At 65.2% G+C, this 55,691-nt stretch carries 57 protein-coding genes, 1 tRNA gene, 2 pseudogenes and 1 riboswitch (1 of these 61 running past the window's edge); of the genes and pseudogenes, 10 read left to right on the top strand and 50 right to left on the bottom strand.

The genetic code is table 11. The features are described from left to right. The first annotated feature begins 62 nt into the window (after positions 1–62). Together tssK and icmH are read left to right on the top strand one after the other, a co-directional pair. Entirely contained in the window at positions 63–1,409 is a 1,347-nt protein-coding gene (tssK, locus tag HWX09_RS12340; protein ID WP_027783374.1) for a type VI secretion system baseplate subunit TssK, read from the top strand. After that, complete coding sequence (gene icmH / locus HWX09_RS12335; protein WP_027783373.1) at positions 1,406–2,188, top strand: type IVB secretion system protein IcmH/DotU; 783 nt, start codon at positions 1,406–1,408, stop codon at positions 2,186–2,188. The genes tssK and icmH overlap by 4 nt, the downstream gene beginning before the upstream one ends. A gap of 90 nt (positions 2,189–2,278) precedes the next feature. Here icmH and HWX09_RS12330 read toward each other — a convergent pair whose 3' ends face one another. From HWX09_RS12330 to HWX09_RS12295, 7 genes and pseudogenes are all read right to left on the bottom strand, one after another. Continuing rightward, positions 2,279–2,596: a hypothetical protein gene (locus tag HWX09_RS12330; protein ID WP_027783372.1), complete on the bottom strand. Its 318-nt coding sequence runs from the start codon at positions 2,594–2,596 to the stop codon at positions 2,279–2,281. A gap of 159 nt (positions 2,597–2,755) precedes the next feature. Next, on the bottom strand, positions 2,756–3,136 hold the full coding sequence (locus tag HWX09_RS12325) for an Imm10 family immunity protein (RefSeq protein ID WP_034185391.1): 381 nt from the start codon (positions 3,134–3,136) through the stop codon (positions 2,756–2,758). Positions 3,137–3,189: 53 nt separating this feature from the next. Next, on the bottom strand, positions 3,190–3,390 hold the full coding sequence (locus HWX09_RS12320; protein ID WP_155257339.1) for a hypothetical protein: 201 nt from the start codon (positions 3,388–3,390) through the stop codon (positions 3,190–3,192). 59 nt (positions 3,391–3,449) lie between these two features. Beyond that, positions 3,450–3,584, bottom strand: coding sequence for an RHS repeat-associated core domain-containing protein (locus HWX09_RS33845; RefSeq protein WP_080681378.1), 135 nt, complete (start codon positions 3,582–3,584; stop codon positions 3,450–3,452). Positions 3,585–4,428: 844 nt separating this feature from the next. Then, positions 4,429–4,863 (bottom strand): SMI1/KNR4 family protein, encoded by a 435-nt coding sequence (locus HWX09_RS12305; protein ID WP_155257338.1) that lies wholly within the window; start codon positions 4,861–4,863, stop codon positions 4,429–4,431. Continuing rightward, positions 4,860–5,144, bottom strand: a pseudogene (locus HWX09_RS12300) (HNH/ENDO VII family nuclease); the annotation flags it as partial. The pseudogene HWX09_RS12300 and the gene HWX09_RS12305, both read right to left, overlap by 4 nt. Before the next feature lie 114 nt (positions 5,145–5,258). Next, a pseudogene (locus HWX09_RS12295) lies at positions 5,259–6,543 on the bottom strand (RHS repeat-associated core domain-containing protein); the annotation flags it as partial. Here HWX09_RS12295 and HWX09_RS33600 point away from each other — a divergent pair. Next, positions 6,433–7,056: a hypothetical protein gene (locus HWX09_RS33600; RefSeq protein WP_244135814.1), complete on the top strand. Its 624-nt coding sequence runs from the start codon at positions 6,433–6,435 to the stop codon at positions 7,054–7,056. The pseudogene HWX09_RS12295 and the gene HWX09_RS33600 overlap by 111 nt on opposite strands. 5 nt (positions 7,057–7,061) lie before the next feature. Here the strand turns inward: HWX09_RS33600 and HWX09_RS12285 are convergent, their stop codons facing one another. Continuing rightward, complete coding sequence (locus HWX09_RS12285) at positions 7,062–11,651, bottom strand: RHS repeat-associated core domain-containing protein (protein WP_230469118.1); 4,590 nt, start codon at positions 11,649–11,651, stop codon at positions 7,062–7,064. A 57-nt stretch (positions 11,652–11,708) separates the two neighbouring features. Then, positions 11,709–14,888 carry a type VI secretion system Vgr family protein gene (locus tag HWX09_RS12280; protein WP_027783370.1) on the bottom strand — a complete coding sequence of 1,060 codons (3,180 nt, stop codon included), beginning with the start codon at positions 14,886–14,888 and terminating at the stop codon, positions 11,709–11,711. 369 nt (positions 14,889–15,257) lie between these two features. Between HWX09_RS12280 and HWX09_RS12275 the strand changes: the two genes are divergently transcribed. After that, entirely contained in the window at positions 15,258–16,058 is an 801-nt protein-coding gene (locus HWX09_RS12275) for a transporter substrate-binding domain-containing protein (RefSeq protein ID WP_027783369.1), read from the top strand. 59 nt (positions 16,059–16,117) lie between these two features. On the opposite strand, the gene HWX09_RS12270 is transcribed toward HWX09_RS12275, so the two are convergent. The 8 genes from HWX09_RS12270 to HWX09_RS12235 form a co-directional block, all read right to left on the bottom strand. Then, positions 16,118–16,321, bottom strand: coding sequence for a hypothetical protein (locus HWX09_RS12270; RefSeq protein WP_027783368.1), 204 nt, complete (start codon positions 16,319–16,321; stop codon positions 16,118–16,120). A 557-nt stretch (positions 16,322–16,878) separates the two neighbouring features. Next, positions 16,879–16,954: transfer RNA gene (locus tag HWX09_RS12265), tRNA-Thr, on the bottom strand. Between the two features lie 19 nt (positions 16,955–16,973). Beyond that, on the bottom strand, positions 16,974–17,495 hold the full coding sequence (locus HWX09_RS12260; RefSeq protein ID WP_027783367.1) for a ClpXP protease specificity-enhancing factor: 522 nt from the start codon (positions 17,493–17,495) through the stop codon (positions 16,974–16,976). A 70-nt stretch (positions 17,496–17,565) separates the two neighbouring features. Continuing rightward, complete coding sequence (locus HWX09_RS12255; protein WP_006400565.1) at positions 17,566–18,177, bottom strand: glutathione S-transferase N-terminal domain-containing protein; 612 nt, start codon at positions 18,175–18,177, stop codon at positions 17,566–17,568. A 94-nt stretch (positions 18,178–18,271) separates the two neighbouring features. After that, a complete protein-coding gene (locus HWX09_RS12250; RefSeq protein WP_027783366.1) occupies positions 18,272–19,030 on the bottom strand; it encodes a cytochrome c1 in 759 nt (252 codons plus the stop codon). Between the two features lie 21 nt (positions 19,031–19,051). Further along, positions 19,052–20,434 carry a cytochrome bc complex cytochrome b subunit gene (locus HWX09_RS12245; protein ID WP_027783365.1) on the bottom strand — a complete coding sequence of 461 codons (1,383 nt, stop codon included), beginning with the start codon at positions 20,432–20,434 and terminating at the stop codon, positions 19,052–19,054. Then, complete coding sequence (petA, locus tag HWX09_RS12240) at positions 20,434–21,054, bottom strand: ubiquinol-cytochrome c reductase iron-sulfur subunit (protein ID WP_027783364.1); 621 nt, start codon at positions 21,052–21,054, stop codon at positions 20,434–20,436. The genes HWX09_RS12245 and petA overlap by 1 nt, the downstream gene beginning before the upstream one ends. A gap of 218 nt (positions 21,055–21,272) precedes the next feature. After that, entirely contained in the window at positions 21,273–22,019 is a 747-nt protein-coding gene (locus HWX09_RS12235) for a Nif3-like dinuclear metal center hexameric protein (RefSeq protein ID WP_027783363.1), read from the bottom strand. Between the two features lie 21 nt (positions 22,020–22,040). On the opposite strand from HWX09_RS12235, the gene HWX09_RS12230 reads away from it, so the two are divergent. Next, positions 22,041–23,246, top strand: a complete 1,206-nt coding sequence (locus tag HWX09_RS12230; RefSeq protein ID WP_006494427.1) for a Do family serine endopeptidase — start codon at positions 22,041–22,043, stop codon at positions 23,244–23,246. Positions 23,247–23,450: 204 nt separating this feature from the next. On the opposite strand, the gene tatC is transcribed toward HWX09_RS12230, so the two are convergent. The 29 genes from tatC to HWX09_RS12085 form a co-directional block, all read right to left on the bottom strand. Then, positions 23,451–24,239: a twin-arginine translocase subunit TatC gene (gene tatC / locus HWX09_RS12225; protein ID WP_027783362.1), complete on the bottom strand. Its 789-nt coding sequence runs from the start codon at positions 24,237–24,239 to the stop codon at positions 23,451–23,453. Between the two features lie 41 nt (positions 24,240–24,280). Further along, positions 24,281–24,814 carry a Sec-independent protein translocase protein TatB gene (gene tatB / locus HWX09_RS12220; RefSeq protein WP_027783361.1) on the bottom strand — a complete coding sequence of 178 codons (534 nt, stop codon included), beginning with the start codon at positions 24,812–24,814 and terminating at the stop codon, positions 24,281–24,283. Positions 24,815–24,840: 26 nt separating this feature from the next. Then, complete coding sequence (gene tatA, locus HWX09_RS12215) at positions 24,841–25,071, bottom strand: Sec-independent protein translocase subunit TatA (protein ID WP_006751795.1); 231 nt, start codon at positions 25,069–25,071, stop codon at positions 24,841–24,843. A 94-nt stretch (positions 25,072–25,165) separates the two neighbouring features. Next, on the bottom strand, positions 25,166–25,531 hold the full coding sequence (locus HWX09_RS12210) for a histidine triad nucleotide-binding protein (protein WP_027783360.1): 366 nt from the start codon (positions 25,529–25,531) through the stop codon (positions 25,166–25,168). Positions 25,532–25,559: 28 nt separating this feature from the next. Further along, the gene (locus tag HWX09_RS12205) at positions 25,560–25,952 is read right to left on the bottom strand and encodes a membrane protein (protein WP_027783359.1); all 393 of its coding nucleotides are present in this window, start codon (positions 25,950–25,952) and stop codon (positions 25,560–25,562) included. A gap of 70 nt (positions 25,953–26,022) precedes the next feature. Continuing rightward, the gene (locus tag HWX09_RS12200) at positions 26,023–26,388 is read right to left on the bottom strand and encodes a phosphoribosyl-ATP diphosphatase (RefSeq protein ID WP_027783358.1); all 366 of its coding nucleotides are present in this window, start codon (positions 26,386–26,388) and stop codon (positions 26,023–26,025) included. Continuing rightward, positions 26,385–26,801: a phosphoribosyl-AMP cyclohydrolase gene (gene hisI / locus HWX09_RS12195; protein ID WP_027783357.1), complete on the bottom strand. Its 417-nt coding sequence runs from the start codon at positions 26,799–26,801 to the stop codon at positions 26,385–26,387. Before hisI ends, HWX09_RS12200 begins: the two co-directional genes overlap by 4 nt. Then, positions 26,801–27,574 (bottom strand): imidazole glycerol phosphate synthase subunit HisF, encoded by a 774-nt coding sequence (gene hisF / locus HWX09_RS12190; RefSeq protein ID WP_027783356.1) that lies wholly within the window; start codon positions 27,572–27,574, stop codon positions 26,801–26,803. Before hisF ends, hisI begins: the two co-directional genes overlap by 1 nt. A gap of 105 nt (positions 27,575–27,679) precedes the next feature. Then, complete coding sequence (gene hisA / locus HWX09_RS12185; RefSeq protein WP_027783355.1) at positions 27,680–28,435, bottom strand: 1-(5-phosphoribosyl)-5-[(5-phosphoribosylamino)methylideneamino]imidazole-4-carboxamide isomerase; 756 nt, start codon at positions 28,433–28,435, stop codon at positions 27,680–27,682. Positions 28,436–28,599: 164 nt separating this feature from the next. Then, positions 28,600–29,241: an imidazole glycerol phosphate synthase subunit HisH gene (gene hisH, locus HWX09_RS12180; protein ID WP_027783354.1), complete on the bottom strand. Its 642-nt coding sequence runs from the start codon at positions 29,239–29,241 to the stop codon at positions 28,600–28,602. Next, a complete protein-coding gene (locus HWX09_RS12175) occupies positions 29,238–29,858 on the bottom strand; it encodes a YchE family NAAT transporter (RefSeq protein WP_027783353.1) in 621 nt (206 codons plus the stop codon). The genes hisH and HWX09_RS12175 overlap by 4 nt, the downstream gene beginning before the upstream one ends. 62 nt (positions 29,859–29,920) lie before the next feature. After that, the gene (gene hisB, locus HWX09_RS12170; protein ID WP_011546606.1) at positions 29,921–30,508 is read right to left on the bottom strand and encodes an imidazoleglycerol-phosphate dehydratase HisB; all 588 of its coding nucleotides are present in this window, start codon (positions 30,506–30,508) and stop codon (positions 29,921–29,923) included. Between the two features lie 65 nt (positions 30,509–30,573). Further along, positions 30,574–31,647 carry a histidinol-phosphate transaminase gene (hisC, locus tag HWX09_RS12165; protein ID WP_027783352.1) on the bottom strand — a complete coding sequence of 358 codons (1,074 nt, stop codon included), beginning with the start codon at positions 31,645–31,647 and terminating at the stop codon, positions 30,574–30,576. Between the two features lie 140 nt (positions 31,648–31,787). Next, positions 31,788–33,104, bottom strand: a complete 1,317-nt coding sequence (gene hisD / locus HWX09_RS12160; protein WP_027783351.1) for a histidinol dehydrogenase — start codon at positions 33,102–33,104, stop codon at positions 31,788–31,790. A gap of 24 nt (positions 33,105–33,128) precedes the next feature. Beyond that, the gene (gene hisG, locus HWX09_RS12155; RefSeq protein WP_006477129.1) at positions 33,129–33,782 is read right to left on the bottom strand and encodes an ATP phosphoribosyltransferase; all 654 of its coding nucleotides are present in this window, start codon (positions 33,780–33,782) and stop codon (positions 33,129–33,131) included. After that, positions 33,779–35,128: a UDP-N-acetylglucosamine 1-carboxyvinyltransferase gene (gene murA, locus HWX09_RS12150; protein WP_027783350.1), complete on the bottom strand. Its 1,350-nt coding sequence runs from the start codon at positions 35,126–35,128 to the stop codon at positions 33,779–33,781. Before murA ends, hisG begins: the two co-directional genes overlap by 4 nt. Positions 35,129–35,142: 14 nt before the next feature. Next, the gene (locus HWX09_RS12145) at positions 35,143–35,382 is read right to left on the bottom strand and encodes a BolA family protein (RefSeq protein ID WP_006477131.1); all 240 of its coding nucleotides are present in this window, start codon (positions 35,380–35,382) and stop codon (positions 35,143–35,145) included. Between the two features lie 55 nt (positions 35,383–35,437). Further along, positions 35,438–36,259 (bottom strand): ABC transporter permease, encoded by an 822-nt coding sequence (locus tag HWX09_RS12140; RefSeq protein ID WP_230469117.1) that lies wholly within the window; start codon positions 36,257–36,259, stop codon positions 35,438–35,440. Continuing rightward, complete coding sequence (locus HWX09_RS12135) at positions 36,256–37,182, bottom strand: ABC transporter ATP-binding protein (RefSeq protein ID WP_027783348.1); 927 nt, start codon at positions 37,180–37,182, stop codon at positions 36,256–36,258. Before HWX09_RS12135 ends, HWX09_RS12140 begins: the two co-directional genes overlap by 4 nt. Before the next feature lie 192 nt (positions 37,183–37,374). Continuing rightward, positions 37,375–37,650, bottom strand: coding sequence for an STAS domain-containing protein (locus tag HWX09_RS12130; protein WP_027783347.1), 276 nt, complete (start codon positions 37,648–37,650; stop codon positions 37,375–37,377). Then, positions 37,647–38,276, bottom strand: a complete 630-nt coding sequence (locus HWX09_RS12125) for an ABC transporter substrate-binding protein (RefSeq protein ID WP_027783346.1) — start codon at positions 38,274–38,276, stop codon at positions 37,647–37,649. Before HWX09_RS12125 ends, HWX09_RS12130 begins: the two co-directional genes overlap by 4 nt. 111 nt (positions 38,277–38,387) lie before the next feature. Continuing rightward, the gene (locus HWX09_RS12120) at positions 38,388–39,368 is read right to left on the bottom strand and encodes a VacJ family lipoprotein (RefSeq protein ID WP_027783345.1); all 981 of its coding nucleotides are present in this window, start codon (positions 39,366–39,368) and stop codon (positions 38,388–38,390) included. A 31-nt stretch (positions 39,369–39,399) separates the two neighbouring features. Next, the gene (gene mlaD, locus HWX09_RS12115) at positions 39,400–39,969 is read right to left on the bottom strand and encodes an outer membrane lipid asymmetry maintenance protein MlaD (RefSeq protein WP_027783344.1); all 570 of its coding nucleotides are present in this window, start codon (positions 39,967–39,969) and stop codon (positions 39,400–39,402) included. A gap of 24 nt (positions 39,970–39,993) precedes the next feature. Continuing rightward, a complete protein-coding gene (gene mlaE, locus HWX09_RS12110) occupies positions 39,994–40,761 on the bottom strand; it encodes a lipid asymmetry maintenance ABC transporter permease subunit MlaE (protein ID WP_006477137.1) in 768 nt (255 codons plus the stop codon). After that, a complete protein-coding gene (locus tag HWX09_RS12105; RefSeq protein WP_027783343.1) occupies positions 40,758–41,579 on the bottom strand; it encodes an ABC transporter ATP-binding protein in 822 nt (273 codons plus the stop codon). The genes mlaE and HWX09_RS12105 overlap by 4 nt, the downstream gene beginning before the upstream one ends. 84 nt (positions 41,580–41,663) lie before the next feature. Further along, complete coding sequence (gene thiE / locus HWX09_RS12100; protein ID WP_027783342.1) at positions 41,664–42,788, bottom strand: thiamine phosphate synthase; 1,125 nt, start codon at positions 42,786–42,788, stop codon at positions 41,664–41,666. Continuing rightward, positions 42,785–43,600 (bottom strand): thiazole synthase, encoded by an 816-nt coding sequence (locus tag HWX09_RS12095; RefSeq protein ID WP_027783341.1) that lies wholly within the window; start codon positions 43,598–43,600, stop codon positions 42,785–42,787. Before HWX09_RS12095 ends, thiE begins: the two co-directional genes overlap by 4 nt. Positions 43,601–43,637: 37 nt before the next feature. Continuing rightward, complete coding sequence (thiS, locus tag HWX09_RS12090) at positions 43,638–43,835, bottom strand: sulfur carrier protein ThiS (RefSeq protein ID WP_027783340.1); 198 nt, start codon at positions 43,833–43,835, stop codon at positions 43,638–43,640. Positions 43,836–43,867: 32 nt separating this feature from the next. Then, complete coding sequence (locus HWX09_RS12085; RefSeq protein ID WP_027783339.1) at positions 43,868–45,004, bottom strand: FAD-dependent oxidoreductase; 1,137 nt, start codon at positions 45,002–45,004, stop codon at positions 43,868–43,870. Positions 45,005–45,238: 234 nt separating this feature from the next. Further along, a riboswitch (TPP riboswitch) is annotated at positions 45,239–45,362 on the bottom strand. Between the two features lie 270 nt (positions 45,363–45,632). Here HWX09_RS12085 and HWX09_RS12080 point away from each other — a divergent pair. From HWX09_RS12080 to HWX09_RS12065, 4 genes are all read left to right on the top strand, one after another. Further along, positions 45,633–47,402 carry an ABC transporter ATP-binding protein/permease gene (locus tag HWX09_RS12080; RefSeq protein WP_027783338.1) on the top strand — a complete coding sequence of 590 codons (1,770 nt, stop codon included), beginning with the start codon at positions 45,633–45,635 and terminating at the stop codon, positions 47,400–47,402. Further along, positions 47,399–48,175: an SDR family oxidoreductase gene (locus HWX09_RS12075; RefSeq protein WP_027783337.1), complete on the top strand. Its 777-nt coding sequence runs from the start codon at positions 47,399–47,401 to the stop codon at positions 48,173–48,175. The genes HWX09_RS12080 and HWX09_RS12075 overlap by 4 nt, the downstream gene beginning before the upstream one ends. 214 nt (positions 48,176–48,389) lie before the next feature. After that, positions 48,390–49,652, top strand: coding sequence for an MFS transporter (locus HWX09_RS12070; protein ID WP_027783336.1), 1,263 nt, complete (start codon positions 48,390–48,392; stop codon positions 49,650–49,652). Positions 49,653–49,677: 25 nt separating this feature from the next. Next, positions 49,678–51,060, top strand: coding sequence for a D-amino acid dehydrogenase (locus tag HWX09_RS12065; RefSeq protein WP_027783335.1), 1,383 nt, complete (start codon positions 49,678–49,680; stop codon positions 51,058–51,060). Positions 51,061–51,171: 111 nt separating this feature from the next. Here HWX09_RS12065 and thpR read toward each other — a convergent pair whose 3' ends face one another. Together thpR and HWX09_RS12055 are read right to left on the bottom strand one after the other, a co-directional pair. Further along, positions 51,172–51,738: an RNA 2',3'-cyclic phosphodiesterase gene (gene thpR / locus HWX09_RS12060; RefSeq protein WP_027783334.1), complete on the bottom strand. Its 567-nt coding sequence runs from the start codon at positions 51,736–51,738 to the stop codon at positions 51,172–51,174. Next, a complete protein-coding gene (locus HWX09_RS12055) occupies positions 51,735–53,225 on the bottom strand; it encodes an alanine/glycine:cation symporter family protein (protein WP_027783333.1) in 1,491 nt (496 codons plus the stop codon). The genes thpR and HWX09_RS12055 overlap by 4 nt, the downstream gene beginning before the upstream one ends. A gap of 370 nt (positions 53,226–53,595) precedes the next feature. Here HWX09_RS12055 and HWX09_RS12050 point away from each other — a divergent pair, with 370 nt between their 5' ends. Beyond that, a complete protein-coding gene (locus HWX09_RS12050) occupies positions 53,596–53,994 on the top strand; it encodes a hypothetical protein (RefSeq protein WP_027783332.1) in 399 nt (132 codons plus the stop codon). A gap of 54 nt (positions 53,995–54,048) precedes the next feature. Here the strand turns inward: HWX09_RS12050 and HWX09_RS12045 are convergent, their stop codons facing one another. Together HWX09_RS12045 and HWX09_RS12040 are read right to left on the bottom strand one after the other, a co-directional pair. After that, entirely contained in the window at positions 54,049–55,515 is a 1,467-nt protein-coding gene (locus HWX09_RS12045) for a glutamate synthase subunit beta (protein ID WP_027783331.1), read from the bottom strand. An 85-nt stretch (positions 55,516–55,600) separates the two neighbouring features. Then, positions 55,601–55,691, bottom strand: partial view of a glutamate synthase-related protein gene (locus tag HWX09_RS12040; protein ID WP_027783330.1) — the 3' portion only. 4,613 nt of this gene lie beyond the right edge of the window; the window shows 91 of its 4,704 coding nt (coding positions 4,614–4,704); the start codon falls outside the window, past its right edge — the gene reads right to left on this strand; its stop codon occupies positions 55,601–55,603.

Below are 55,691 nucleotides of genomic sequence, written 5' to 3'. Positions count from 1 at the left end.
GCGATTTAATTCGGGCACGAACAAATCGATTACGTCGCAACGCCACATTAACCGGATTTGACATGAGTTATTCGGCCAAGGTGCTGTGGGGGGAAGGGCTGTTCCTCCGGCCTCAACACTTTCAGCGGCAGGACGCGTACCACGAGGCGCGCCTGTTCGAGTCCATCCAGGCGATCCAGCCGTACAACTGGGGCGTGCGCTCCGTGCGCATCGATCGCGACGCGCTCGGCAGCAATGTGCTGCGGGTGGCCGAGCTCGCGCTCGTGTTCCCGGACGGCGCGCTGTATGCCGCGCCGCAGGCCGATGACCTGCCGCCGCCGATCGCGCTGGATACGTTGCCCGACGGCATCAACGAATTCGTGTTCTATCTCGCGCTGCACCCGCTGCGCGAGAACGGCACCAACTACAGCGACGATCCGGCCGCCGGCTTCATGACGCGGTTCGTCAGCGAGCAGACGAGCGTCGCCGACAACTTCACCGACGCCGCCGAAGCCGACATCACGTTCCTGAAGACGCAGGTCAAGCTGATCGCGCACAGCGAGCCGCGCGACCAGCTGCTGTCCGTGCCGCTCGTGCGCGTGCGCCGCACCGCGACGTCCGGTTTCGAGATCGACGACAACTTCGTGCCGCCGTGCCTCGCGATCGAAGCGTCGCCGATCCTGCACCAGCGGCTGCGCCAACTGGTCGACGCGCTGCAGGCGAAGGTGAACGCGTTGTACGGCTTCCACCGCGAGCCGTCGAAGAACATCATCGAATTCCGTTCCGGCGACATCGCGTCGTTCTGGCTGCTGCACACCGCGAACGCCGCGTTCGCGACGCTCGCGCACCTGCACCAGCACGCGGCGCTGCATCCGGAGCGGCTGTTCCAGGAACTGCTGCGCCTCGCGGGCCAGTTGATGACCTTCTCGAAGGGCTATACGCTCGCCGACCTGCCCGTGTACCGCCACGACGATCCGGGCCCGAGCTTCGCGCGCCTCGACCTGATGCTGCGCGAATTGCTCGACACCGTGATCTCGACGCGCTATTTCGCGATCACGCTCGACGAAGTGCGCCCGTCGTTCCACCTCGGCCGCCTCGATTCCGGCAAGATCGACGACAAGACCGAGTTCTACCTTGCGGTGTCGGCGGACATGCCGAGCGTCGAGCTCGTCGACGCGGTGCCGGCCCGCTTCAAGGTCGGCGCGCCCGACGACGTCGACAAGCTCGTGCTGTCGGCCATGCCCGGCGTGCGGCTGTCGTACACGCCGCAAGTGCCGCCCGCGATTCCGGTGCGCCCCGGCGCGTGCTACTTCGCGCTCGATTCGCGCAGCCCGCTGTACGAGCGCATGCTGCAGGCCCAGTCCGCGATGATCTACGCGCCGACTGGCATCAATGACCTGAAATTCGAACTGATCGCGGTCACATCATGAGCTACGCGCCTTCCCTGTTCGGCGACAACGTGCCGCCGCCAATGCATAGCCCGGCGTCCACGGACGCCGCGTTCCAGGCCCGCTCGCTGCTCGATTTGCTGTACGACGGGTTCTTCATGCTGTTCCTGCTCAAGAACGGGCGGGAGCCGGACAGCGCCGGCGAGTTCAGCACGCGGATCCAGGAATTCCTGTCGGATTTCGAGCGCGGTGCGAAGAAGCTGAATATCGCCGCCGAGGACGTGTACGGCGCGAAGTTCGCGTTCTGCGCGGCCATCGACGAGATGGTGCTGTCGTCGCAGTTCAAGATCCGGACCGACTGGGAACGCCGGCCGCTGCAGCTCGTGCTGTTCGGCGAGCAGCTCGCGGGCGAGAAGTTCTTTCAGTATCTCGAGGAAGGCCGTGCGCAGGGTGCGGCCCGGCTGCAGTCGCTCGAGGTGTTTCATATGTGCCTGCTGCTCGGGTTCCAGGGCAAGTATCTGCTCGAGGGGCCGGAGAAGCTCGCGTATCTCACCGCGCGGCTCGGCGACGAGATCGCGCATATGAAGGGCAAGCGCGCTGCGTTTGCTCCGCATTGGCCGCTGCCGGATCAGATCGCGCATCGGTTGAAGCGGGAGGTGCCGGTCTGGGCAATCGGGACCGTGTTCGCGCTCGTTGCGCTGCTCGGGTATCTCGGGCTCAACACCTATCTGAAGGACAAGACGCTGCAGACGTTGGCGCCGTATTCGCAGGTGATCAAGGTCGGGCCGGAGTCGGCTAATTTGACGATTTCGTTGCCTTGAAGGCAGTGGTGGTGCTTCGTTCGAACACTGCTGCATCACGAAAAAGGACCGCTCGGCGGTCCTTTTTCACTGTGGTGCGTGTGAGCGTGGTCAGAGCAGAATGAATTCCTCGTTGTCGACGTAGAACACGAACGCGTCCAACAATTGCGCGACGCTCGGTTCGTCGACCTGGTCATGCGCATTGATCACGATTTCCTCGATCGTCGCGCTGTTCAGTGTCACGCGCCAGCCAGGTTGCGATGCGATCGTGGATAGCGTGACGGCTTCGATATCGTCAGGGTGTTCGGTGAATGCTCCTTCCGTATCGAGCGTCCACGGCATCGGTGGCAGACAGAGCCATCCGGAGAAATCGCCAGGATGTTCGAGAATGTGTTTTAGCGACACTTCGGTCGCGGGGGTAGTCGACATAGGAATTGCGGTTGTAACTGTGGCAAATGCACCGGAACGACGGCACGGCGATCATACGAAAGTGCGCGCATCGCAACGCGCCCCTCAGCGAGGCGTGATTATGCCAATTCGGAATGTGCATGGTCGACCTGGTGGTGGTCGTCGGCCATCTCGCGTGCATTAATTGAAGCGCAGCTGGGTCGCCTCCCCCGCAAAGACTTCCGTCAGCCCCCGCTTCAGCTGTCCGAGGCTGTCGGTCGCATGCACCACGATCGTCACCAGCGCCAGCCCTTCCGTCCATGCGACATCGCGAGACAGTTCGATGTTCAACATCTTCCCCTGCAACGAAACCGACGTGACTCCACCATAGCCGGCGACTCCGTCTTCGCCTACTTCCATGTAATAGGTATCGAGACCAAGCGCCTTATCCTGTTCGTCGTCGTCGGTCTCGCGCTGCAGGATCACGTAGCTGGATGGCGGGTCGTGATCTGCGAGACCGACGATATGCACGCCATTTTCGAACGTATAGGTTACGATGTTCGCGAAGAATCTGAATTCCAATTCGCTCGACTCCTGACAGATATTGCTCGTCCACTGTGATTTGACTCGACCATCTAACATACTGGGACAATGCCGAGTTCTTGAATCAATACCACACTCCCATCAGCACGTTTAAATTGATACTCTCTTGTCCATATCGGATGATTACCTTTCCCCAACACCGGCAAACCGTCAGAACCAGTCACCATGACTTGATTATATTGCCCCATCTGATCGGCTTTTTGATTGAGCACTTTGTCAGGTTGTTGACTCAACGCGACTCCCAAATCACGCTTCGCTTGACGAAATGCGCCTCTGCGTCCCGGGCACGGAGTTAGCCAACCGGATCAGTCCACGCGATAGGGTTCAACGCGTATCGGTAAGCATTGACGCCACCCGATAATCCGATGGGATCTTTCGATACGAACCGACCACCGCTTAGATCGTAATATCGGCACCGGTTATAAATAGCCCCCTAGACGCGCATTCCCCCCTTATACAGCCCGCAACCCCTTTCCCCACAAGACTTTGCGCCACCCCATCCCAAGACGGAACGCATTTTTCCCCTGGACGCGTTTTTTTACAGTTGTCGATGCTCGGCTCGATGCGCCATCAAGCAGCCGCATCCGTGTCCTTGTCCGTTTCGGCATCCAACGCGGCGCAAAGATACTTCCTTCATCATTATCCAGGTCGACCGGGTGTAGTCAGGAAGGCTGCGAAGCTATCAGCAATCGCTGACACTTGCCCAGTCTCATGCGACCAAAGAACTACAACAGGCTCCCCGGCGTCACCAAGCGTTCCGTAGTCGAAGCAGTAGTAGTCCCCTGTTCCGAATTCGGCAAACGGTAGCAACTGAGAGAGGTCGATAGAGGTACCTGAGAAGTTGTCTCGCCACTCTTGCCAATCTTCTTTGAAGTGACGAACTATCGACTCCCACGTTTTGCGGGGATCGCGTGCATCGAATACAGGAAACACCACCAAAGCGCCCAATGCTTTGCCGTTGTTCTCCAGAAGCCATTCCGAGAACGACTTAGGCAATGTTCACGCCAATTCCGTCTCAGTTGCATGGATCGCATCTACTGTTGTACCTATCACTCACGCTTTAGCCATCATTTTTCGCTTAGGGTAAAGAACCCGCACGAGCGATCACTTCCGGCGCTTCGCCTCACTTCCTTGTACGACGTCTCCCGCACGAGTCACCGTCGTCATCCGTTAGCAACTGCTGCGTACCGATCTGGTCAAAAATAAACAACGATAACAATAAATCCTCGTTACTCCCAATACACCAAAGGACGCGTTTTCAGCCCTTCCCATCAAGGCACCACGTCAAAATACCACATTAGGAATTCATTAAATGTCTGCCAGCGGGCAGGCACTCGCCCACTTACAAAATCATCCAATACAACGATATCGAGATCGTAAACAGCCCGATCCTCGATATTATACAAATACATCCCCTCACTCTCATCCGACGTCAAGGCAAGATATTGCCCAGGAATACGATAACGATCTCGGACGTAATCCGTCTGATCCGGAATCGCTGGAATCGCCGGCCCCTCGATGTCCAGAAGCTCAGCAACCGGGCGAGGACTGATAAAGCCCCCCTGATATTTCAGATAAAATTCACCAAACTCCGAACCGGAATCGACGCCCAGGCTAACAAGTACTTTTTCTGCCGCCTTAGGATCAGCCCTATCTACGTCACCAGAAACCGCAGCCAGATACTGCTCGACTTTCAATGGAATCATAAATCACAACCTCCCTTGCTAGATGCATTGGCCGTTGCCGCGCGATCTTTCCAGTACTGCTGCCTGTCAATGTCGAATGCACCACGATCAACAGGATACTCTGGATTCTTTTGATTTCCGTAGGGATGCAATGCTTCACGGCCAGCACCGCTTGCTGCTCTATGAGTGCTAGTTGTCACCTCAAACAACGGACCAATGGATTGCTGCCTTGAATGATGCAACTGAATCTGCTGCGGCACCCCATCCTTCATCAGAAAAGGCGCACCACCCTCCATTGCGCGCTGCAGGTTCGTCTTACCTCGATGCTCCATATTCCAATCAATGTCCTGCTGGAAAACCGTATATGAAATCCCAGTACCCTTCTTGCATGGTCCCCAACTTGATTTTTTAAATCGACTTAAACCGGAAGGATCTACCCAGCTAACAGGGTTAGGTGCGTACTGATAGTCATTTACCCCACCAGCCAGACCAATAGGATCCTTGCTGATGAAACGCCCATTGACTGGATCATAGTACCGATGCCGGTTGTAAGCGAGTCCCGTCTCCGCATCGACCTGCTGGCCTTGGAATTGCAGAGGATTCCCCGGCACGATCCCCGCAGCCTTCGACGCTCGCGCAATCACCCCCCGCGCCTCGCCCCACGCCTTGTACGACGCCTCCCACACGACGTCACCGTCGTCATCCGTCAGCAGCTGCGGCGTACCGATCTGATCGCAGTGGTAATAGAACACCGCCGCGTCGCCTCGCCGCTCCGGCATCTTCTGCAGCGGATCTTCCTCCGGCACATAGCGGTCCGTGCTCTTCCATTCCGGCGTCTCGATCCCTACTACCGGCCCCGCCACATACTGCGCCAGTGGCACAAACGTCCCCGGTTCGTAGATGTAGTGCGTCCCGCGCTCGCCGTCGCTTTCATACGCCAGCGTGTCACCATCCCATCCGAACACCGTACGCTCGCCGTTCACCTCCTTGGCGATCCGACGGCCGAACGCGTCGTAAAAATACCGCGCCTCGCTCTGCCGCGACGTCTCCGCAACCCGCGCCGCCAGCAAGCGATTGAACTCATCCCACTCATATTCCTGCTCACCCGCCGGCGTACGCTTGCGCACCAGATTCCCGCGCGCGTCGTACTCGAAGTGCATCCCCGCATACGCCTTCAGCAGGTTGCCCAGCACCTTCGGCACCTCGACCGGCAACGTACTTTCCGGCCGCACCGGGCTCGGACGGGACGCAGGTGCCTCCGCGGACCGCACCGGATCGATGATGTTGCTCGCCGGATCGAACGCAAACCGCTCCTTCGCGACCGGGCTGATCGCTTCGATCAATCGCCCGACCGGATCGTATCGATAGTCGGTCCCGCCCTTGCGGCTGTCCTCGATCCGCGACAATTGCCCCGCCGCGTCATAGCGATACCGCCGCTCGGCAAGCGGCGCCGGCGACGTCGATCGCTGGACCGTCTGCTGCAGCACGCGTCCGGCCGGATCGTAGTGGGTGCGCTGCCCGACCTTGCTCCTCGCCATCGAGCAGCATCCCGTGCACATGCCCCGAGCCGTACATCAACCAGTCGACCGCATGCCCGTCCGGCCGAACGGTCCGCCGCCGGTTGCCGAGTTCGTCGTATTCGTGATGCCACACGTAGCTGCGCCGGTCGCCGAACAGATCGTAGGCGTGATGTTCACGCACGAGATTGCCGACCCGATCGAAGAAGAACTGCACGCGGCTGTACCGGTTCACCGCGTCGATCAGCCTGCCGCTCGGGTCGTATGCAAACCGCTCCTCGCTTTCCCCTGCGACACGCTTCGGCAGACGCTCGTTTGCATCGATGTCAAATACCTGACCTCATCAATCAAAACGAGACTGGCACTCCAGCAACAATTTCAGGTCCAACCACCGATAACAAACAAGGGCCGCAACTGCGGCCCTTGTTTGTTACTGAAGCCAATCCATAGCAAGCTCCAGAATTTCCTGCAAATTACTAGGACCGCCATACCCGATGAACTCCGTTTCAGTGGCGCTTACCCTGATCCAATCCTCGTCGTCACGCTCAATGTTGATATTGGTCGGCCTCTTGGCTGTGGCACCATTTATCTTGACTCTCCAGCCCGGGTTGTCGATATTGACAATCTCCACACCATAAGAGTGCTCCCAAACGTCATTGCATTGGGATGTATACCAACGCTGCAACGCAGCTATTAGATCGCTCATTTGCACAACCCTTTTCGCCTTGCCAGTTCCCTAGCCACTCGAATATCTTGCTTGGTCGCAGCCCTCGTAACCTCTGTCTTTTTCGACGTGGTCACTTGACCGTTTGGACCGACATTTATTTTCCGAGTCTGGACATGCGGAGTCGGAATATCAACACCAGTAGCTTTATCGAAATGCGATGCCCCTTGCAAATCGATGTGGCCCTGCGTCGTCGGTGTAGAGAATGTCACTGAATTCTGGTTGATCTGCCCGGAAAGCTCACGAGCCATCTCCTCCTCATTTTTTGGCCCACGGGACGTATAGTCGCTACAACTTGGCAGGCACTTCGCACATTGCTTCGACAGCCCCAATGGATCAATCCACCGTACCGGGTTCGGCGCGTACTGATAGACATTGAACCCACCTGAGAGTCCGATCAGGTCCTTGCTGACGAACCGTCCGGCACTCGGGTCGTAGTATCGATGCCGGTTATAGTACAGCCCCGTCTCCTCATCGCCCTGCTGCCCTTGGAACCGCAGCGGATTCTTAGCCACAATCCCCGCCGCCTTCGACGCCCGCGCAATCACCTCCCGCGCCTCGCCCCACGACTTGTACGACGCCTCCCACACGACGTCACCGTCGTCATCCGTCAGCAACTGCGGCGTACCGATCTGATCGCAGTGGTAATAGAACAGCGCCGCGTCACCTCGCCGCTCCGGCATCTTCTGCAGCGGATCTTCCTCCGGCACATAACGGTCCGTGCTCTTCCACTCCGGCGTCGCGATCCCTACTACCGGCCCCGCCACATACTGCGCCAGCGGCACAAACGTCCCCGGCTCGTAGATATAGTGCGCCCCGCGCTCGCCGTCGCTTTCATACGCCAGCGTGTCACCATCCCATCCGAACACCGTACGCTCGCCGTTCACCTCCTTGGCGATCCGGCGCCCGAACGCGTCGTAAAAATACCGCGCCTCGCTCTGCCGCGACGTCTCCGCAACCCGCGCCGCCAGCAAGCGATTGAACTCGTCCCACTCATATTCCTGCTCACCCGCCGGCGTACGCTTGCGCACCAGATTCCCGCGCGCGTCGTACTCGAAGTGCATCCCCGCATACGCCTTCAGCAGGTTACCGAGCACCTTCGGCACTTCGACCGGCAACGTACTTTCCGGCCTCACCGGGCTCGGACGGGACGCAGGTGCCTCCGCGGACCGCACCGGATCGATGATGTTGCTCGCCGGATCGAACGCAAACCGCTCCTTCGCGACCGGGCTGATCGCTTCGATCAATCGCCCGACCGGATCGTATCGATAGTCGGTCCCGCCCTTGCGGCTGTCCTCGATCCGCGACAATTGCCCCGCCGCGTCATAGCGATACCGCCGCTCGGCAAGCGGCGCCGGCGACGTCGATCGCTGGATCGTCTGCTGCAGCATGCGTCCGGCCGGATCGTAGTGAGTGCGCTGCCCGACCTTGCTCGACAGCACGCGTACCGTCTCCCGATGAAGGTCATCGCGTTCGAACTGCACACGCTCCTCGCCATCGAGCAGCATCCCGTGCACATGCCCCGAGCCGTACATCAACCAGTCGACCGTATGCCCGTCCGGCCGAACGGTCCGCCGCCGGTTGCCGAGTTCGTCGTATTCGTGATGCCACACGTAGCTGCGCCGGTCGCCGAACAGATCGTAGGCGTGATGTTCACGCACGAGATTGCCGACCGGATCGAAGAAGAACTGCACGCGGCTGTACCGGTTCACCGCGTCGATCAGCCTGCCGCTCGGGTCGTAGGCAAACCGTTCCTCGCTTTCCCCTGCGACCCGCTTCATCAGACGGCCGTTCGCATCGACCTCGATCGACGTTACGCACCCCGCTTCGTCAACCGAAACGAGGTTGCCGCTTTCCTTGTCGTACTCGTAACGCGTCGACTTACCGTCGAAACCAACTTCCTCGATCAACCGTCCCGCCGGATCGTAGTGGAACTGGTACGTCGCGAAGTTCGCATCGGTCAGCGCAGTCAGGCGACCGAGACGATCGTAGCGATACGCAATCGTCTGCCCGAGCGCGTCGGCGCGGCTCGCAATACGGCCGACCGCGTCATAGCCGTATCGCGTCGAGCGGTTGAGTTGATCGGTATGCCGCAACAAGCGACCTTCAGCGTCGTATTGCACCTGCTCGACACCGGCCGGCGAACGAACCTCCGTCAATTGACCGTTCGGACCATAGCTATAAGCAACAACGCCACCAGCCGCGTCCTTTGTCTCGATCACGCGTCCAATGTCGTCGTAGCGCCACTCCGTCTTCTTTCCGGAACAATCCGTGTAGCTCGTGAACTGCCCTGCATCGTTGTATTCGAGCGCCTTCGAACCGCCCTTCGCATCGACGATCTGCGTCGGCAATCCCTTGTCGTTGTAGACGTACTTCGTCGCGTGCTCGAGCGGATCGACTTCCTCGACGAGGTTGCCCGCATCGTCGTACTTGCGCTGCCAGACATGGCCGTTCGGATCGACGAGCCGGATCATCTGATCCTTGTCGTCGTACGCCATCTCGACGATGCTGCCATCCGCCCGCTGGTGCTGAACCAGATTGCCGCGCGCGTCGTATTCCCGTCGCTCGATACTGCCGTCCTGCCGGATATGCAGCACCAGATTGTGATGAGCATCGCGCCGGAACCACTCCTGGTTACCGTCCGGATACACGATCCGGTACACGTAGCCGTGAATGTTGAAGTAGTACCGCGTCATCTGGCCGAGCGCGTCGGTCACGTAGGTCAGACGGATATTCGGATTCCACGCGAGTCGGAGATCGAGGCTGCCGTCATCCGCATATTCGCGAATGCACTTCGCATCGGCATTGTCTTCGGCATCCGCGCCATCCCACTCGAGCGTCATCCCGCGGCCCGTGCGATCGGTATAGCGCGTCACAAGGTGGCGGCGATATTGGTACGTCCGTGCATTGCCATGACGATCGACCGCGCGCACGAGATCGCCGTCTGTATCGTATTCGTAGCTCGCCAGCGTGCGGCGCTCACCGTCCTTGAGCACCTGCTCGATCTGCACGATCCGGCCATGCTTGTCATGCTCGAACGCAAGCACATTGCCGCTCGAATCGATCAGGCGCGCAAGGCGATCGAGCGCATCGTAGTCCAACGTGATCGTGTTCCCGGCGCGATCCTTCTGCATCGCGAGCCGGAACGCGTCGCCCCGGCGCTCGTACACATGCAGCGCTACGTGGCCGTATGCGATCGTCACCCACGTATCGTCGAGCCGCGACAGCGTCAGGTTCTCCGACAGATCGTCGTGCACCGCGCCGGCCGCGAGCACCGGATAGTCGATGCTGCGCCCCTCCGCATCGCGATAGATCCATTGACCATTCTTGATGTCGATTCGCGTCGTATAGGGCGTGATCCATCGCGCACCCAACTCGCCGTTGTCATACTCGGACAGCCGGGAGCGATACGTGCGCTCCCAAACGAGCGGCAGCGCGCCCGGCAAGTCGAAATCCACGTGCGAGAACGTCTCGTCACCGAATGCGAAATCGATGGATGCAGGCGACGCGCCGAGCCCGCATGCCTTGCACGCGCTCTTCCCAGGCCCTTCGGCCGGTGCTTGCCCGTCGGTTTTCTCCAGCCCTTCCTGCTCCCGCGTCTTCTTCGCCTGACTCTTCCCGGCCGCCTTGACGTCCGCGCTCTGCTCATGGAGTTTCGCGCGCGCCTTGACGCGTGCAACAGCCTCGATCAGTTGCAAGACCAACCACATCATCTTGCCTTCTTCGCTACCGGCGAGCGAACGGATCGATGTCGCGATCTTCGGCGCCTCGGTCCGAAGGAACGTCACCGTGCCGCGAAACGGCTCGAGCCACGCATCTGGTGCGAGCTTCGCCATCGTGCCTGCTGTCTTGTTGACGACCTTCTTGCCGAGCGCCTTGGTGCCCTCGTACGCAAACTGGATGCCGTCACCGACCCGACTCGGGCTGTACCACGGTCGGTCGTCCGCCATCTTCTTCGCGAGCTGTTGCTGGCGTTTCAGATTGGCGTTGGCATCGAAGAGCTGCCCGTGCAGCGCCTTGTCCATGCCGGTCGCTAGCGCGAGCATGAGCTCCTCGGATTTCGACGCGCATCCATCGAGCAGCTCGACGAGGCCGGCCTTCAGCTTGTTGAGAAAATCCTCGATCTCGGTCGCGCAGGTCGCGTTGATATGCGTGACCAGCACGGAGATGATCGCCGCGCCGAGATTGTTGCGCGTCATCAGCAATTCGTGACGAACGAGCGCGAGCAGCGGACGCGCCGACATCCGGAACGGCGCGAGCGTCGGCGGAATCGGAATGATGCCAAGCAGGTTGATCGCGAGGCTCATGTAGTCGAGCACCTGGCCGCCGCGCTTCTCGACGATTTCGGCAATATCGCCAAGCGCGTCGACCATCGCCATGATGTTGCCGACGATCGGCACCGCGCCGGCAAACGTCTTCACATCCTCGAACGTGATGTGGTTGCCGCTGATCCGGCGCAACCACGCGTCGAAGCGGTTGCCGACCGCGGCGACGTCCTTGGCGGAAACATCGCTGAGCCAGGTAACGGCCTGTTCCTTCTCTGCGCCCGGTGGAAGTTGTTGTGCCATGTTGTTCTTCGTTCGAATCGCGATTTAGTTGTGCTTGACGGCTGATGCGCCGCCCTCTCAGGATTTCAGCGGTCCACCGAACCCGCTCGTCGGCAGCTTCATGCCGGTCGCACCGGCTGCCGATGCCACAGTCGTCGCGCCCTTGCCGGCGATTCCGGCAACACCCGGCAGCGCGCCCTGCAGCGCCCCGGATGCCGCGTTCGCCGCCGGCGCGGCCAGCGCCGCGAGCCCGCCTTGCCGTGCAGCCTGCACCATCCCGGCCACCTGCTTCGCCGCACCGCTCAGGCTCGAGGCCGTCTGCAACGCGGACGCCACGCCCGCACCACCCAGCGCACTTGCCGCAGCCGGCAATGCGGAACTCGCCACCCCGCCCAGCGCTGCACCCGCACCACCGCCGCTCACAAGTCCCATCGCAGCGGTCGAAGCAGCAGGCGCAATCCCTTGCAACTGGCTCGCAAGCTGCCCCGTCGCCGCAGCCTGTGCTTCCTCGGGCGCGGGCGTGACCGGCTCCGCCGGCCACTTCGCCTGCTTGAAATAGTTCGCCGGCTGATCCGACTCGCGCGGGTCCTTTCCGAATTCGACGCGCACCGCGCCGGGCGGCAACCCGCTCACAACCGTATAGCCGCTGTTGTCGAGCGCGCCTTTCTTCAGCACCGCACCGTTCACGTCTTTCACCGTGAACAACCCGCCCTTCACCGCCTCGCCGTTCACGTACTTGTGAAACAACTCCAGTTGCCCCGGCTGATCCGGCCGCGGGCTCGGCAGCGGATACCCCATGCTCGCCGGCCCCGCGAACGTGTGCGACGCGCCCTTCACATCCACCGCACCCGGCGTATGAATTTCGATGTTCCCGCCTTGAATGCGGATGTACCCGCCGCCGCTCGTCAGCAGAATCCCCTGATCGGCGGCGATCTCGATCCGGTCCGTCGCCGACACGATCTTCACCGCCTTCTGCGCGGTCACTTCAACGTTGTCCGACTGCGCCTGGATCTCCACCTTGCCCTTGCCCGCGAACAGCTTCATCCCCGCGTTCTGCACGAACAGGCTCAGCTTCTGCCCGATGCTGCCGATCAGCGATTTGCCCGCCGCGACATGAACGCTCTGCCCGCTCGCGACGTTCACATGATCGTTCGCGACCACGTGCAGCGACTGCTGCGTCGACATCCCGATCCCCGACGGGCTGCCGAACAGCATCACGGGCTCCTTGAACGCGTTCGCGCTGCCGGTGCCGCCGCCGGCCGTGCGCCCGCCGGACGCGTTACCGGACGCGCTGTCCTGCGTCGCATCGTTGAACGCGCGCATCGTGTCGTGCGCTTCCTTCAGGCTTTCCGCCTGATGCTGCTCGCTCACACCCGACAACGCTTCGACGAGGCTTTCCGACGTCACGAGCTGTTGCTGCGCCTCCTTCACGTCGAGCGGCTGACTGTTCGCCGACTTCGGATGCGTCGTCACGTACAGGCCCCGGCTCGCCCGCACCGCGCCGTACGCATCCGAGCGCAGGTCGAAGCCGCTGCCCAGATACGAGCCGCGCGAATTGCCGCTCTGGTCGATGATGTAGCCGAGATGCAACAGGCTGTTCGCGCTGCTACTCATCAGTTGCACGCGGTTCTGCCCGGTCGCGTCGTCCATCACGAGCTGGTTGTAGCCGCTACCCGAATACTCTTTCGATCGATATCCGGACAGGATCCCGTCGGTATGCCACTGCGGCTGGTTCGCGCCGTTGTACACACGCCCGACCGCAAGCGGCCGATCGCAGTCGCCGCCGACGTAGTCGATCAGCACTTCCTCGCCGATGCGCGGCATGTGCACGCCGCCATAGCCGCTCCCCGTATCCGACTGCACGACGCGTACCCAGCACGACGCGTTCTCGTTGCCCGGGTTCAGGCGGTCCCATACGAACTGCACGCGAATTCGGTTGAGGTCATCCGTATAGACCTCTTCACCTTGCGGCCCGACGACGATCGCCGTCTCGAGATGCATCTCCGGCTTGTGATGCTCGAACGGGCTGCGATACGGCACGCTCGCGCGTTGCGCTTCCACTTCGACGAGATAGAAGCCGGTCGAGCCATCCTCGTGCGGGACGCGAAACGCAGGATCGGCACCGTAGCCTTCCTGCGCCTGCGTCAACGCCTCGCGCAGGCTGTACGGAAAGTCCGCGCTGTCGCTCGCGACGGGCAGGTTGTTCTCGATCCACCACGCCACCTCGATCGCGGCGAACTCGCGCTTATCGTCGGGGTCGCGATCGTGCTCGGGATGGTCGACCAGCGTGAAGCGTCTGCCCGCATCGATGGCGCGCACGCCACCCGCGCCATGGAAGCGCTTTGCCTGCGATTCCCATTCCTCCATCTTGACCTTCGTCAGATGGTCGCCGCGCGTCTGGTCCAGATACGTATAGGCGCCCGTGTACTCGTAGACCTCGAGCTGGTCGGGCAAGTCGCCCTGGCCGCCCATCGTCGGCAGCGACGTGCCTTTCGGGTTCGACGGCTGCGAAGGATTCTTGTAGTCGAACGTGCGCGTCGTGCGCGTCACGCTCTGCAGCGTACGCGTACCTGACCATTGCGTGAACGCGTCGGCTTCGCTGGCCGCGCCGCCGTGATAGAAGCGCACGGCCTCCGGCGACAGCGGCGCGAACGCCTGCAGATTGTCGGTGATGACGAGCGTATGCGATTTGCCGTCGTCGGCCTGCTGCCATGCGCAGTAGAGCCCTTCGTTCTCCATCAGCCGATGCACGAAATGCCAGTCGGTATCGTGCTGGCGCGTGTACGAACGGTTCGGCAGCGGCTTCGACAGCGCGAAGCGGAAATGGCCCTGCGCCTGCGGATGCTTGTTCAGCACGTCGCTGATGATCTGGTCGACGGTCGTGTCGTTCCAGAGCCGCTGATCGCGGCGGAACTTCAGGAAATGGGTGAAATCGGCGAACGCGAGCTGATAGGTCGTGAGCCCGCCGTCGGCGCCGAGCCGGCGCGCGGTATGCACGTAGCCGTTGATCGGCCGATAGCTGCGATCGGCCTGCTGGATCCACAACGTAACGGGCTGCGCGATCAGCTTTTTAAGTTCCAGATCGCTATCGGTCGACAGCACGTCGAGCGTGAACTCGTACGAGCGTCCGATGCGCGAACGGCCGACCGCGCGCTGCACGGTGAGCACGTTGGTCCCTAACGGCGTATCGAGCTTCAGCAGCCGGTCCTGCTGAAGCAACCCGCCGCGCAACGCGGCAATTGTGTTCTGCATGTTCATGACTACGGCCTTTTCTTCTTTTGACGCGCCCTCGGATGGCGCCGGCGTTTGATTCCGCTCGCGCGATTTTACAGATAAATTACGGAACGAACCTGAAATATGACCTGATTTAAAAGAACATTTCGAGTGCAATCGGAAAATATTCGAGCGGGACTGCTCACCGAATTGCTCGCCCCCAGCGGAGCCGATTCCTGTCCACGCCACCGGAAGTCAGTCGCCTCTCCCCCATGAAATCGATTGCAATCAGGGCCACTTCGACTTCCGGTAAGGCTCGGTTGCGAGTAGTGTCTACGTGCCCGTATTCCGGCCCAGCCGGTCCCGACCGGCGCTCTGCGCTCATTACACAACGCTGCACACTGGAGATCTACGATGAAACGTTCGACGTTCCTGTTGTCGGGCCTGCTGCTCGCGTCGGCCCTCGGCTTCACGGCCATTGCCGCGCACGCGGAAGACCTGCTCGATTCCGTGAAGAAAGCCGGCGTGCTGCGCGTCGGCCTCGAAGGCACGTATCCGCCGTTCAACTCGCGCGGCACGTCCGGCCAGCTCGAAGGCTTCGACGTCGACGTCGCGAACGCGGTCGCCGGCAAGCTCGGCGTGAAGACGCAGTTCATCCCGACCGAATGGAGCGGCATCATCGCGGGCCTGCAGGCCGGCAAGTTCGACGTGATCGTCAACCAGGTCACGATCACGCCGCAGCGCAAGGAAGCGCTCGACTTCAGCGAACCGTACACGTACTCGGCCGCGCAGCTGATCCAGCGCAAGGACGACACGCGCAACTTCAAGTCGCTCGACGATTTCAAGGGCAAGAAGCTCGGCGTGACGCTCGGCACCAACTACGACCAGATGGCGCGCACCGTGCCGGGCATCGAGGTGCAGACGTATCCGGGCGCGCCGGAGAAGCTGCGCGACCTCGCCGCGGGCCGCATCGAGGCGACGCTCGACGACCGCCTGATGCTGCCGTACATGATCAAGACGTCGAACCTGCCGCTGCGCTCGGGGGCGGTGCTGAACGGCGGCAAGCAGGAAATGGCGATCCCGTTCCGCAAGGGCAATCCGAAGTTCGAGAAGGCGATCAACGACGCGCTCGACTCGCTGCGCAAGGACGGTACGCTGAAGAAGATCTCGACGCACTGGTTCGGCAGCGACGTGACGGTGCCGGTCGCGCAGTAAGCGATCGCGCGCTTCAACGCGTCACGCCGTTCATGTCGATGAACGCGTGACGCGTCTCCTCAAGCCGCTTCGTCGAAGCGCGCGAGCAGCATCTGGCCGATCGGCGTCAGCGCCGGACGCACGGCCACCGCATTCACGCGCACCTGCGTAGGGTCCACCAACCGCTTCTCGACCAGCACGGCGAAAGCGGGATTCGATTGATCGACGCTGTCGGGCGCACGTGCAATGCGCAGCAGCATCGAGAATTCATGCGGACTCAGCATGGTTCGTGTCTCCTGATCGTCCGCGATCCGGTCGGAACCGGCGTCGATCGTGTTCTCAAATGGAATGGTGCGATATATACCGCTGCGGCGCCGGGAGCGAGATCCCGGTTGTGTCTGCCTGCGACGCGGGCACGTCGTCGCCGGCAGGTTGCGCGCGGTCCCGATCAGACGATGTCGCCGCGACGGGAACGTAACGTTATGGGTACATCGTGACGCTGCCGTGACAGCGAAACGGGGGCGAAACGACGGCGGCTGTGTACCGTAGGGAGTGTGCTGCAGCTGATATGCGTAGCCGCACGTCCAGCACGGATTTTCGAGCAGAATCGAAAAACTGCGATTGCCTCGCGCGAACTGTTCCGGGATGCGCCCCCGGCTTCGTTTTACCCGTTCGCAATTGCTTAACCGCATTGGACGCATTTGCGCAGGCTTGATGCCGTCGGGTTCGAACACGTGGGGAGCTTTGTCACCACATGGCCCAGTTCGCGAACGATGGACAATTCAACGATCGGAAAAGACGAAGGGCCGGGAGACAGAATCTCCCGGCCCTTCGTTCAATATGGTGCCGGCTGCAGGACTCGAACCCGCCACCTGATGATTACAAATCAACTGCTCTACCAGATGAGCTAAGCCGGCGTAAGCGCGAGATTCTACCTCATTTCACGATCTTGAGGCGAGGTCTGCTGCCGCCTTTCGAGCCGTCGCCGTCGGTTTTCGGCGGTTCGTCGGCACCTTCGGACGGCTCCTCGTTCGCGCCGCTGTCGGCGACGGGCGCCAACGGCGATACGGACTCGTCACGCTGCGCGTCATCGGCCGGCACGGTATCGTCGTCGAACGCGCCCGAATCCTCGCCTTCGCCTGCGACCGCATCGACCTGGAACGCCATGCCCTGCCCGTTCTCGCGTGCATAGATCGCGAGCACGTTGGCAACCGGAATCTCGATCTTGTGCGCCTTCCCGGAGAACCGGGCCGTGAACTCGATCCACTCGTTGCCCATCTGCAACTGGCTCGTCGCCTCGAAGCTGATGTTGAGCACGATCTCGCCGTCACGCACGAACTGACGCGGCACGCGCGTCGAGTTGTCGACCCTCACCGCGATATGCGGCGTGTAACCGTTATCGGTGCACCATTCGTACAACGCGCGCAGCAGATAAGGCTTCGTTGAAATCTCTTGCATCACAATCCTCGAACCCGGAGCGGGCGCGCGGCACGCCGCGCCGCCGCTCCGTCATGCCTTCATTGCAACATTAACGACGCATGACCTTTTCGGACGGCGTCAGTGCTTCGATGTAGGCCGGACGGCTGAAGATCCGTTCGGCATACTTCATCAGCGGCGCGGCGTTCTTCGACAGCTCGATGCCGTAGTGATCCAGGCGCCACAGCAGCGGTGCGATCGCGACGTCGAGCATCGAGAACTCTTCGCCGAGCATGTACTTGTTCTTCACGAAGATCGGCGCGAGCTGCGTCAGGCGATCGCGGATCGCGAGGCGAGCCTTCTCGTGATTCTTCTCCGCCGCCTTGCCCTTCTCGTTCTCGAGCGTGCTGACGTGAACGAACAGTTCCTTCTCGAAGTTGAGCAGGAACAGGCGCGCCCGTGCGCGCTGCACCGGGTCGGCCGGCATCAGTTGCGGATGCGGGAAGCGCTCGTCGATGTACTCGTTGATGATGTTCGATTCGTACAGGATCAGGTCGCGCTCGACCAGGATCGGCACCTGACCGTACGGGTTCATCACCGAAATGTCTTCCGGCTTGTTGAACAGGTCGACGTCACGGATTTCGAAGTCCATGCCCTTCTCGAACAGCACCAGCCGGCAACGCTGGGAGAACGGGCAAGTTGTGCCGGAATACAGAACCATCATATTTGCGTTTCCTCAAAAAAGCCGAGGGCCGGCACGCGGCGAAACCCCTTTCACGGGTTCCGCCTTGCGCCGGCCCCACGCCGGTCAGGCGTGTTTACTTGATATCTTTCCAGTACGCGGCATTCAGCCGCCAGGCCAGGAAAGTCAGGACACCGAGAAAGATCAGCACCCACACGCCGAGGCGCTTGCGGGTCTGCTGGGCCGGCTCGGACATCCATGTCATATAGGCCACCAGGTCGGCCACCGCAGCATCGTAGTCGGGCGACGAGAGCGTGCCCGGCGTGACCTGCTGGAAGCCGACGAGCGTGTGGACCTTCTCGCCCGTCTCCTCGTCCGTCCTGTCTTCGAATTTGGCTACGCGCTGCCCCTGCAGCTGCCACAACACATGGGGCATGCCGACGTTCTCGAACACCGCGTTGTTCCAGCCGGTCGGCCGCGTATCGTCGCGGTAGAAGCTCCGCAGATACGTATACAGCCAGTCGCGGCCGCGCGCGCGCTCCTCGACCGACAGGTCGGGCGGCGTGGTGCCGAGCCAGTTCTTCGCGTCGTCGGGCCGCATCGCGACGGACATCGTGTTCCCGACCTTGTCGGTCGTGAACAGGAGATTCGCTTCGATCTCCTTCTGGGATATGCCCAGATCCGTCAGACGGTTGTAGCGCATCAGGTTCGCGCTGTGGCAGTTCAGGCAATAGTTTACAAACAATTGCGCGCCGTGCTGAAGCGAAACGAGATTTTCCGTGTTATCGGGCGCCCGGTCGAGCGGAAAATTACCCTCCGCCCGCACGGCCGGCGCCGCCAGCAGCGCACAGGCGGTCGCCCCGATCAGCGCGAGTGTCGAAAGCAGTTTCTTCATGTCGTTCTCTCCTCGCTCACGTTAATGGGGCTTGAAGCGCACCCGTTCCGGCGGCTGCTTGAACGTGCCAAGCGGCGTCCAGACGGGCATGCCGAGGAAGAACGCGAAGTAGATCAACGCACAGCCCTGCGCGATCAGCGTCGCCGCCGGCGATGGCGGTCGCGTGCCGAGGAACGCGAGGGTAAGGAACGCCGCGACGAAGATCCCGAGGAACACCTTGTGGAACAGCGGCCGGTAGCGGATCGACTTCACCGGGCTGCGGTCGAGCCACGGCAGGAAGAACAGCGTGATCACCGCCGAGCCCATCACCACGACGCCCCAGAACTTCGACTCCGTCAGGTACATGAACACGACGATCGCGGCGGCCAGCACCGGCAACCCGATCTTCCACTTGCCGCGCGCACGGATCAGTGCGAGCACGCCGAGCAGCGCGATCACGATCATCAGCACGATCTTGAACGGGTCGGTGGTCGCCCGCAGCATCGCGTAGAACGCGGTGAAGTACCAGACCGGCGCGATCTCGGGCGGCGTCTGCAGCGGGTTCGCCGGGACGAAGTTGTTCGCCTCGAGGAAGTAGCCGCCCATCTCCGGCGAGAAGAACACGATCAGCGCGAACACCATCAGGAACACGCATACGCCAAGGAAGTCGTGCACCGAGTAGTACGGGTGGAACGGGATGCCGTCGAGCGGGATGCCCTTCTCGTCCTTCTTCGCCTTGATCTCGATGCCGTCCGGGTTATTCGACCCGACTTCGTGCAGCGCAACGAGGTGCGCGACGACGAGCCCGACTAGCACGAGCGGAATCGCGATCACATGGAACGCGAAGAAGCGGTTCAGCGTGACGTCTGATACCACGTAGTCGCCGCGAATCCACAGCGACAGGTCCGGGCCGACGAACGGGATCGCCGAGAACAGGTTCACGATCACCTGCGCGCCCCAGAACGACATCTGGCCCCACGGCAGCAAATAGCCGAAGAATGCCTCGGCCATCAGGCACAGGAAGATCGCGCAGCCGAAAATCCACACGAGCTCGCGCGGCTTGCGGTACGACCCGTACAGCAGCCCGCGGAACATGTGCAGGTAGACGACCACGAAGAACATCGATGCACCGGTCGAGTGCATGTAGCGAATCAGCCAGCCCCACGGCACCTCGCGCATGATGTACTCGACCGACGCGAACGCGAGCGTCGAGTCGGGCTTGTAGTTCATCGTCAGGAAGATGCCCGTGACGATCTGGTTGACGAGCACCAGCAGCGCGAGGGAGCCGAAGAAGTACCAGAAGTTGAAGTTCTTCGGCGCGTAGTACTCGGATACGTGCTTCTTCCAGGTGGACGTGAGCGGGAAGCGCTGGTCGATCCAGCCGGTGAAACCTGTCGTGGAGACTTCCTTGTTGTCGGCGGCCATCACGCTTCTCCTTTCTCGTCCTTGCCGATCACGAGGGTCGTCGCCGACGTGAACATGTAGGGCGGGATGTCGAGATTCTGAGGCGCCGGCTTGTTCTTGAACACGCGGCCGGCGAGGTCGTAGGTCGAACCGTGGCACGGGCACAGGAAACCGCCCGGCCAGTCGTCCGGCAGGTTCGGCTGCGGACCCGGCGTGAAGCGTTGGCTAGGCGTGCAGCCGAGGTGCGTACACACGGCCATCACGACGAGAATGTTCTTGCGATCGGTCCGCGCGCGATATTCGTTGGCGCAATACGCGGGCAACGGCATCGAATACGGGGATTTCGTGGTCGGATCGGCCACTTCCTTGTCGGCCTTGACCACGTCGGCCAGCATCGAATCGGTGCGATTCAGGATCCAGACGGGTTTGCCGCGCCACGGCACGGTGAACATTTCGCCGGGCTTCAGGCCGCTGATGTCGACCTCGACCGGCGCACCGGCCGCTTTCGCTTTCGCGGACGGCGCAAGCGACGCCGCGAAAGGTATGACGGTGGCTACGCCTCCTACGCCACCTGCTACGGATGTCGCAATCAGCCAGGTACGGCGGCCGCTGTCGACGCGTTTCTCTTCCTTGTCTCGCATCACACGCCCCACTTCTGAGTTGGATTTTCCGTCACGACTTTTCATTCCGCCGCTAGTTTGCGCGAATGGAGTCGTCATTTACAAGGCCCGGAGATGAAAATCCCTTCGAAGTGTTTGATAGTTAAGGGTTATCCCCCACTATCGGAGCGATTAAATCATTTCTCTTTTAAGCATTCGCTACATTGAGAAATTTCGATGCGCTGCCGCAAATCCGTCGCTCAGACCGGATTATGAATATCGATAAAAAGGTGTTCGAGATCGAATTCTTCGGACAAGTGGCGCCCCAGCGCCTGGATTCCGTAGCGCTCGGTCGCATGGTGCCCCGCCGCAACGAACGCGACACCGCTCTCCGCCGCCGCGTGCGTGGTCGACTCGGACACCTCGCCGGTCAGGAACACGTCCGCACCGGCTTCGATCGCCGCGTCGAAATAGCTCTGCGCGGCGCCCGTGCACCACGCGATGCGGCGCAGCTGCGTGTCCGCATCGCCGAGCACGAGCGGCGTACGGCCGAGCGTGCGCTCGACCTTCGCGACGAAGTGCTCGAGCGTGACGGGCATCGGCAGCGTCGCCATCCAGCCCAGGTCGCCTTCGCCGAAACGCTGCTCGCCGATCAGGCCGAGCTTTTCGCCGAGCTGGGCGTTGTTGCCGAACTGGGGATGCGCGTCCAGCGGCAGGTGAAACGCGAACAGGTTCAGGTCGTTCGCGAGCAGCAGCTTCAGACGCTGATACTTGCGGCCGGTGATCTGCGGCGCCTCGTTGCGCCAGAAATAGCCGTGATGGACGAGCACGGCATCCGCCCCCCATTCGAGCGCGGCTTCGAGGAACGCGACCGACGCCGTCACGCCGGTGGCGATCTTCTCGATCTTGCGGCGCCCTTCGACCTGGAGGCCGTTCGGGCAATAGTCCTTGAAGCGCGCGGTTTCAAGGGTATTGTTCAAGTACAATTCAAGTTCGATCCGATCCATATAAACCTCTAATCCATTCAGATGCTTAGACGCTTCTGGCTGTTCTTCGCGCAGGCGGTGACCGTACTGCTCGCGCTGATGTTCATCGTCGTGACGCTCAAGCCGCAATGGCTGCAACGGCAAGGACAGCTCGGCAAGCAGCTCGCCACGCCGATCGTCGCGCTGCGCGAAGTCGCGCCGGGCATCGGCGGCGCACCGGCGACCACGTCGTATGCCGAAGCCGCGCAGAAGGCGATGCCGGCCGTTGTCAACGTGTTCTCCAGCAAGGACGGCTCGCTGCCGCCCGACCCGCGCGCAAAGGATCCGCTGTTCCGTTACTTCTTCGGCGACCGCAACGCCCGCAAGCAGCAGGACGAGCCGGCCGCCAACCTCGGCTCCGGCGTTATCGTGAGCCCTGAAGGTTACATTCTAACGAACCAGCACGTCGTGGACGGCGCCGACCAGATCGAAGTCGCGCTCGCCGACGGCCGCACGGCCACCGCGAAGGTGATCGGCAGCGATCCCGAAACCGATCTCGCGGTGCTGAAGATCAACATGACGAACCTGCCGACGATCACGCTCGGCCGCTCCGACCAGTCGCGCGTCGGCGACGTCGTGCTCGCGATCGGCAACCCGTTCGGCGTCGGCCAGACGGTGACGATGGGCATCATCAGCGCGCTCGGCCGCAACCACCTCGGCATCAACACGTTCGAGAACTTCATCCAGACCGACGCGCCGATCAACCCCGGCAACTCCGGCGGCGCGCTCGTCGACGTGAACGGCAACCTGCTCGGCATCAACACGGCGATCTACTCGCGCTCGGGCGGCTCGCTCGGCATCGGTTTCGCGATTCCGGTCTCGACCGCGCGCACGGTGCTCGAAAGCATCATCACGACGGGCTCGGTCACGCGCGGCTGGATCGGCGTCGAGCCGCAGGACGTCACGCCGGAAATCGCCGAGTCGTTCGGGCTCCAGCAGAAATCGGGCGCGATCGTCGCGGGCGTGCTGCAGGGCGGCCCGGCCGACAAGGCCGGCATCAAGCCGGGCGACATCCTGGTGAGCGTCAACGGCGAGGACATCACCGACACGACGAAGCTGCTGAACGTCGTCGCGCAGATCAAGCCGGGCACGCCGACCAAGGTGCACGTCGTGCGCAAGGGCAAGCAGTTCGACGTGAACGTCGTGATCGGCAAGCGTCCGCCGCCGCCGAAGCAGACGCTCGACGAGCAGGACAGCGACAGCGAATGAGGCGCGGCGGGCGGCGCACCGCCTGCCGGTCGCGACGCAACGCAACGCGACGCGGAAATGAAACAGGGCAGCCGATTGGCTGCCCTGTTGCTTTGCTTCAAGCGATGTCTGATGCCGGGAAGGTGGCTTTGCCACGCGCCGGCCGGCCCACGGCGGTACTGAGCCAATCCGGCCTGGCCCGGAAAGCCGCCCGGCGCCGCGCCGTCAACCCGCGGCTTCGCCGTTCCCCGCCTCGCCTTCTTCTACCGGCTTCTTCGGCACGAAGAACCGCGCGGCCAGCAGCCCGATCTCGAACAGCACGACCAGCGGCAGCGCCAGCATCAATTGCGAGAACACGTCCGGCGGGGTGACGACCGCCGCGACCACGAATGCGCCGACGATCACGTACGGGCGCATCTCCTTCAGCTTCTTCAGCGACAGCACGCCCATCCGGACGAGCAGCACGACGACGATCGGCACCTCGAACGTGACGCCGAACGCGATGAACATCCCGAGCACGAAGCTCAGGTAGTTGTCGATGTCGGTCGTCATCTCGGCCCCGAGCGGCGCGTTGTAGTGCGCCATCACGCGGAAGATCGTCGGGAACACGAGGAAGTACGCGAACGCCATCCCGCACAGGAACAGCACGTAGCTGCTGCCGACGAGCGGCGTGACGAGCTTCTTCTCGTGCTGGTACAGCCCCGGCGCGACGAACGCCCAGATCTGGTACAGCACGATCGGCAGCGCGATCACGAGCGCGACGAGCATCGTGACCTTCATCGGCACGAAGAACGAGCCGGTGACGTCGGTGACGATCATCTTGCCGTCTTTCGGCAGGTTCTCCATCAACGGCCGCGCGAGCAGCCTGAAGATGTCGGGTGCCCAGTAGACGAGCCCGAGGAACACGACGATCACGGCCAGCCCCGCGCGAATGATGCGATCGCGAAGCTCGACGAGATGGGAAATGAAGGTTTCTTCCGGGGCGTCGCCCGGGTTCTGCTGGGGGTCGCTCACACCGGCCCTCGGTAGGATTGACGAGCGAGCATGCGCTCGACTCAGAAGAAGCGCGTCGGCCGGCGCAGGCTGGCCGGCTGGTGGCGCGCGACACGCGCGGCGCCCGACTGCACGTGCGTGCGGCGGGTCGTCGCGCGCTTGTACCAGACAGGCGTCGCCGCCTGCTTGATGCGCCAGTTGCGACGCTTCGGCGCGAGCGCGGCCGAACTGCCGCCGCGCCACGACGGCGCCGCCGGCGTATTGGAACCGTACGACCCGGCATCGCCGGAAGCCTCGTTAAGCCCCCCGACCGCGGAATGCCACGTGTCGTTCAGGTCCTTCTCGTGCTCGCGCAGGTTGTCGTGAATCGTCGTCTCGACATTGCGCGCGGCCGATTCGAAATCGGTCTTCATCGTCCGCAGCGCGTCGAGTTCGATTTCGCGCGAGACCTCGGCCTTCACGTCGTTGATGTACCGCTGCGCGCGGCCGAACAGCGCGCCTGCCGTACGCGCGACGCGCGGCAGGCGCTCGGGGCCGAGCACCACGAGCGCGACGACGCCGATCAGCGCCATCTTCGAAAGACCGAGATCCAGCATCGCGAATGCCTGTCAGCGTACCGGCGTTACGCCTTGTTCGAATCGGAACGCGTCGTTTCCTTCGCGTTGACGTCGACCGTACCCGTACGCGGCAATTGCTGCGCGTCCGCCGGCGTTTCGCCTTCCTTCATGCCGTCCTTGAAACCCTTCACGGCGCTGCCGAGGTCGTTGCCGATGTTGCGCAGCTTCTTCGTACCGAAAACCAGCGCGACGATCAGCAGCACGATCAGCCAGTGCCAAATGCTCAATCCACCCATGATGAAACCTCTCCTCAACCACGCCGCCATGCGGCGCAAATCGCCGGCAACGCGCCGGCTTCGACCATCGGATGCGGGGAAACGCCCCGCGCCGTCAACCCATCCGCTGCCACGGGCGCGGGCCGGCCAGGATATGCGCGTGCAGGTGGTAGACCTCCTGCCCGCCGCCCGGGCCCGTGTTGATCACCGTGCGAAAACCGGTTTCGCCGCCCGTATACGCGACCCCGAGCTGGTCGGCCAGACGCGCGACGAGCAGCATCAGCCGGCCGAGCATCGGCGCATCGGCCTCACCCGCCGCCGACAGCGTCGGCAGGTGCCGGCGCGGAATCACGAGCACGTGCGTGTCGGCCGCCGGGCGGATGTCGCGGAACGCGACGAATTCGTCGTCCTCGTGCACCTTCGTGCTCGGGATCTCGCCTGCCGCGATCTTGCAGAACAGGCAATTCGGATCGTGACTCATGTTGCTCCTGCAAACGCCCGTGCGCCGGTCAGAACCACGCCTGCGGATCGAGCGTCTTGTTGTCGTTCAGGTACAGCCAACCCTTGATGATACGGTACAGCGTCCAAATCCATGTGACAAACATCACGACGAATCCGATCGCGACGAACATCAGCGCGAACCCGATCGCGTAGGCGATCAGCGCGCGCCAGAACGTGCGGATCTGCCACTCGAAGTGATCGGCGTACGGCGTGCCGGCCACGTCGCCGCGCTTCACGTAGTTGATGATGATCGCGATGATGCCCGTGACGCCACCCGTTAGCCAGTGAATCGCATAGAGGCCGTACAGCACGTGGGTCAGCGTGCGCAGCCCGTTCAGGCGTTCGGCATCCGCTGCTCCCGGCACCGCCGGCGTCGGAAACTGGTTCGACGTTTCGTTCATGATGCTACCCCCGTTAGATGACAATTCTTACAGCTTACCGCACTGTTGCCACCGCGGCGGGGCCTGCGTGTCACCCGCCGTTTTCCTCGCGCTCGCGGCGCTTGCGCAGCGCTTTTTCCTCGATGCCCGACAAGCCTTCGCGGCGCTCGAGTTCGGCGATCACGTCGGCCGGGCTCAGGTCGAAATGCGACAGCATCACGAGGCAGTGGAACCACAGGTCGGCCACCTCGCCGACGAGCGCGCCCGGCGCGCCGCCCTGGCGCACGTCCTTCGCGGCCAGCACGACTTCCGTCGCCTCTTCGCCGATCTTCTTCAGCACCGCGTCGTCGCCCTTGTGGAACAGGCGCGACACGTACGATTGATCGGGATCGCCGCCCTTGCGGCTATCGATCACGGCCGCGAGGCGCAGCAGCGTGTCTTCGGTCGATTGCGTCATTTGTAGATATGTTCGGGGTCTTTCAGCACCGGCTCGACCGCGACCCAGTCGCCGCTGTCCACGGTACCTTCGAATTTCTGGAAGAAGCACGAATGCCGGCCGGTGTGGCATGCGATGCCCGACACCTGCTCGACCTTCAGCAGCACGACATCCTCGTCGCAGTCGAGCCGCACCTCGTGCACGTGCTGCACGTGGCCCGACTCCTCGCCCTTGAACCACAGGCGCTTGCGCGAACGCGAATAATAGACCGCGCGCTGCGTCTCGATCGTCTTCGCGAGCGCCTCGCGGTTCATCCACGCGAACATCAGCACGTCGTTCGTCGACGCTTCCTGCGCGATCACCGGCACGAGGCCGTTGTCGTCCCAGCGGACCTTGTCGAGCCACGCGGGCAGGGATTTCGTTTCCGTATTCATCACAGCCTCACCGCGATGCCCTGGTCGGACATGAAGCGCTTCGCCTCGCCGACCGTGTGCTCGCCGTAGTGGAAGATGCTCGCGGCCAGCACCGCGTCGGCGCGGCCGTCCTTGATGCCGTCCGCGAGATCCTGCAGGCAGCCGACGCCGCCCGAGGCGATCACCGGCACCGGCACTGCGTCCGACACGCCGCGCGTGAGTGCGAGGTCGAAGCCCGACTTCGTGCCGTCGCGGTCCATGCTCGTGAGCAGGATCTCGCCCGCGCCGAGCTCGGCCATCTTGCGCGCCCATTCGATCGCATCGAGGCCTGTGTTCTTGCGGCCGCCGTGCGTGAACACTTCCCAGCGCGGCGTCTCGCCGTCGGCCGACACGCGCTTCGCGTCGATCGCGACGACGATGCACTGCGAGCCGTACTTGTCGGCCGCGTCGCGCACGAGCTGCGGATTCGCGACCGCCGACGAATTCATGCTGACCTTGTCCGCGCCCGCGTTCAGCAGGCGCCGTACGTCCTCGACGGCGCGCACGCCGCCGCCGACGGTCAGCGGAATGAACACCTGCGACGCAACGGCCTCGATGATCGGCAGGATCAGGTCGCGCTGGTCGGACGTCGCGGTGATGTCGAGGAAAGTCAGTTCGTCGGCGCCCTGGTCGTCGTAGCGGCGGGCGATTTCGACGGGGTCGCCGGCGTCGCGCAGCTCGACGAAATTGACGCCCTTGACGACACGCCCGGCGGTCACGTCCAGGCAAGGGATGATGCGTTTAGCTAGAGCCATGATGTTGCGCCAAATGCCGCGTTGGGACGGCCGGTTGCGGAAGCCTCGCGCGAGGCTTCCGGTCGGGGCCGCCCGTGAGCAGCCCCGGCGAACGGACAACCGCGGTTACGCGTTGTCGAGCTCGCCGTTCAGTTCGTCCGCGCGCTTTTGCGCGGCCGCGAAATCGAGATCGCCGGAGTAGATCGCACGGCCGCAGATCACGCCTTCGACGCCGTGCTCTTCCACTTCGCACAGGCTCTCGATATCCGTGAGGTTCGACAGGCCGCCGCTGGCGATCACCGGGATGCCGACCGCCTGCGCGAGCTTCACGGTCGCGTCGATGTTGATGCCCTGCAGCATCCCGTCGCGGCCGATGTCCGTATAGACGATCGATTCGACGCCGTAGTCCTCGAACTTCTTCGCGAGATCGATCACCTCGTGGCCGGTCAGCTTGCTCCAGCCGTCGGTCGCGACCTTGCCGTCCTTCGCGTCCAGCCCGACGATGATGCTGCCGGCGAACGCGGTGCACGCGTCCTGCAGAAAGCCCGGGTTCTTCACCGCGGCGGTGCCGATGATCACATAGGACAGGCCGGCGTCGAGATACTTCTCGATCGTCTCGAGGCTGCGGATGCCGCCGCCGAGCTGTACGGGAATTTCGTCGCCGACTTCTTCGAGGATCGCTTCGATCGCCTCGAGATTCTTCGGCTTGCCGGCGAATGCGCCGTTCAGGTCGACGAGATGGAGCCGCCGGGCGCCGAGATCGACCCACTTGCGGGCCATCGCCGCCGGGTCCTCGGAGAAAATCGTGGCCTGGTCCATATCGCCCTGTTTGAGGCGCACACACTGACCGTCTTTGAGGTCGATGGCCGGAATCAGCAACATAGCAATCGGGTGTCGTCGTGGAAAATGAAAAGAATCCGGCGCGTACCGGCCAAACCGGTGCCGCGCCGTCTCGCTAGTTTAGTACAACTCTTTCGGCGCTTAAGCGGGCAAGCCCCGCGCGACAGGCCGTTCGGCCAGTTCGACTGTGGCTCGCGCACCACGTTTTACGGTTTCCAGTGTACGAAGTTGCGATACAGACGCAACCCGACCTCCGCGCTTTTCTCGGGGTGGAATTGGGTCGCGAAGAGATTGTCCCGCGCGACCGCAGACGTAAACGGCGCGCCGTAGGCCGTTTCGCCAACCGTATGCGCCGGGTTGTCCGGCGTGACGTAATAGCTGTGTACGAAGTAGAAATACGCGTCGTCGGGCACGCCGTCCCACAGCGGGTGCGGCTGCGCCTGACGTACGCGGTTCCAGCCCATCTGCGGCACCTTGAAGCGCGAGCCGTCGTCCTGCAGGCGGCCGTCGAGCTCGAAGCGCACGACCTTGCCGGGCAACAGGCCGAGGCCCTTCGTGTCGCCTTCCGCACTCCAGTCGAACAGCATCTGCTCGCCGACGCACACGCCGAGCAGCGGCTTCGTGCGCGACGCCTCGATTACGGCCTCCTGCAGGCCCGATTCGCCGAGGCAGCGCATGCAGTCGGGCATCGCGCCCTGGCCGGGTAGCACGACGCGGTCGGCCGCGCGAATCGCGGCCGGCGTGTCGACGATCGCCACGTCGGCGGCCGGTTCGGCCTTCTTGAGCGCCTGCGCGACCGAGCGCAGGTTGCCCATCCCATAATCCACAATCGCAATCGAAGTTTTCATCTCAGTGCAGGCAGTAGCGCCCTCAGTCCATTGACGATGAATTCCACCGCCAGCGCCGACAGCATCAGACCCATCAGCCGCGTGGCGATGTTGATGCCGGTGCGGCCGATCCAGTTCGCGATCGGCTCGGCGAGCCGCATCGCGACGAAACACAGAAAAGCCAGGACCGCGCCGATCGCGACCAGCCCGGCCCGCTCATACCAGTGATGCGCGTTCGCCGCATAGATGATCACCGTGCTGATCGAGCCGGGGCCCGTGAGCAGCGGAATCGCCAGCGGCACGACCGCGATGTTGTCCTTCAGCTCGGCTTCGTGGCGCTCCTCCGGCGTCGATCGCGTGTTGCCGATCTGCGCGTTCAGCATGTTGATCGCCATCAGCAGCATGATGATCCCGCCGCCCACTTCGAGCGACCCGACCGAAATGCCGAAGAAGTTGATGATCTGCTGCCCGAGCAGCGCGGTCACCGTCATCACGCAGAACACCGACACCGATGCGATCCGGATCGTGCGCCGCCGCTCGCCGTCCGTCTGCTGCGCCGTCAGGCTCAGGAAGAACGGCACCGCGCCGACCGGGTTGATCAGCGCGAGCAGCGAAATGAACGATTTGAGCAGATCCATCGCAAGCCGGCGCCGCGCGCCGAAGCCGTGAGGTTGTCCTTAGCGTGCGTCCGTTCGGACGTTCAGAGGCTTCCTTTCGTCGACGGAATCTGCCCCGCCGCGCGCTCGTCGAGCTCCACCGCCGCGCGCAGCGCGCGGCCGAAGGCCTTGAACACCGTCTCGAGCTGATGGTGCGCGTTGATCCCGCGCAGGTTGTCGATGTGCAACGTGACGCCCGCGTGATTCACGAACCCGCGGAAGAACTCGATCGACAGGTCGACGTCGAACGTGCCGATCCGCGCGCGCGTGAACGGCACATGGAATTCGAGGCCGGGCCGGCCCGAGAAGTCGATCACGACGCGCGACAGCGCCTCGTCGAGCGGCACGTACGAATGGCCGTAGCGGCGGATGCCCTTGCGATCGCCGATCGCCTTCGCGACGGCCTGGCCAAGCGTGATGCCGACGTCCTCGACCGTGTGGTGATCGTCGATATGCGTGTCGCCATGCGCTTCGACCTCGAGATCGACCAGACCGTGTCGCGCGATCTGGTCGAGCATATGGTCGAGAAACGGCACGCCGGTGGCCAGCTTCTGCCGGCCGGTGCCGTCGAGATCGAGCTTCACACGGATCTGCGTTTCGCTGGTATTGCGAACGACTTCCGCCACACGCATGGCAATTCCTTGATTGAGTCTGATGTAAATGGGGATTGATCGTCGCGCGCCGCCGCGCACGGGGCTCAACCGGGCAGCGCGAGTTTCAGGGCGGCCAGCAAGCGGGCGTTTTCGTCGGGAGAACCGACGGTCAGCCGCACGCATTCGGCCAATAATGGATGCATTTTACTCACGTTTTTGACCAGCACCCGCTCGGTGAGCAGCGCATCGAACACGGCAGCCGCGTCCGGCACGCGCACCAGCAGGAAATTGGCGGCGCTCGGGAACACCGTCGCGCCCGGCAGCGCGGCCACCGCCTGCGCGAGGCGCGCGCGCTCCGCGCGCAATTCGGCCGCCTGCGCATCGAGCACGTCGAGGTGGTCGAGCAGGAAATCGGCGCTCGCCTGGGTCAGCACGTTGATGTTGTACGGCGGGCGCACCTTGTCGAATTCGTTCAGCCATGCGGGCGAGCCGACGAGATAGCCGAGGCGGATACCCGCGAGGCCGAGCTTCGACACCGTGCGCATCACGACGACGTTGTCGAACTCGGCGGCGCGCGGCAACCACGAACGCCCGGCGAACGGCTGGTACGCCTCGTCGATCACGATCAGGCTATGCCGCGCGGCCGCGACGATCCGCTCGACGTCGGCATCGTCGTACAGCGTGCCGGTGGGGTTGTTCGGATACGCGAGATAGACGATCGCCGGCCGGTGCTCCGCGATCGCCGCGAGCATCGCGTCGACGTCGAGCGTCAGGTCGGCCTTCAGCGGCACGCCGACGAATTCGAGCTGCGCGAGCTTCGCCGAGAGCTCGTACATCACGAAGCCCGGCACCGGCGCGAGCACCTTCGCGCCCGGCTGCGCGCAGGCGATCGCGATCATGCTGATGATTTCGTCGGAACCGTTGCCGAGCAGGATGTCGCAGCCGGCCGGCACGCGCATCGCGTGGCGCAGCTTGTCGAGCAGCGCGGCCGGGCGCGGCGCCGGGTAGCGGTTCAGCGCGACCTGCGCGAGCCGCTCGCCGAGCGCCGCGGCGAGCGGCGCCGGCAGCGGATACGGGTTCTCCATCGCGTCGAGCTTCACGAACCCGCTCGCGTCGGGAACCGGATAGCTCGTCATCGCGAGCACGTCGCGGCGGATGATGTCTTGTGGCGTCGTCATGGTTTCAAGCCGGCGTGCGTCGCGCCGGCATCAGATGGTCGGCAAGGCGGCGGCTGCCGCCCTGCACTCGTCTCCTGCCTCGATCCGGGCGCCGCCGGCGCCGGCGCCTCGGCGCCCGCCCGGCCGCGCACAATGCGCGGTCAGCCCTTCATCCGGAACTCGGCGCTCCTCGCGTGCGCCTGCAGCCCTTCGCCGTATGCGAGCTCGGACGCGATCTCGCCAAGCGTCTGCGCGCCTTCCGCGCTGACCTCGATCAGGCTCGAGCGCTTGATGAAGTCGTACACGCCGAGCGGCGACGAGAAGCGCGCGGTGCGCGACGTCGGCAGCACGTGGTTCGGGCCCGCGCAGTAGTCGCCGAGGCTCTCGCTCGTATAGCGGCCGAGGAAAATCGCGCCCGCATGACGGATCTGCTGGCCCCATTGCTGCGGCTCCAGCGCCGAGATTTCGAGGTGTTCCGGCGCGATGTCGTTCGCGATCCGGCACGCCTCGGCCATGTCGCGCACCTTGATCAGCGCGCCGCGGCCCTCGAGCGACGCACGGATCACGTCCTGGCGCGGCATCGTCGGCAGCAGCTCGTCGATCGCCTTCTCGACGCGATCGAGGAACGCACCGTCCGGGCACAGCAGGATCGACTGCGCGAGTTCGTCGTGCTCGGCCTGCGAGAACAGGTCCATCGCCACCCAATTCGGATCGGTCGTGCCGTCGCACAGCACGAGGATTTCCGACGGCCCGGCGATCATGTCGATGCCGACCGTGCCGAATACGCGGCGCTTCGCCGACGCGACGTACGCGTTGCCGGGGCCGCAGATCTTGTCGACGGCCGGCACCGTCGCCGTGCCGTACGCGAGCGCGCCGACCGCCTGCGCGCCGCCGATCGTGAACACGCGATCGACGCCGCCGAGCAGCGCCGCGGCGAGCACGAGGTCGTTCTTCACGCCGTCCGGCGTCGGCACGACCATGACGATCTCGCCCACCCCCGCGACGCGCGCGGGAATCGCGTTCATCAGCACCGACGACGGATACGCGGCCTTGCCGCCCGGCACGTACAGGCCGACGCGGTCGAGCGGCGTGACCTTCTGGCCGAGCACCGTGCCGTCGCTTTCCGTGTACTGCCAGCTATGCGTGCCGCACTCGATCTTCTGCTTCTCGTGGTACGCGCGCACCCGCGCCGCGGCCGCTTCCAGCGCCGCGCGCGCCTTCGGCGCGAGGCCGTCGAGCGCCGTCTGCAGCGCGTCCTGCGGCAGTTCGAGCGCGGCGACGCTGTCCGCGCTCAGCCGGTCGAAGCGGTTCGTGTACTCGAGCACCGCGGCGTCGCCGCGCGACTTCACGTCGGCGAGGATCTGCGCGACCGATTGCTCGATCGCTTCGTCTTCGCTCGCCTCGAACGCGAGCACGGCGCGCAGGGCGGCGCCGAAGCCTTCGTTCGTCGAATCGAGCTTGCGGATGGTGATGGACATGGGAGTTCCGTTACGGTGATGCGCTCAACCGCCATTCTGCGACGCGCGTTCGAACGCGTCGAGGATCGGCTTGAGCGCCGCGCGCTTCAGCTTGAGCGCGGCCTGGTTCACGACGAGGCGCGACGAGATCGCCATGATCTCCTCGACCTCGACCAGATTGTTCGCCTTCAGCGTGCCGCCCGAGCTGACGAGGTCGACGATCGCGTCGGCCAGCCCGACCAGCGGCGCCAGCTCCATCGAGCCGTACAGCTTGATCAGGTCGACGTGCACGCCCTTCGCGGCGAAGTGTTCGCGTGCCGTTTCGACGTATTTCGTCGCGACCCGCAGGCGCGCGCCCTGGCGCACCGCGTTCGCGTAGTCGAAACCGGCCGGCACGGCCACCGACATCCGGCAGCGCGCAATGTTCAGATCGATCGGCTGGTACAGGCCCGAACCGCCGTGCTCGACCAGCACGTCCTTGCCGGCCACGCCGAAATCGGCCGCGCCGTATTCGACGTAGGTCGGCACGTCGCTCGCGCGCACGATGATCACGCGCAGGTTCGGATCGGTCGTGGGCAGGATCAGCTTGCGCGACGTTTCCGGATCCTCGGCCACCTGCACGCCGGCGGCGGCCAGCAGCGGCAGGGTTTCCTCGAAAATCCGGCCCTTCGACAGGGCGAGGGTCAGCGGCGCGGTCATGCTTGGCTCCCGGAAAGGCGGCGTACGTTCGCGCCGACGGCGGTCAGTTTGGTTTCCATGCGGTCGTAGCCGCGGTCCAGGTGATAGATGCGGTCGACGAGCGTTTCGCCGTCGGCGCGCAGCCCGGCGATCACGAGGCTCGCCGACGCACGCAGGTCGGTCGCCATCACGTTCGCGCCCGACAGCTTCTCGACACCCGTCACGAGCGCCGTGTTGCCGTCGATCGTGATGTTCGCGCCGAGCCGGTTCAGCTCCTGCACATGCATGAAGCGGTTCTCGAAAATGGTCTCGACGACCTGCGCGGTGCCCGCCGCGACCGTATTGAGGGCCATGAACTGCGCCTGCATGTCGGTCGGAAACGCCGGGTATTCCGACGTGCGGATCGTCACCGCCGACGGGCGGCGGTCCATCGTCACGCGCAGCCAGCTGTCGCCTTCCTCGATCGACACGCCCGCTTCGCGCAGCTTGTCGATCACCGCGTCGAGGATGTGCGGGCGCACGCCCGTCAGCCTCACGTCGCCGCCGGCCGCCGCGACCGCGCACAGGAACGTGCCGGCCTCGATGCGGTCGGGGATCACCGAATGGCGCGCGCCGTGCAGCCGCTCGACGCCCTGGATCACGAGGCGGTCGGTGCCGATGCCGTCGATTTTCGCGCCCATCGCGACCAGCAAGTGTGCGAGATCGCTCACTTCCGGCTCGCGTGCGGCGTTTTCGATCACCGTCTCGCCGTCGGCGAGCGTCGCGGCCATCAGCAGGTTTTCGGTCCCCGTCACCGTGATCATGTCGGTCACGATGCGCGCGCCCTTCAGGCGCTTCGCGCGCGCTTCGATGAAGCCGTGCTCGATGCTGATCTCGGCGCCCATCGCCTGCAGGCCCTTGATGTGCTGGTCGACCGGCCGCGCGCCGATCGCGCAGCCGCCCGGCAGCGACACCTTCGCCTCGCCGAAGCGCGCGAGCAGCGGCCCGAGCACGAGGATCGATGCGCGCATCGTCTTCACGAGCTCGTACGGCGCGACGAGGTTGTCGACGCTCGACGCGTCGAGCTGCACGCGGCAGCCGTCGGTCTCGCTCTTCACGCCCATCTGGTTCAGCACCTTCAGCGTGGTGCGCACGTCCTTCAGGTTCGGCACGTTGTCGAGCTCGACCGGCTCGGCGCTGAGCAGCCCCGCGCAGAGGATCGGCAACGCGGCGTTCTTCGCGCCCGACACGACGATCTCGCCGGACAGGCGGCGGCCGCCTTCGATCACGAGCTTGTCCATCCCCTGTCCCTGCGATTCCCCGTTGGCGGCCGGGTGTGCCGTGGCGACGCTCTGGACGGCGTCGCGCTCGTTGGCGGTGACTTGCACTCAGTGATTTCCGTTTATGCGTTCTGCCATTCGGCGGGCGTCAGCGTCTTCATGCTGAGCGCGTGAATTTCCTGCTTCATGCGATCGCCGAGCGCCGCATAGACGAGCTGGTGCCGCTGGATCGGCCGCTTGCCTTCGAAGGCCGCCGACACGATCGTCGCGAAGAAATGCTGGCCGTCGCCTTCGACTTCCAGATGCGTGCAGGCGAGACCGCCGGCGATGTATTGCTTGACCTGTTCGGGAGTCGGCAACATGGTGTAAGGCTCCTGTCGGCGCGCACCGCCTTGAAGCGGCCGCGGCCTGTCGATATCAATGACGCAGTTTGTAGCCGGCCGCGAGCAGCCGCATCGCGATCAGCGCGAGCAGCACGAAGAAACCGGTGACGATCGCGAGGCTCGCGAACGGGTTGATGTCGGACGCGCCGAAGAACCCGAAACGGAAGCCGTCGATCATGTAGAAAAACGGGTTGAGACGCGACACTTCGCGCCACACGGGCGGCAGCGAGTGCGTCGAATAGAACACGCCGGACAGAAACGTCAGCGGCATGATCAGGAAGTTCTGGAACGCGGCAAGCTGGTCGAACTTCTCGGCCCAGATCCCGGCGATCAGGCCGAGCGTGCCGAGGATCGCCGAGCCGAGCAGCGCGAACGCAATGATGAACAGCGGCGCCGCGAAGTGCATCGGGATAAACCAGATCGTCACGACGAACACGCCGGCGCCGACCGCGAGCCCGCGCACGACGGACGCGAGCACGTACGCGCCGAAGATGTCGCGGTACGACAGCGGCGGCAGCAGCATGAACACGAGGTTGCCGGTGATCTTCGACTGGATCAGCGACGACGAGCTGTTCGCGAACGCGTTCTGCAGCACGCTCATCATCACGAGGCCCGGCACGAGAAAGCTCACGTATTCGACGCCGGGATAGACCTCGACGCGGCCCGACAGCGCATGGCCGAAGATCGTCAGATACAGCAGCGCCGTGACGATCGGCGCGAGCACCGTCTGGAACGACACCTTCCAGAAACGCAGCAGTTCCTTGTAGAACAGCGTTCGAAACCCGCTTCCCGGCACGGGCCGGGCCGTCCCCTCGGACGGCAGCGAACCCAGTTCGCGTGGGGAGTGTTGATTCATGCCAGACCCTCGACGACTTCTGCCCCGTTCATCACCTGGACGAACACGTCCTCGAGGTCGGCCTTGCGGACCTCGATCTCGTCGAACGTGCAGCCCGCCGTGCGGCATTGCGCGAGGATGCGTTCGACCTCGTCGTAGCTCGCGAGGCGCAGCAGGTGCTCGCCCGGCGCGCGCGCGGCCGGGTCGGTTTCCAGCCCACGCAGCTCGGCCGGCAGCGCGCCCGTCGCGAGCCGCAGGTACAGCTGCAGGCCCGCGAAGCGGCGCAGCAGCGCGTCGGTGCGCTCGAGCGCGACGACTTCGCCACGACGCAGCATCGCGATGCGGTCGCACAGCGACTCGGCTTCCTCGAGGTAATGGGTGGTCAGCACGATCGTGTGACCCTCGCGGTTCAGGCGCGAGATGAATTTCCACAGCGTCTGGCGCAACTCGACGTCGACGCCGGCGGTCGGCTCGTCGAGCACGATCACGGGCGGCCGGTGCACGAGCGCCTGCGCGACGAGCACGCGGCGCTTCATCCCGCCCGACAGCGCGCGCATGTTCGCGTCGGCTTTCTCGGTGAGATCGAGATTGGCCATCACTTCGTCGATCCAGTCGTCGTTGCGGCGCAGCCCGAAATAGCCGGACTGGATCCGCAGCGTCTCGCGGACGGTGAAGAACGGGTCGAAAACGAGTTCCTGCGGAACGACGCCGAGTGCGCGGCGCGCACTGCGGAAGTCCTGGACGACGTCGTGACCGCGCACCGAGATACTGCCTTCGTCGGCCCGGGCGAGCCCGGCGAGGATACTGATGAGCGTGGTCTTGCCTGCGCCGTTGGGGCCGAGCAGACCGAAAAACTCGCCTTCCTCGACCGACAGGCTGACGCCCTTGAGCGCCTGAAGCGACTTGTAGCGCTTCTTGACGTGACGGATTTCTATGGCTGACATGACTGTGCGCGACGCAGGGGCCGCGACGCCTATTCTGTGCTTGCTGCGAAAGAAAATGGGGGCCCGACGCCGATTGGCTGCCCCGCAAAACGCTTGATTATAGGGCAAACCGGCTGGGGGAACCGGCGCCGACGGCGCGCGGCCTGAAGCGTGCGCGCGCCGGCTGGCGCGGCAGGCTTCGGTCGGACAGGGTCAATGTCGCCCGGTGCCGTCGATGAGCGCGTCGACGCCGTAGGCGCGCGCGAGGCTGGCGAGCTTCGGAGGGAGATTGAGGATGTCGAGGGCTGCGCCGCGCGCTTGGGCGGCACGTTGCCATGCGAGCAGCACGGCGAGCGCGGACGAGTCGAACTGCGTCAGCGCCGCGCAATCGACGGCGGTCGCGCCGCCGCCGATGCGCGCAAGACCGTCCGCGAGCGCGGACTTCGCGCTCGCGACGGTCAGCGAGGAACCGGCTGCGAAGCCGCTCACGACGCTTGCTTGCCCGCGGCAAGTTCCTGGTTCCGCTGCGACAGGAACTTGATCAGGCCGTCCACGCCGCTTTGCTGGATCTTCTCGTTGAACTGTTGCTGGTACGTCTGGATCAGCCACGCGCCGAGCACGTTCAGGTCATACACCTTCCAGCCGTTCGCCGTCTTGTACAGGCGGTAGTCGATCTGGACCGGCTGGCCGTTGTTCATCGCCACCGTCTTGACCACGACGTCGGTATCGGCCGGATCGGCGCGGAACGGCGGGTACTGGATCTGCTGGTCCGGCTTCAGCTGGGCGAGCGCGCCCGAATACGTGCGGATCAGCAGCAGCTTGAACTGCTCCTGAACCTGCTGCTGCTGCTCGACCGTCGCCGTGCGCCAGTTGCGGCCCATCGCGAGCTGCGTGGTGCGGCGGAAATCGGTGTACGGCAGGATGTCCTTGTTGACGATCGTGATGATGCGGTTGGTGTCGCCCTGCTTGATCGTCTGCTGCTTGACTTCGTCGAGCACCTGCTGCGTCGCCGTCTTGATCAGCGCCTGCGGGTTCGACTGGTCGACTTGCGCGTGAGCTGCGCTGCCGAACGAGAACAGCGCCGCGAAAACGGGGATCAGGAACAGTTTTTTCATCATAGTAGCCTGCATGAATGAGTCGATGCGAAGGTTGGAGCAGGTAGCTTACGCGCAAGTTCGCATACGCTACCGACTGAATCGTTTCCGGCTGTAACGAATGTAAGCCCGTCAGTGCAGCCGGATGCTCGGGAAGCGGAACCCGCCCGGCGACGGCGGCGCCACCTGCATTGCCGGCACGTTCGTTTCGCTGGCCGGGTTGGGCGTGTCGGCCGTGCCCGACGCCGGCGCGGCAACCGCCGCGCCCGATGCGCCCGCCGCGCCCGATGCCCCCGCCGGCGCCGCGCCGCCCACCGCGGCCGCGCCCGCCGTACCGGCCGCGCCGGCGGCCGCCGGTGCCGCACCGTCTTCCGGCAGGTCGTACTTCGGCAGCGCGTCGTTGCTCGACGTCGTGGCGGCCTCGCCGCGCGCGTTGCTGATGAGCATCTGGCGACGCTGCAGGTACGCATTGCGTACGAACGAATACTTGTCGAGCGCCGCGGCATCGAGCACGTCGCCCGCGCCGAGCAGGTTCGACCGCGTGTTGACCAGGTTCACGCCGAACAGGCCCCAGCTCAGGCCGTCCGGCTTCACGTAGGTGAGCGGGTTGCCGACGTAGTCGACGCCCAGGCCGGCCGTGTCGCGCAGCGTGCTCGGGCCGAGCAGCGGCAGCACGAGGTACGGGCCCGACGGCATGCCGTAGCGGCCCATCGTGATGCCGAAGTCGGCCGTGTGCTTCGGCAGCTTCGCGATCGTCGCGACGTCGAACAGGCCGCCGACGCCGAACACCGTGTTGATCACGACGCGCATGATGTCGCCGACGCCGTCCGCGATCCGCAGCTGCACGATGTTGTTCGCCGCGATGTAGACGTCGCCGATGTTCGAGAAGAAGTTCGTCACGCTCTCGCGCACCGGCTGCGGCACCACGTACTGGTAGCCCTTAGCGACCGGCTTCAGCGCGTACGTATCGACCGTGTCGTTGAACTTGTACATCGTCCGGTTGAAGCCTTCGAGCGGATCGCCCTTGGTCGGCGTCTGCACGGTCGCGCAGCCGCTCAACGCGGCGACTGCCGCTATCGCCAGCGCGGCGTGCCTGATGCGGATCGTGTGCATGGTCATTACCCTCTTGTTTTCTCTCGTGTGGTTATTGGCCGGCTGAACCGGACACCGCCGACGACGGTATCGCCACGGGTGCCGGCGCGGCCGGAGCCGCCGGCGCGGCCGATGCACCGGCTGCCGGCTTCGCACCGCCCGCATCGGCGGCCTTGCTGTACAGGAACTGGCCGATCAGGTTCTCGAGCACGATCGCCGACTGCGTCATCGTGATCGTATCGCCCGATTTCAGCATTTCGGTGTCACCGCCCGGATCGAGGCCGATATATTGCTCGCCGAGCAGGCCCGACGTCAGGATCTTCGCCGACGAATCCTTCGGGAACGGGTATTGGCCGTCGACGTCGATCGTGACGAGCGCCTGGTAGGTGTTCGTGTCGAAGCCGATCGACTTCACGCGGCCGACCACGACGCCGGCGCTCTTCACGGCCGCGCGCGGCTTCAGCCCGCCGATATTGTCGAATTTCATCCTCACCGAGTAGGTCGGCTGAAACGACAGCGAGCTCATGTTGCCGACCTTCAGCGCCAGGAACAGCACCGCAAGGAAGCCCACCACCACGAACAGGCCGACCCAGAAGTCGAGAGCAGTCTTTTTCATCGTCATCCCAAAATTTGGCTTGGCTGAGGCCTAGCTGAACATCAGCGCGGTCAGCAGGAAATCGAGGCCGAGTACGGCGAGCGACGCGAACACGACCGTCTTGGTGGTCGCGCGCGACACGCCTTCGGGCGTGGGCTTCGCTTCATACCCCTGGTACAGCGCAATGAAGGTCACGGCGAAACCGAACACGATGCTCTTCAGCACGCCGTTGCCGACGTCGGCCCAGACCTGGACCCCGCCCTGCATCTGCGACCAGAACGCGCCCGGATCGACGCCGATCAGCACGACGCCGACAAAGTAGCCGCCGAGCACGCCGACCGCATTGAAGATCGCGGCCAGCAGCGGCATCGCGATGATGCCCGCCCACATGCGCGGCGCGATCACGTTCTTGATCGGGTCGACCGCCATCATCTCGAGCGCGGTGAGCTGCTCGCCGGCCTTCATCAGGCCGATCTCGGCCGTGAGCGACGTGCCCGCGCGGCCCGCGAACAGCAGCGCGGTGACGACGGGCCCGAGCTCGCGCACGAGCGACAGCGCGACCAGCAGGCCGAGCGCCTGCTCGGAACCATAGCGGTTCAGCGTGTAATAACCCTGCAGGCCGAGCACGAAGCCGACGAACAGCCCCGACACGGCAATGATCACGAACGAATAGTTGCCGAGGAAGTGGATCTGCTTCGTGACCAGCCGCGGCCGGCGCAGCAGCGGGAAGAATTCCAGCACGAGGCGCACGAACAGGCGCGTGCCGTAGCCCGCCCGCTCGAGGCCGCCGATGACGTAACGTCCGATCGCGCTGATCATGCGCGCCCTCCGCCGAGCCCGAAATCCGCCGCCAGCGGCGGGCTCGTGTAGTGAAATTTGAACGGGCCGTCCGGCGCGCCGTCGATGAATTGCCGCACGCTCGGATCGGTCGACGCGCGCAGCTCGTCGGGCGTGCCCTGCGCGAGCACGCCGCCGTTGGCCAGAAAATACACGTAGTCGGCGATCGCGAACGATTCCGGCACGTCGTGCGTGACGAGGATCGACGTCGCGCCGAGCGCCTGGTTCAGCGTGCGGATCAGGTTCGCGGTAATGCCGAGCGAGATCGGATCGAGACCCGCGAACGGCTCGTCGTACATGATGAGCTGCGGATCGAGCGCGATCGCGCGCGCCAGCGCGATACGGCGCGCCATCCCGCCCGACACCTCGGACGGCATCAGGTCGCGCGCGCCGCGCAGCCCGACCGCGTTCAGCTTCATCAGCACCAGGTCGCGGATCAGGTCTTCGGGCAGGTCGGTATGCTCGCGCAGCGCGAACGCGACGTTCTCGAACACCGACATGTCGGTGAACAGCGCGCCGAACTGGAACAGCATGCCCATCTTGCGGCGCAGCGCATACAGGCCGTCGCGCGTTTGCGCGCCGACATCGGCGCCGTCGAACAGCACCTGGCCGCGGCGTGCGCGCACCAGGCCGCCGATCAGGCGCAGCACGGTGGTCTTGCCGCAACCCGAGCCGCCCATGACCGCGACGACCTGCCCACGCCCGAAGCGCAGGTTCAGGTTGGACAGGACGAGGCGGTCGCCGTAGCCGAAGTCGACGTCGCGAAGTTCCAGCAGAGTCTCGGGAGGAGTGGGGCTCACGGAGCGGACAGTCCTTTTACGCAGAACGCCGAATTATAGGGCCTGCATTGGAATGATGTCGTGACGCCGTTCCGGGCCCTGCGGTCAATAATTGTCAGATTGTCCGGCAAAGCACTGCTGCAGTGCAATAAGCGCCGTCCGATAGTCGGCCGCGCCCGTGACCGCGCTGACCACGGCGACGCTGCCGACGCCCGTCGCCAGCACGGCCGGCAGCGCATCGAGCCCCACTCCGCCGATCGCGACGAGCGGCGCCCGCGGGCCCGCCAAGCGCGCGTAGCGGGCAATTCGCGCAAGGCCCTGCGGCGGCGCGGCGACCGCCTTGGTGGCGGTCGCGTACACGGGACCGAGCGCGAGGTAGCTCGGCCGCTCGTGCAATGCCCGCAATATCTCGTAATAACCGTGACTCGAAAGTCCGAGCCGCAAGCCCGCGCGCGCGATCGCGGCCAGATCGGCCGTTTCGAGGTCCTCCTGGCCGAGATGTACGCCGTACGCACCCTCTTCTACGGCGATCTGCCAGTGATCGTTGATGAACACGCGCCCATCGGGATAGCGGCGCCCCGCCGCGACCGCGCGCGCGATTTCCCGGCGCAGCGCGTCCGGCGTCGCGTCTTTCACGCGCAATTGCACGGTTCGCGCGCCGCCGTCGAGCACGCGCTCGACCCATTCGGCGCTCGGCACGACCGGATAGAGGCCGAGCTGCGCGGGGCACGGAGCGAACGCCGGCTCAGGCGCGGGCGGCAGCCCGGCGACGCGCGGGAATCGTGCGGCCTCGACCGGCCACGCGTCGGCGGCGCGCGTCTCGTCGCCGTCGCGCCACGCCAGCGCGAGCACCAGCGCGTCGACCGGCGCGAAGCCGCAATCGAGGAACGCGGCGAGCGCCGCGATCCAGTCGTCGGCGAGCGGATGCGCGGCGTCGAGCGCATAGCGCACGCCGGCCGCATGCAGCACGGCGCCCTGCTCGTCGAATTCGATCGCCACCGCACCCGGCGACGCAGGCCGCGACACGGCCGACGCGCGCGCCTGGGCGGCACGATCGCCGGCCGACACGATCAGCACGTCGCCGTCGGCCGGCACGTCGGGCGCCGCCACGCAGAGCCGCCACGGCGCCGCGCCGTCCGGCCAGTCGCCGAGCCGCGCGCGAATCCGCTCGGCCGCTTCGGCCAGTTCGTCGGCCGGCGGCCAGAACGCATCGGCGAAGCGCGCGCTCATGCGCCGCCCCCGTCCTGGTGCCAGAACGGCATGCCGACGACCGGCGTGCTCGCGTGCGCGGTTTCGCGCGCGTCCATCGGGCCGGCGAGATACGCGGCGCGGCCAGCCTCGACGCCCTGCGCAAACGCGCGCGCCATGATCTCCGGGTGCGTGGCCTGCGACACGGCCGTATTCAGCAGCACACCGTCGAAACCCCACTCCATCACCTGGCACGCGTGCGACGGCACGCCGAGCCCCGCGTCGACGATCAGCGGCACGTCCGGCAGCCGCTCGCGCAGCACGCGCAGGCCGTACGGATTCACGACGCCCTTGCCGGTGCCGATCGGCGCACCCCACGGCATCAGCGCCTCGCAGCCGACGTCGAGCAGGCGCCGGCCGATCACGAGATCCTCCGTGCAGTACGGCAGCACCTTGAAGCCGTCCTTGACCAATTGCGCGGCGGCTTCGATTAGCCCGACCGGGTCGGGTTGCAGCGTGTAGTCGTCGCCGATCAGTTCGAGCTTGATCCAGTCGGTGCCGAATACCTCCCGCGCCATGTGCGCGGTCGTCACGGCTTCGGCGACGGTCTGGCAGCCGGCCGTGTTCGGCAGCAGCGGCACCGCGTGGCGCTTGAGCAGGTCGAAGAAGCCGGCTTCGGCGGTACCGCCCGTCATCTGGCGGCGCAGCGCGACCGTCACCATTCCGGGGTGCGACGCGGCGATCGAATCGGACAGCGACTGCAGCGACGGATAGCGCGACGTGCCGAGCAGCACGCGGCTTGCGAAGGTTACGCCGTACAGCGTCAGCGCATCGGCGGAGGTGTGGGACGTCATGTCGTTTTCCTGGAAGAGCGGAGCGAAACGGCGGCGCTCAGCCGCCCGCGACGGGGTGCACGACGTCGAGCTTGTCGCCCGCCGCGAGCGCGCGCGCCGCATGCTGCGTGCGCGCGACGAAGTTGCCGTTCAGCGCCACCGCGTACGGCGGACGCGCGCCGTACGCGGCAAGCGCGTCGGCCACCGTCGCGCCGTCGGGCAGCGTCAGGGTCTGTTGATTGATCTGGATATCCATGAGGCTGAGTCGGATTCGGTCGGCGGCGCGCATCAGGCCGGCTGGCGCGCGTCGTTGCGATGGTGAAGGAGCGTCGGCCAGCGTGCGGCGGCGCGCCACCCGGCGAACGCGTCGGCATCGCGGAGCGACCCGCCGAGCGCGGCTTGCGCGAACGCGACGGCCGCCTGCGCGACTTCCGGCGCGATCATGAAGCCGTGCCGGTACAGGCCGTTGACGGCGAGCGTCGATGCGCCGTCCCAGATCACCGCCGGGCGATGATCGGGCAGCGTCGGCCGGCACTGCGCATTGAGTTCGAGGATGCGCGCCTCGCCGAACGCCGGATGCACGGAGAACGCCGCGCTCAGCAGTTCGAGCGCGGAGCGCACGCTGACGGGCGACATGTCCTCGCCCTCCACCTCGGTCGCGCCGATCACGTAGAGATCGTCCTGCTTCGGCGCGATGTACAGCGGATAGCGCGGATGCAGCAACCGCACGGGCCGCGTGAGCCCGATGCCGGGCGCATGCACGCGCGCGACTTCTCCGCGGATGCCGCGCAGCGCGGGCAACGCGGATTTCGCGCCGAGCCCGCGGCAATCGATCGTGAAATGCGCGGCAGGCAGGTTCGCGTCGTCGACCGACGCGTGCCAGTGCAGCGCGACGCCGCGTTCGGCGAGGCCCGCCGCGAGCGCGCGCAGCGCCTGGCGGTTGTCGAGCTGGCCCTCGCGCGGCAGCATCAGTCCGCGCGCGAAACGGCCCGCGAGCGCGGGTTCGGCCGCGTCGACCTGCGCGCCGGCGAGCGTCACGAAGCCGCCGTCGAACAGCCCGGCCGGCGCGTTCGCGCGTATGCGCCGCTCGAACAGCGGCGCCTCCGCGCGGTCCGCGTGATGCCAGACGACGAGCGTGCCGTGATGCTGGAAAAAGACGGGTTCGGGCAGTTCCGCGAGCCACTGCGGCCAGCGCGCGAGCGACGCGGCGCCGAGCTCGGTGATCAGCAATTCCGCGCTCGCCGCTTCCGCGAGCGGCGCGAGCATCGCGGCCGCGATCCACGCGGCCGACTGCTCGCCGTCCGGGCCGCCGCGCTCGTAGAGCGCGACGCGATGCCCGTCGCCGGCGAGCCGCCACGCGATCAGGCGGCCGACGAGGCCGCCGCCGAGCACCGCGAAATCGGGCCGTGCATCCCGGACATTCATCGCGCGCCCTCCGCGCGAAGCACGCGGGCCCGTACGACCGACGCGGACGCACACGCGCCGTCCCGTGCAGACGCACACGACGGCAGATCGGGAACAGCGCAAAAGACTGAAGATTGAGCGGTCATCATTCCTTCCGTAACGCGCAATGCGCGTACCCAAAAGGACGAAACCGGCAGCAAAGGCCGGCCGGGCGGGACTCGGGCGCTGACCATGTGGGATGGCGGCCAGCGCGGCCCGGCGGGATCAGAAACTTCCCTCGCCGGTATTACCCGGATCGGGTGCGAAGGGTCTTTCTCAGCCTCGCCGCGCTGCCCGGAACATCTGCCGGCCGCGCCACGAAGCACCCCTGTTTCGTCGTCGGCCATTAGACCATAAAAGCGGAAAGCGCCGCAAACTGTCCCCCTTGCGGCAAATTCGCCGGCCCGCCGCGCTGCTCTGGCACAATGCCCGCAGGCCGGCCGCGCGAGCGGCCGGTTGCCGCGTCACCGCCGGTTTTTAAGTGCCGTTTAAGATGCACGGGCGACCATCCGGACGCCCGCCGTCAGTCGGCGCCGCGCCCCGGCATGCCGTATCGCGGCGCGCGCCCGGTTTCGCCCGGCCCGCGCGCCGGCTCATCATCAGGAAGCACATGACCCAATCGATCGATCCCGTCCGCTCCGTCTCCGACGCGCCGCAGGACGAGCGCCCGGTATCCGCATGGAGCCTCATCAAGCCCTACTGGGTATCGTCCGAATGGAAAATCGCGTGGGGCCTGCTGGTCACGATCATCGCGATCAACCTCTGCGTGGTCTGGATCAACGTCCGGCTGAACAAGTGGAACGCGCAGTTCTACAACGCGCTGCAGTCGAAGGACGTCCACGACTTCCCGAACCTGCTGATGCAGTTCTCCGCGCTCGCCTTCGCGTTCATCATCCTCGCCGTGTACGGCCGCTATCTGCGGCAGATGCTCGGCTTCCGCTGGCGCCAGTGGCTCACCGACCGATTCCTCGGCCAGTGGCTCGGCGATCGCGCGTTCTACCGGATCGAGCGTGACCGCCTCGCGGACAACCCCGACCAGCGGATCACCGACGACCTCCAGTCGTTCGCGACCACGACGCTCGCGCTGTCGCTCGACCTGCTGTCGACGGTCGTCACGCTCGTGTCGTTCATCACGATCCTGTGGTCGCTCGCCGGCGCGCTGACGTTCACGCTCGGCGCGACGCCGATCTCGATTCCCGGCTACATGGTGTGGGCGGCCGCGCTGTACGCGGTGGTCGGCTCGCTGATCATCCAGAAGGTCGGCCATCCGCTCGTGTCGATCAACTACCAGCAGCAGCGCGTCGAGGCCGATTTCCGCTTCGGGCTGATCCGCGTGCGCGAGAACGCCGAGCAGATCGCGTTCTACGACGGCGAGAAGACCGAGACCGGCAACGCGCAGACCCTCTTCATGCGCATCCGCGACAACTGGTGGCGCGTGATGAAGTACACGAAGCGGCTCACGTTCGTGCTGAGCTTCTACGGGCAGATCGCGATCATCTTCCCGCTCGTCGTCGCCGCACCGCGCTACTTCGCGGGCGCGTTCTCGTTCGGCGTGCTGATGCAGATCTCGTCCGCGTTCGGCACCGTCAGCGACTCGTTCTCGTGGTTCATCAACAGCTACTCGACCCTCGTCGAATGGCGCGCCACCGTCAACCGTCTGCGCGAATTCAAGCGCGTGATCGGCACGTCGCACCTGAAGGAAAGCCTGTCGCCCGCGACCGAGCACGGCGGCATCAACCTGCACTACATCGACGCCGCGAAGCTGTCCACGTCGTCGCTCAAGCTCGCGCTGCCGAACGGCAACGCGCTCGCGAACATCGGTGACCTGACGATCGAGCCCGGCTCGCGCTGGCTCGTGATCGGCAAATCCGGTTCCGGCAAGAGCACGTTCATGCGCGCGCTCGCGGGCTTGTGGCCGTTCGGCGACGGCGCGATCGACGCGCCGGTCGGCGCGCGGATGATGTTCGTGCCGCAGACGAGCTATTTGCCGATCGGCACGCTGAAGGCCGCGCTCACCTACCCGGCGACGCCCGACACGTTCAGTGACGAGGCGTGCCGCGACGCGCTGCGCGCGTGCCGCCTCGAGGATTACGTCGAGCGCCTCGACGAAACCGCGCACTGGACCCGCGTGCTGTCGCCGGGCGAGCAACAGCGCCTGGCCGGCGCCCGCGTGCTGCTGCACAAGCCCGACTTCCTGTTCCTCGACGAAGCGACCAGCGCGCTCGACGCCGACAACGAAGCCCGCCTCTATCACCTGTTCGCCGAACGGCTGCCGAAGGCCGCGATCGTCAGCATCGCGCACCGCGAGTCGCTGGCCGCGTTCCACGTCGGCACGATCAACGTCGAGCGCGTGAACAGCGACGACAAGGTCGCCGCATGAACGCACGCGCCGCGCACGTCGCGCGGATCGCGCTGATCACCGGCGCAGGTTCGGGGATCGGCGCGGCGCTCGCGCGGCGGCTCGCGGCGCCCGGCGTCGCGCTGGCGCTGCATGCGCGCGGCGCCGACCCGGCAGCCCGCGCACGCCTCGCCGAAGTCGCCGACCGGTGTACGGCAGCGGGCGCGCAATGCTTGACGCTCACCGGCGATCTCGCCGAAGCGGGCGTCGCGGCCGCGCTCGTCGACGCCACCGCTACCCGCTTCGGCGGGCTCGACCAGCTCGTCGCCAACGCCGGCTTCGCCGCGCGGCAGTCCTTTTCCGACCTCTCCGCGGACACGCTCTCGGCTACCTTCGCGGCGATGCCCGGCGCGTTCTCTGCGCTCGCGGCCCGCGCGCGGCCGCTGCTCGAAGCGTCGATGGCGCCGCGCATCGTCGCGGTCAGCTCGTTCGTCGCGCATCGCTATCGGGCCGATGCGCCGTTCGCGGCGACCGCCGCCGCGAAAGCCGCGCTCGAATCGCTGGTGCGCTCGGCGGCAGCCGAATTCGCCGCGTGCGGCATCACCGTCAATGCGGTCGCGCCGGGCTTCACGCGCAAGGATCACGGGCCGAGCGCGGGCAACGCCGCCGCGTGGGCGCAGGCCGAACAGGCGACGCCGCTCGGCCGGATCGCCGAACCCGACGACGTCGCCGCGCTGATCGCGTTCCTGCTGTCGGACGCGGCGCGGCAGATCACCGGCCAGGTCATCCATGTGGACGGCGGCCTGACGCTCTGACGCGAGCGCGTGCCTGCCGTGCCGGCGCGCAGGTCGCCGCCGGCGACCGCATGGCGCTCACGCGCGATCGGCCGTCGCTCCTTGCCCGGACTCCCGCCCGCCGCGCCGCGCACGCACCCGCACGCACCTTTTTGGCGCCCTTCATCCCGCCCGTAAAATAGCCGCCATACGGCAGCGCGACACGAGCGACGACACAACGGAGGGGGCGGCAAGCATGCAGGCATTCCAGTGGTTCAACGAATTGTCGACGCGCGAGCGCCGGACGCTGTACGCCGGATTCGGCGGCTACGCGGTCGATGCGTTCGACTTCATGATCTATTCGTTCCTGATTCCGACGCTGATCGCCACGTGGGGCATGACGAAGAGCGAAGCCGGGATGATCGCGACGAGCTCGCTGATTTCGTCGGCGATCGGCGGCTGGGCCGCCGGCATCCTCGCCGACCGCTACGGCCGCGTACGCGTGCTGCAGTGGACGATCGCGACGTTCGCGCTGTTCACGTGCCTGTCCGGTTTCACGCATTCGTTCTGGCAGCTCCTTGCGACGCGCACGCTGCAGGGTTTCGGCTTCGGCGGCGAATGGTCGGTCGTGACGATCATGATGGCCGAGACGATCCGCTCGCCCGAGCATCGCGCGAAGGCCGTCGGCACCGTGCAGAGCAGCTGGTCGTTCGGCTGGGGCGCGGCCGCGATCCTTTACTGGGCGTTCTTCGCGCTGCTGCCCGAGCAGGTCGCGTGGCGCGCGTGCTTCTGGATCGGCATCGTGCCCGCGCTGTGGATCCTGTACGTCCGCCGCAACGTCAGCGATCCCGACATCTATACGGCCACGCGCCGCGCACGCGACGAAGGCCGCGTGTCGGGCCACTTCCTCGAGATCTTCTCGCCGCCGCACCTGCGCGCGACGCTGTTCGGCAGCGCGCTGTGCACCGGCATGCTCGGCGGCTACTACGCGATCACGACGTGGCTGCCCACTTACCTGAAAACCGTGCGCCACCTGTCGGTGTTCAACACGAGCGGCTATCTCGTCGTGCTGATCGTCGGTTCGTTCGTCGGCTACGTGGTCGGCGCGATCCTGTCCGACCGGCTCGGCCGCCGCGCGTCGTTCATCCTGTTCGCGATCGGCTCGTTCTCGCTCGGCATGGCGTACACGATGCTGCCGATCACCGATACCGCGATGCTGCTGCTCGGCTTCCCGCTCGGCATCGTCGTGCAGGGCATTTTCGCGGGCGTCGGCGCGTATCTGTCGGAGCTGTATCCGGGCGCGATCCGCGGCTCGGGCCAGGGCTTCTGCTACAACCTCGGCCGCGGGCTCGGCTCGTTCTTCCCGATCCTCGTCGGCTCGCTGTCGCAGTCGATGTCGCTCGTGAAGGCGATCGGCCTCGTCGCCGGCGGCGGCTATCTGCTCGTGATCGTCGCGGCGCTCGTGCTGCCGGAAACGCGCGGCAAGTCGCTCGTCGACGATCCGGCCGTCGCGTCGTGAGCCACCGTTTCGTCCCGGACACCGCATGCACGTGATCGTTCTCGGCGCCGGCGTGATCGGCGTCACCACTGCCTGGCACCTGCGCGAAGCAGGCTGCGACGTCACCGTGATCGAACGCGAGGCCGACGTCGCGCAGGCGACGAGCCTCGGCAACGCGGGCGTGATCGCGCCCGGCTACGTGACGCCGTGGGCCGCGCCCGGGATGCCCGGCAAGATCCTCAAGTACCTGTTCAAGCCTGCGTCGCCGCTGATCTTCCGGCCGACGCTCGATGCCGCGCAGTGGCGCTGGATCGCGCGCTGGCTGCGCGAATGCGAATTCGAGCGGTTTCGCGTGAACAAGCAGCGGATGCAGCGCATCGCGTATTACAGCCGTGCGTGCCTGCATGCGTTTCGCGACCGTCATCCGTTCGACTACGGCGCGAGCCGCGGCTATCTGCAATTGTTGCGCGGTGCGTTCGACGTCGAAATGGTGCAACCGGCGCTGAAGGTGCTGCGCGACGCCGGCATCGCGTTTCGCGAACTCGACGCGGCCGGCTGCACGGCGATCGAGCCGGGCCTGCGCTGGGCGCGACAGGCGCCCGTCGGCGGCATCTACCTGCCCGACGACGAAGCCGGCGACTGCGCGCGCTTCACGCGCGAATTGCGGTCGCTGTGCGAAGCGAACGGCGTGACGTTCCGCTTTCGTACCGAAATCCGCGCACTCGACGTCGCGGGCGGCAAGGTGCGCGGCGTGCGGGTAGGCGCGACCGGAACGGATGGCCGCTCGCCGCGTGATGAAGGCACGGGCACCCCGGACATCGACTTGCGGGGCGCCGGGCAGCCTGGCCGCCCGACGGCGGGCCGCGCTGCGTCGAGCGCGACCAAGCCGCGCGACGTGCTGCTCGAGGCCGACGCGGTCGTGGTCGCGCTCGGCGTCGACAGTGCCGGCCTGCTGCGGCCGCATGGCGTCGACGTGCCGCTGTATCCGGTGAAAGGCTACTCGGCGACGCTCACGGTCGTCGACGACGAAAAGGCGCCGCACGCCGCGCTGATGGACGAATCGCTGAAGACGGCGATCACGCGCTTCGGCCCGACACTACGGGTCGCGGGCACCGCGGAGCTCGGCAACCGGCACGCGGCGCTGCGGCAACAGGCGCTCGATACGCTGATGAAGGTGCTCGACGACTGGTTTCCGCACGCGGCCGAGCGCGCGTCCGCGCGCTTCTGGGTCGGCCGCCGGCCGATGACGCCCGACGGGCCGCCGCTGTTGGGAGCGAGCCGCATCGACGGACTCTGGCTGAACGTCGGTCACGGGTCGACCGGCTGGGCGATGTCGATGGGGTCGGGGAAGGTGCTGGCGGATCTCGTCACGGGGCGGGAACCGGAGATCGATCTGTCCGGGCTGACGCTCGCGCGGTACGAGCGCTAGGCCGCACGTCGCGCAACGTGGCCGGGGCGATGCAGCGGCACGCCGGCATGCGGATCGATCCGAACGCGGCCGGCCTTTTTATATCGGTTCGCCGGAGTTCGCCGGAACCGCTCAACCGGCCGCAGCGTCGTCCGCCCGCGCAATCGGCGCCGATACGATCGGCCGGTGCGACACGCCTTCGCGCGACAACCGGCTTTCGAACAGCGTGAGCGCGTCGAACCGCAACGCAACCGCACGCCCCACCGCGCCGCCATGCGCGGGCTGGCCGACCGCGTCGTGCGGCAGCCGCGCGAGCGTCACGTGCGGACGGAAGGGCCGTCGATCGGCCGGCACGCCGAGCTCGCGCAGTTGCGTCGACAGCGCGGCATTCAACGCCGCACACGCCGGCTCGACAGCCAGTTCCGCGACGATCAGCCTCGCGCGCGGCAGGCTCGGCCACCACGCGATTCGTTCGACGGGTATCGACGGCAGTGCATGCGCGGCCGCAAGCGCCGGCAGGCATGCGGCCAGCGCATCGCAGCGCGCCCGCTCGATCGCGCCGACGAACGCGAGCGTCACGTGCAATTGCGCGGGCAGCGGGCGCCGCGCACCCCGGGTGACCGGCAGCGCGTGCAGCGCGTCGCGCGATGCCGCATCGGGCATCAGCGCAACGAACGCGCGCAGCCGGTCGCCGTTCATGACTCGCGCGCCACCGCGCGCGGCACGCGCGCCGGGTCGGCCGCGGCCGGACGTTGCGGCAACGGGCCGTGCTCGCCCCACACGTCGGTCGGCAGCACGTTCGCGAGTGCCGGGATCGTATTGCGCGTAAATACCGGATCGGCGATGCCTGCCGCACGCTGGCGACGATAGTCGGCCCACGCGGCATGCGCATACTTGCCGAGCGCCAGAATCGCGATCAGGTTGATGATCGCCATCAGCCCCATGCTCGTATCGGCCATCGCCCACACGAGCGGCAGTTGCCCGACGCTGCCGAACATCACCATGCCGAGCACCGCGATGCGGAACAGCGGCAGCACGCCGCGCCGCTTCGTGATGAATTCGACGTTGCCTTCCGCGTACGCGTAGTTGCCGATCACCGACGAGTACGCAAAGAAGAAGATCGCGAACGCCATGTAGATGCCGCCCCAGTCGCCCACGTGGCTCGCGATCGAGCGCTGCGTGAGCGCCGCGCCTTCCATGCCGGCACCCAGCTCGTACTGGCCGGACAGCAGGATCACGAACGCCGTCGCGCTGCAGATCACGATCGTGTCGACGAACACGCCGAGCATCTGGATCAACCCCTGCACGACCGGATGGCGCGTGCTGGCGGTCGCCGCCGCATTCGGCGCGCTGCCCATGCCGGCCTCGTTCGAAAACAGCCCGCGCTTCACGCCCATCGCGACCGCCTGGCTGACGGCATAGCCCGTCAGCCCGCCCGCGGCCTGCTCGAGACCAAACGCGCTTTTCACGATCAGCGCGATCACCCCCGGCACCAGCGCGATGTGCGTCGCGACCGCATAGACCGCGAGCGCGAGATAGCCGATCGCCATCACCGGCACGATCACCTGCGCGACCGCCGCGATCCGGCGGATGCCGCCGAAGATGATCGGCGCGGTCAGTAGCACGAGCCCAAGACCGACGCTCGCGCGGCTCCAGCCGAACGACGTATCAAACGCGTCGGCGATCGCATTGGCCTGCACCGCATTGAACACGAAGCCGAACGCGAGGATCAGCGACAGCGAGAACAGCACGCCGAAGCCGCGCGAGCGCAGGCCGGTCTGGATGTAGTACGCGGGGCCGCCGCGATAGCTGCCGTCCGCGTGCGACACCTTGAAGATCTGCGCGAGCGTCGCCTCAACGAACGCGGACGACATCCCGACGAGCGCCGTCATCCACATCCAGAAGATCGCGCCCGGCCCGCCGACCGTCAGCGCGACCGCGACACCCGCGATGTTGCCGGTGCCCACGCGGCTCGCGAGCCCGGTGGCGAACGCCTGGAACGACGAGATGCTGCCCGGTTCACCCTTGCTGCCGACCAGCTTCATGCTGAGGAACAGCGCCTTCAACTGGATCATCCGGAACCGCAGCGTGAACCACATGCCCACGCCGAGCAGCAGCGCGATCAGCACGTAGTTCCACAACACGCCGTTGACGGCGTCGATCAGCCCTTGCACGAATGCTTGCATCCACAGTCCTTGTAAATAGGGTCGGTCATATGCGTCGACCGCGAATGCGGCCCGAGGGGCGACATGATATGACAGTTTTCAAGGATTATTACAAAACGAAAGGAATTGAGATGACGAACAATCGAGCCCGGATGTCACCAGGTTAGACGACGCTTCACGAAAAATGCGAGATGTCGATGCAAGACCCCTGCCGCTCTGGGCTATCGGCTGGGGCGCGCCTGGCGTGAAAATCCGGACGTCGAAATGTCTTTCGGACACGCAGGCCCGGCAACCGATTGGGGACATACGCGCGAGCAGGCCATCGGGCGACGCCAAGAATTCGACTGCCGCGGTTACCCCTTCGCGTTATCCATCCCGCATTGAGAGCCCCATGATTTCCAGAGTCATACGCGGATTGTTCCGGCTGGTTCTCTGGCTGGTTATCGCAACGATCTGCACCTACGCACTACTATTTTTCGTCGTCGCGACCTCCCGATATGAAAGAACGGAAGGCAGTTGCCTCGACATGGCTCTCGATACGCTACGAAAAACAGTCCAGGCCCGCCTTCTCGAAGAGCATGGAATACCGCCGGACAGCATCCGGTTCGACGGCGCGCCGCAGTATCACGCATGGAAACTGGGTGTGTGGGAATTCCCGCTGCGCGTTGACGAAGCCCGATACACCGCGATGATCGATTGCAACGAGCAGCTTGCAAGCTACGGGCGAACCATCGATCCGCTGGGCGTCCCAACCGGGCAACCCCGCAATCGCCCGCAGCCTCAGAAATAAAAAACCGGGCGCCCTTTCGGACGCCCGGCTTTCGTCGAAACTCGCTCGCGTGGCTTATCGCGGCAGTTCCGAATGCCCCATCAGATACGCATCGACCGACCGCGCGCATTGGCGGCCTTCGCGGATCGCCCACACCACGAGCGACTGCCCGCGGCGCATGTCGCCTGCCGCGAACACCTTGTCGACCGACGTGTAGTACGAACGATCGCCTTCGGTCGCCGCACGCGCGTTGCCGCGCGCATCCTTCGCGACGCCGAACGCGTCGAGCACGGGCGCGGCCGGTTGCGTGAAGCCCATCGCGAGCAGCACGAGATCGGCCTTCATTTCGAACTCGGAACCCGGCACTTCCTGCATCTTGCCGTCCTTCCACTCGACGCGCACCGCGATCAGCTTCTCGACCTTGCCGTTCTTGCCTTCGAGGCGCTTCGTCGCGACCGCCCAGTCGCGCTCGCAGCCTTCCTCGTGCGACGAAGACGTGCGCAGCTTGATCGGCCAGTACGGCCACACGAGCGGCTTGTTTTCCTCTTCCGGCGGCTGCGGCAGCAGCTCGAACTGCGTGACCTGCTTCGCGCCGTGACGGTTCGACGTGCCGACGCAGTCCGAACCCGTATCGCCGCCGCCGATCACGATCACGTGCTTGCCCTTCGCGAGCAGTTGGTCGACAAGCTTGTCGCCCGCGTTCACGCGGTTCTGCTGCGGCAGGAAGTCCATCGCGAAATGGACGCCCGCGAGCTCGCGGCCCGGCACCGGCAAATCGCGCGGCACTTCCGAACCGCCGGCGATCACGACCGCGTCGAATTCTTCCTTCAGCGTGTCCGGCGAAATGGTTTCCTTCGCGAGGCTGCCGATCGACTCGGGCAGCGGATCCTTGCCGATGAACACGCTCGTGCGGAACGTCACGCCTTCCGCTTCCATCTGGCGCATGCGGCGATCGATCAGCCACTTCTCGAGCTTGAAATCGGGGATCCCGTAACGCAGCAGGCCGCCGATGCGGTCGTTCTTCTCGAACACCGTCACGTCGTGGCCCGCGCGCGCGAGCTGCTGCGCGGCGGCGAGGCCCGCGGGGCCCGAACCGACGACCGCGACCTTCTTGCCGGTCTTGTGTTCGGCCGGCAGCGGCTTCACCCAGCCTTCCGCCCAGGCCTTGTCGATGATCGCGTGCTCGATCGACTTGATGCCGACCGGGTCGTCGTTGATCCCGAGCGTGCAGGCCGCCTCGCACGGCGCCGGGCAGATGCGGCCCGTGAACTCGGGGAAGTTGTTGGTCGAGTGCAGGACTTCGATCGCCTGCCGCCAGTCCTGGCGGTAAACGAGATCGTTGAAGTCCGGAATGATGTTGTTGACCGGGCAGCCGTTGTTGCAGAACGGGATGCCGCAATCCATGCAGCGCGCGCCCTGGACCTTCGCGTCCGCGTCGGTCAGCGCCGCGACGAATTCCTTGTAGTGCTTCACGCGCGTGAGCGGTGCTTCGTACGCCTCGTGGCGGCGTTCGAACTCCAGAAAACCGGTTGCCTTGCCCATAAGGTGCTCTTCTGTTCGGTGTATCGGGTGGGGGAGCCGCGCGCGGCAGTCAGGCGCGCGCGGCATTCGCTATGTCGTTCGTCGCTCAGGCGGCCAGCACTTCCTTCGCCGCCTTCTTCGCACCGATCTCGCCCAGCGCGCGCTTGTATTCGTGCGGGAACACCTTCACGAACTGG

The sequence above is a fragment of the Burkholderia sp. BCC1208 genome (assembly GCF_902833095.1).
In the GTDB taxonomy this organism is placed as follows: domain Bacteria; phylum Pseudomonadota; class Gammaproteobacteria; order Burkholderiales; family Burkholderiaceae; genus Burkholderia.
The sequence above is the reverse complement of the archived record's forward strand: the minus strand, read 5'-3'. Positions and strand labels throughout refer to the sequence as shown.

Bases quoted from the DNA above. Each gene is read 5' to 3' on its own strand.
- tssK (WP_027783374.1), top strand. From the start codon at position 63: ATGAGTTATTCGGCCAAGGTGCTGTGGGGGGAAGGGCTGTTCCTCCGG.
- icmH (WP_027783373.1), top strand. From the start codon at position 1,406: ATGAGCTACGCGCCTTCCCTGTTCGGCGACAACGTGCCGCCGCCAATG.
- HWX09_RS12330 (WP_027783372.1), bottom strand. From the start codon at position 2,596: ATGTCGACTACCCCCGCGACCGAAGTGTCGCTAAAACACATTCTCGAA.
- HWX09_RS12305 (WP_155257338.1), bottom strand. From the start codon at position 4,863: ATGATTCCATTGAAAGTCGAGCAGTATCTGGCTGCGGTTTCTGGTGAC.
- HWX09_RS33600 (WP_244135814.1), top strand. From the start codon at position 6,433: ATGCCCGTCCGGCCGAACGGTCCGCCGCCGGTTGCCGAGTTCGTCGTA.
- HWX09_RS12285 (WP_230469118.1), bottom strand. From the start codon at position 11,651: ATGGCACAACAACTTCCACCGGGCGCAGAGAAGGAACAGGCCGTTACC.
- HWX09_RS12280 (WP_027783370.1), bottom strand. From the start codon at position 14,888: ATGAACATGCAGAACACAATTGCCGCGTTGCGCGGCGGGTTGCTTCAG.
- HWX09_RS12275 (WP_027783369.1), top strand. From the start codon at position 15,258: ATGAAACGTTCGACGTTCCTGTTGTCGGGCCTGCTGCTCGCGTCGGCC.
- HWX09_RS12270 (WP_027783368.1), bottom strand. From the start codon at position 16,321: ATGCTGAGTCCGCATGAATTCTCGATGCTGCTGCGCATTGCACGTGCG.
- HWX09_RS12260 (WP_027783367.1), bottom strand. From the start codon at position 17,495: ATGCAAGAGATTTCAACGAAGCCTTATCTGCTGCGCGCGTTGTACGAA.
- HWX09_RS12255 (WP_006400565.1), bottom strand. From the start codon at position 18,177: ATGATGGTTCTGTATTCCGGCACAACTTGCCCGTTCTCCCAGCGTTGC.
- HWX09_RS12250 (WP_027783366.1), bottom strand. From the start codon at position 19,030: ATGAAGAAACTGCTTTCGACACTCGCGCTGATCGGGGCGACCGCCTGT.
- HWX09_RS12245 (WP_027783365.1), bottom strand. From the start codon at position 20,434: ATGGCCGCCGACAACAAGGAAGTCTCCACGACAGGTTTCACCGGCTGG.
- petA (WP_027783364.1), bottom strand. From the start codon at position 21,054: ATGCGAGACAAGGAAGAGAAACGCGTCGACAGCGGCCGCCGTACCTGG.
- HWX09_RS12235 (WP_027783363.1), bottom strand. From the start codon at position 22,019: ATGGATCGGATCGAACTTGAATTGTACTTGAACAATACCCTTGAAACC.
- HWX09_RS12230 (WP_006494427.1), top strand. From the start codon at position 22,041: ATGCTTAGACGCTTCTGGCTGTTCTTCGCGCAGGCGGTGACCGTACTG.
- tatB (WP_027783361.1), bottom strand. From the start codon at position 24,814: ATGCTGGATCTCGGTCTTTCGAAGATGGCGCTGATCGGCGTCGTCGCG.
- tatA (WP_006751795.1), bottom strand. From the start codon at position 25,071: ATGGGTGGATTGAGCATTTGGCACTGGCTGATCGTGCTGCTGATCGTC.
- HWX09_RS12210 (WP_027783360.1), bottom strand. From the start codon at position 25,531: ATGAGTCACGATCCGAATTGCCTGTTCTGCAAGATCGCGGCAGGCGAG.
- HWX09_RS12205 (WP_027783359.1), bottom strand. From the start codon at position 25,952: ATGAACGAAACGTCGAACCAGTTTCCGACGCCGGCGGTGCCGGGAGCA.
- HWX09_RS12200 (WP_027783358.1), bottom strand. From the start codon at position 26,388: ATGACGCAATCGACCGAAGACACGCTGCTGCGCCTCGCGGCCGTGATC.
- hisI (WP_027783357.1), bottom strand. From the start codon at position 26,801: ATGAATACGGAAACGAAATCCCTGCCCGCGTGGCTCGACAAGGTCCGC.
- hisF (WP_027783356.1), bottom strand. From the start codon at position 27,574: ATGGCTCTAGCTAAACGCATCATCCCTTGCCTGGACGTGACCGCCGGG.
- hisA (WP_027783355.1), bottom strand. From the start codon at position 28,435: ATGTTGCTGATTCCGGCCATCGACCTCAAAGACGGTCAGTGTGTGCGC.
- hisH (WP_027783354.1), bottom strand. From the start codon at position 29,241: ATGAAAACTTCGATTGCGATTGTGGATTATGGGATGGGCAACCTGCGC.
- HWX09_RS12175 (WP_027783353.1), bottom strand. From the start codon at position 29,858: ATGGATCTGCTCAAATCGTTCATTTCGCTGCTCGCGCTGATCAACCCG.
- hisB (WP_011546606.1), bottom strand. From the start codon at position 30,508: ATGCGTGTGGCGGAAGTCGTTCGCAATACCAGCGAAACGCAGATCCGT.
- hisC (WP_027783352.1), bottom strand. From the start codon at position 31,647: ATGACGACGCCACAAGACATCATCCGCCGCGACGTGCTCGCGATGACG.
- hisD (WP_027783351.1), bottom strand. From the start codon at position 33,104: ATGTCCATCACCATCCGCAAGCTCGATTCGACGAACGAAGGCTTCGGC.
- hisG (WP_006477129.1), bottom strand. From the start codon at position 33,782: ATGACCGCGCCGCTGACCCTCGCCCTGTCGAAGGGCCGGATTTTCGAG.
- HWX09_RS12145 (WP_006477131.1), bottom strand. From the start codon at position 35,382: ATGTTGCCGACTCCCGAACAGGTCAAGCAATACATCGCCGGCGGTCTC.
- HWX09_RS12140 (WP_230469117.1), bottom strand. From the start codon at position 36,259: ATGAATCAACACTCCCCACGCGAACTGGGTTCGCTGCCGTCCGAGGGG.
- HWX09_RS12135 (WP_027783348.1), bottom strand. From the start codon at position 37,182: ATGTCAGCCATAGAAATCCGTCACGTCAAGAAGCGCTACAAGTCGCTT.
- HWX09_RS12125 (WP_027783346.1), bottom strand. From the start codon at position 38,276: ATGAAAAAACTGTTCCTGATCCCCGTTTTCGCGGCGCTGTTCTCGTTC.
- HWX09_RS12120 (WP_027783345.1), bottom strand. From the start codon at position 39,368: ATGCACACGATCCGCATCAGGCACGCCGCGCTGGCGATAGCGGCAGTC.
- mlaD (WP_027783344.1), bottom strand. From the start codon at position 39,969: ATGACGATGAAAAAGACTGCTCTCGACTTCTGGGTCGGCCTGTTCGTG.
- mlaE (WP_006477137.1), bottom strand. From the start codon at position 40,761: ATGATCAGCGCGATCGGACGTTACGTCATCGGCGGCCTCGAGCGGGCG.
- thiE (WP_027783342.1), bottom strand. From the start codon at position 42,788: ATGAGCGCGCGCTTCGCCGATGCGTTCTGGCCGCCGGCCGACGAACTG.
- HWX09_RS12095 (WP_027783341.1), bottom strand. From the start codon at position 43,600: ATGACGTCCCACACCTCCGCCGATGCGCTGACGCTGTACGGCGTAACC.
- thiS (WP_027783340.1), bottom strand. From the start codon at position 43,835: ATGGATATCCAGATCAATCAACAGACCCTGACGCTGCCCGACGGCGCG.
- HWX09_RS12085 (WP_027783339.1), bottom strand. From the start codon at position 45,004: ATGAATGTCCGGGATGCACGGCCCGATTTCGCGGTGCTCGGCGGCGGC.
- HWX09_RS12080 (WP_027783338.1), top strand. From the start codon at position 45,633: ATGACCCAATCGATCGATCCCGTCCGCTCCGTCTCCGACGCGCCGCAG.
- HWX09_RS12075 (WP_027783337.1), top strand. From the start codon at position 47,399: ATGAACGCACGCGCCGCGCACGTCGCGCGGATCGCGCTGATCACCGGC.
- HWX09_RS12070 (WP_027783336.1), top strand. From the start codon at position 48,390: ATGCAGGCATTCCAGTGGTTCAACGAATTGTCGACGCGCGAGCGCCGG.
- HWX09_RS12065 (WP_027783335.1), top strand. From the start codon at position 49,678: ATGCACGTGATCGTTCTCGGCGCCGGCGTGATCGGCGTCACCACTGCC.
- thpR (WP_027783334.1), bottom strand. From the start codon at position 51,738: ATGAACGGCGACCGGCTGCGCGCGTTCGTTGCGCTGATGCCCGATGCG.
- HWX09_RS12055 (WP_027783333.1), bottom strand. From the start codon at position 53,225: ATGCAAGCATTCGTGCAAGGGCTGATCGACGCCGTCAACGGCGTGTTG.
- HWX09_RS12050 (WP_027783332.1), top strand. From the start codon at position 53,596: ATGATTTCCAGAGTCATACGCGGATTGTTCCGGCTGGTTCTCTGGCTG.
- HWX09_RS12045 (WP_027783331.1), bottom strand. From the start codon at position 55,515: ATGGGCAAGGCAACCGGTTTTCTGGAGTTCGAACGCCGCCACGAGGCG.